The organism is Rhodanobacter sp. Soil_C_14, from assembly GCF_057657335.1.
Genome location: NZ_JBDGIQ010000008.1, coordinates 57672 through 112807, shown reverse-complemented (window position 1 = coordinate 112807; position 55136 = coordinate 57672). Strand labels below are relative to the sequence as shown.

55 protein-coding genes, 2 tRNA genes and 1 pseudogene (2 of these 58 cut by a window edge) are annotated in these 55136 nt (G+C 66.9%); 36 read left to right on the top strand and 22 right to left on the bottom strand.

Annotated features, from left to right (window positions below):
- The 7 genes from AC3A56_RS16615 to ftsY form a co-directional block, all read right to left on the bottom strand.
- Positions 1-157, bottom strand: partial view of a 2-hydroxyacyl-CoA dehydratase gene (locus AC3A56_RS16615; RefSeq protein ID WP_056767082.1) — the 5' portion only. It extends 137 nt beyond the left edge of the window; the window shows 157 of its 294 coding nt (coding positions 1-157); it begins with the start codon at positions 155-157; its stop codon lies off the left edge, out of view.
- A 122-nt stretch (positions 158-279) separates the two neighbouring features.
- Positions 280-576 (bottom strand): hypothetical protein, encoded by a 297-nt coding sequence (locus AC3A56_RS16610; RefSeq protein WP_487771078.1) that lies wholly within the window; start codon positions 574-576, stop codon positions 280-282.
- Positions 577-925: 349 nt separating this feature from the next.
- Positions 926-1001, bottom strand: a tRNA-Phe gene (locus AC3A56_RS16605).
- Positions 1002-1083: 82 nt separating this feature from the next.
- Positions 1084-1362, bottom strand: a complete 279-nt coding sequence (locus tag AC3A56_RS16600) for an oxidative damage protection protein (protein WP_056717333.1) — start codon at positions 1360-1362, stop codon at positions 1084-1086.
- A gap of 37 nt (positions 1363-1399) precedes the next feature.
- Positions 1400-2491: an A/G-specific adenine glycosylase gene (gene mutY / locus AC3A56_RS16595; RefSeq protein WP_487771077.1), complete on the bottom strand. Its 1092-nt coding sequence runs from the start codon at positions 2489-2491 to the stop codon at positions 1400-1402.
- Complete coding sequence (locus tag AC3A56_RS16590) at positions 2488-3576, bottom strand: AsmA family protein (RefSeq protein ID WP_487771076.1); 1089 nt, start codon at positions 3574-3576, stop codon at positions 2488-2490. Before AC3A56_RS16590 ends, mutY begins: the two co-directional genes overlap by 4 nt.
- Positions 3577-3599: 23 nt before the next feature.
- The gene (ftsY, locus tag AC3A56_RS16585) at positions 3600-4736 is read right to left on the bottom strand and encodes a signal recognition particle-docking protein FtsY (RefSeq protein WP_487771075.1); all 1137 of its coding nucleotides are present in this window, start codon (positions 4734-4736) and stop codon (positions 3600-3602) included.
- 89 nt (positions 4737-4825) lie between these two features.
- Between ftsY and rsmD the strand changes: the two genes are divergently transcribed.
- The 6 genes from rsmD to AC3A56_RS16555 all read left to right on the top strand — a co-directional run bounded on the left by rsmD (position 4826) and on the right by AC3A56_RS16555 (position 9756).
- The gene (gene rsmD, locus AC3A56_RS16580; protein WP_487771074.1) at positions 4826-5407 is read left to right on the top strand and encodes a 16S rRNA (guanine(966)-N(2))-methyltransferase RsmD; all 582 of its coding nucleotides are present in this window, start codon (positions 4826-4828) and stop codon (positions 5405-5407) included.
- A gap of 29 nt (positions 5408-5436) precedes the next feature.
- On the top strand, positions 5437-5988 hold the full coding sequence (gene coaD / locus AC3A56_RS16575) for a pantetheine-phosphate adenylyltransferase (protein WP_007807937.1): 552 nt from the start codon (positions 5437-5439) through the stop codon (positions 5986-5988).
- The gene (locus tag AC3A56_RS16570) at positions 5981-6484 is read left to right on the top strand and encodes a hypothetical protein (protein ID WP_056717328.1); all 504 of its coding nucleotides are present in this window, start codon (positions 5981-5983) and stop codon (positions 6482-6484) included. Before coaD ends, AC3A56_RS16570 begins: the two co-directional genes overlap by 8 nt.
- A gap of 145 nt (positions 6485-6629) precedes the next feature.
- Complete coding sequence (locus tag AC3A56_RS16565) at positions 6630-6890, top strand: YfhL family 4Fe-4S dicluster ferredoxin (RefSeq protein WP_007807941.1); 261 nt, start codon at positions 6630-6632, stop codon at positions 6888-6890.
- Complete coding sequence (ggt, locus tag AC3A56_RS16560) at positions 6887-8605, top strand: gamma-glutamyltransferase (RefSeq protein ID WP_487771073.1); 1719 nt, start codon at positions 6887-6889, stop codon at positions 8603-8605. Before AC3A56_RS16565 ends, ggt begins: the two co-directional genes overlap by 4 nt.
- 101 nt (positions 8606-8706) lie before the next feature.
- Positions 8707-9756 (top strand): TMEM43 family protein, encoded by a 1050-nt coding sequence (locus AC3A56_RS16555; RefSeq protein ID WP_056767058.1) that lies wholly within the window; start codon positions 8707-8709, stop codon positions 9754-9756.
- A gap of 10 nt (positions 9757-9766) precedes the next feature.
- Here AC3A56_RS16555 and AC3A56_RS16550 read toward each other — a convergent pair whose 3' ends face one another.
- The 6 genes from AC3A56_RS16550 to AC3A56_RS16525 form a co-directional block, all read right to left on the bottom strand.
- On the bottom strand, positions 9767-10348 hold the full coding sequence (locus AC3A56_RS16550) for an NUDIX hydrolase (protein ID WP_487771103.1): 582 nt from the start codon (positions 10346-10348) through the stop codon (positions 9767-9769).
- Positions 10349-10433: 85 nt separating this feature from the next.
- Positions 10434-11462 carry a magnesium and cobalt transport protein CorA gene (locus tag AC3A56_RS16545; protein WP_487771072.1) on the bottom strand — a complete coding sequence of 343 codons (1029 nt, stop codon included), beginning with the start codon at positions 11460-11462 and terminating at the stop codon, positions 10434-10436.
- 33 nt (positions 11463-11495) lie between these two features.
- Entirely contained in the window at positions 11496-12698 is a 1203-nt protein-coding gene (locus AC3A56_RS16540; protein ID WP_487771071.1) for a lipoprotein N-acyltransferase Lnb domain-containing protein, read from the bottom strand.
- A gap of 75 nt (positions 12699-12773) precedes the next feature.
- Entirely contained in the window at positions 12774-13613 is an 840-nt protein-coding gene (locus tag AC3A56_RS16535; protein ID WP_056717322.1) for a CorC family transporter, read from the bottom strand.
- A 217-nt stretch (positions 13614-13830) separates the two neighbouring features.
- Positions 13831-14292 carry an rRNA maturation RNase YbeY gene (ybeY, locus tag AC3A56_RS16530; protein ID WP_487771070.1) on the bottom strand — a complete coding sequence of 154 codons (462 nt, stop codon included), beginning with the start codon at positions 14290-14292 and terminating at the stop codon, positions 13831-13833.
- The gene (locus tag AC3A56_RS16525; RefSeq protein WP_487771069.1) at positions 14289-15269 is read right to left on the bottom strand and encodes a PhoH family protein; all 981 of its coding nucleotides are present in this window, start codon (positions 15267-15269) and stop codon (positions 14289-14291) included. Before AC3A56_RS16525 ends, ybeY begins: the two co-directional genes overlap by 4 nt.
- 100 nt (positions 15270-15369) lie before the next feature.
- Between AC3A56_RS16525 and AC3A56_RS16520 the strand changes: the two genes are divergently transcribed.
- The 4 genes from AC3A56_RS16520 to AC3A56_RS16505 are packed head-to-tail and all read left to right on the top strand — an operon-like array spanning position 15370 to position 19071.
- Positions 15370-16044 carry a TetR/AcrR family transcriptional regulator gene (locus AC3A56_RS16520; protein ID WP_487771068.1) on the top strand — a complete coding sequence of 225 codons (675 nt, stop codon included), beginning with the start codon at positions 15370-15372 and terminating at the stop codon, positions 16042-16044.
- Positions 16041-17009 (top strand): HlyD family secretion protein, encoded by a 969-nt coding sequence (locus tag AC3A56_RS16515; protein WP_487771067.1) that lies wholly within the window; start codon positions 16041-16043, stop codon positions 17007-17009. The genes AC3A56_RS16520 and AC3A56_RS16515 overlap by 4 nt, the downstream gene beginning before the upstream one ends.
- 23 nt (positions 17010-17032) lie before the next feature.
- A complete protein-coding gene (locus AC3A56_RS16510) occupies positions 17033-17965 on the top strand; it encodes an ABC transporter ATP-binding protein (RefSeq protein WP_487771102.1) in 933 nt (310 codons plus the stop codon).
- Positions 17962-19071, top strand: coding sequence for an ABC transporter permease (locus tag AC3A56_RS16505; protein ID WP_487771066.1), 1110 nt, complete (start codon positions 17962-17964; stop codon positions 19069-19071). The genes AC3A56_RS16510 and AC3A56_RS16505 overlap by 4 nt, the downstream gene beginning before the upstream one ends.
- 20 nt (positions 19072-19091) lie before the next feature.
- Here AC3A56_RS16505 and AC3A56_RS16500 read toward each other — a convergent pair whose 3' ends face one another.
- Together AC3A56_RS16500 and miaB are read right to left on the bottom strand one after the other, a co-directional pair.
- Entirely contained in the window at positions 19092-19583 is a 492-nt protein-coding gene (locus AC3A56_RS16500) for an N-acetyltransferase family protein (RefSeq protein ID WP_487771065.1), read from the bottom strand.
- Positions 19580-20923: pseudogene (miaB, locus tag AC3A56_RS16495) on the bottom strand (tRNA (N6-isopentenyl adenosine(37)-C2)-methylthiotransferase MiaB); the annotation flags it as partial. The pseudogene miaB and the gene AC3A56_RS16500, both read right to left, overlap by 4 nt.
- 271 nt (positions 20924-21194) lie before the next feature.
- Here miaB and AC3A56_RS16490 point away from each other — a divergent pair.
- Positions 21195-22352: a lytic transglycosylase domain-containing protein gene (locus tag AC3A56_RS16490; RefSeq protein ID WP_487771064.1), complete on the top strand. Its 1158-nt coding sequence runs from the start codon at positions 21195-21197 to the stop codon at positions 22350-22352.
- A 25-nt stretch (positions 22353-22377) separates the two neighbouring features.
- Here the strand turns inward: AC3A56_RS16490 and AC3A56_RS16485 are convergent, their stop codons facing one another.
- The gene (locus tag AC3A56_RS16485; RefSeq protein ID WP_056717312.1) at positions 22378-23550 is read right to left on the bottom strand and encodes a S1C family serine protease; all 1173 of its coding nucleotides are present in this window, start codon (positions 23548-23550) and stop codon (positions 22378-22380) included.
- 164 nt (positions 23551-23714) lie between these two features.
- On the opposite strand from AC3A56_RS16485, the gene petA reads away from it, so the two are divergent.
- The 5 genes from petA (at position 23715) to AC3A56_RS16460 (ending at position 27526) form a co-directional block, all read left to right on the top strand.
- Positions 23715-24320: a ubiquinol-cytochrome c reductase iron-sulfur subunit gene (gene petA / locus AC3A56_RS16480; RefSeq protein WP_056767037.1), complete on the top strand. Its 606-nt coding sequence runs from the start codon at positions 23715-23717 to the stop codon at positions 24318-24320.
- Positions 24320-25621: a cytochrome b gene (locus tag AC3A56_RS16475; RefSeq protein WP_056717311.1), complete on the top strand. Its 1302-nt coding sequence runs from the start codon at positions 24320-24322 to the stop codon at positions 25619-25621. Before petA ends, AC3A56_RS16475 begins: the two co-directional genes overlap by 1 nt.
- A gap of 13 nt (positions 25622-25634) precedes the next feature.
- Positions 25635-26375 (top strand): cytochrome c1, encoded by a 741-nt coding sequence (locus AC3A56_RS16470; protein ID WP_056717310.1) that lies wholly within the window; start codon positions 25635-25637, stop codon positions 26373-26375.
- A 70-nt stretch (positions 26376-26445) separates the two neighbouring features.
- Positions 26446-27084: a glutathione S-transferase N-terminal domain-containing protein gene (locus AC3A56_RS16465; RefSeq protein WP_007807971.1), complete on the top strand. Its 639-nt coding sequence runs from the start codon at positions 26446-26448 to the stop codon at positions 27082-27084.
- A gap of 10 nt (positions 27085-27094) precedes the next feature.
- A complete protein-coding gene (locus tag AC3A56_RS16460) occupies positions 27095-27526 on the top strand; it encodes a ClpXP protease specificity-enhancing factor (protein ID WP_487771101.1) in 432 nt (143 codons plus the stop codon).
- A gap of 63 nt (positions 27527-27589) precedes the next feature.
- Here AC3A56_RS16460 and AC3A56_RS16455 read toward each other — a convergent pair whose 3' ends face one another.
- The 4 genes from AC3A56_RS16455 to AC3A56_RS16440 form a co-directional block, all read right to left on the bottom strand.
- Positions 27590-27976: a DUF3301 domain-containing protein gene (locus tag AC3A56_RS16455; protein ID WP_056717308.1), complete on the bottom strand. Its 387-nt coding sequence runs from the start codon at positions 27974-27976 to the stop codon at positions 27590-27592.
- A gap of 69 nt (positions 27977-28045) precedes the next feature.
- The gene (gene nadC / locus AC3A56_RS16450) at positions 28046-28903 is read right to left on the bottom strand and encodes a carboxylating nicotinate-nucleotide diphosphorylase (protein WP_487771063.1); all 858 of its coding nucleotides are present in this window, start codon (positions 28901-28903) and stop codon (positions 28046-28048) included.
- Positions 28900-31182: a DUF1631 domain-containing protein gene (locus tag AC3A56_RS16445; RefSeq protein ID WP_487771062.1), complete on the bottom strand. Its 2283-nt coding sequence runs from the start codon at positions 31180-31182 to the stop codon at positions 28900-28902. The genes nadC and AC3A56_RS16445 overlap by 4 nt, the downstream gene beginning before the upstream one ends.
- Positions 31183-31304: 122 nt before the next feature.
- Positions 31305-31574: a Trm112 family protein gene (locus AC3A56_RS16440; protein ID WP_056717306.1), complete on the bottom strand. Its 270-nt coding sequence runs from the start codon at positions 31572-31574 to the stop codon at positions 31305-31307.
- Positions 31575-31638: 64 nt separating this feature from the next.
- On the opposite strand from AC3A56_RS16440, the gene purE reads away from it, so the two are divergent.
- From purE to AC3A56_RS16425, 3 genes are all read left to right on the top strand, one after another.
- A complete protein-coding gene (purE, locus tag AC3A56_RS16435) occupies positions 31639-32142 on the top strand; it encodes a 5-(carboxyamino)imidazole ribonucleotide mutase (RefSeq protein WP_056767032.1) in 504 nt (167 codons plus the stop codon).
- The gene (locus tag AC3A56_RS16430) at positions 32139-33293 is read left to right on the top strand and encodes a 5-(carboxyamino)imidazole ribonucleotide synthase (protein ID WP_487771061.1); all 1155 of its coding nucleotides are present in this window, start codon (positions 32139-32141) and stop codon (positions 33291-33293) included. The genes purE and AC3A56_RS16430 overlap by 4 nt, the downstream gene beginning before the upstream one ends.
- 156 nt (positions 33294-33449) lie before the next feature.
- Positions 33450-34952, top strand: coding sequence for a SulP family inorganic anion transporter (locus tag AC3A56_RS16425; RefSeq protein WP_487771060.1), 1503 nt, complete (start codon positions 33450-33452; stop codon positions 34950-34952).
- A 73-nt stretch (positions 34953-35025) separates the two neighbouring features.
- On the opposite strand, the gene AC3A56_RS16420 is transcribed toward AC3A56_RS16425, so the two are convergent.
- Positions 35026-35604, bottom strand: coding sequence for a superoxide dismutase (locus AC3A56_RS16420; protein ID WP_487771059.1), 579 nt, complete (start codon positions 35602-35604; stop codon positions 35026-35028).
- 111 nt (positions 35605-35715) lie between these two features.
- Between AC3A56_RS16420 and grxD the strand changes: the two genes are divergently transcribed.
- From grxD to trhA, 17 genes are all read left to right on the top strand, one after another.
- Positions 35716-36039, top strand: coding sequence for a Grx4 family monothiol glutaredoxin (grxD, locus tag AC3A56_RS16415; protein WP_487771100.1), 324 nt, complete (start codon positions 35716-35718; stop codon positions 36037-36039).
- Between the two features lie 2 nt (positions 36040-36041).
- On the top strand, positions 36042-36806 hold the full coding sequence (locus AC3A56_RS16410) for an SDR family NAD(P)-dependent oxidoreductase (RefSeq protein WP_487771058.1): 765 nt from the start codon (positions 36042-36044) through the stop codon (positions 36804-36806).
- Positions 36807-36876: 70 nt separating this feature from the next.
- The gene (locus tag AC3A56_RS16405; protein WP_056717347.1) at positions 36877-37476 is read left to right on the top strand and encodes a YhgN family NAAT transporter; all 600 of its coding nucleotides are present in this window, start codon (positions 36877-36879) and stop codon (positions 37474-37476) included.
- Between the two features lie 469 nt (positions 37477-37945).
- Positions 37946-41242, top strand: a complete 3297-nt coding sequence (locus AC3A56_RS16400) for a TonB-dependent receptor (RefSeq protein ID WP_487771057.1) — start codon at positions 37946-37948, stop codon at positions 41240-41242.
- A gap of 129 nt (positions 41243-41371) precedes the next feature.
- Positions 41372-42772 (top strand): nucleotide 5'-monophosphate nucleosidase PpnN, encoded by a 1401-nt coding sequence (ppnN, locus tag AC3A56_RS16395; RefSeq protein WP_056717299.1) that lies wholly within the window; start codon positions 41372-41374, stop codon positions 42770-42772.
- Between the two features lie 71 nt (positions 42773-42843).
- Positions 42844-42920, top strand: a tRNA-Asn gene (locus AC3A56_RS16390).
- Between the two features lie 213 nt (positions 42921-43133).
- The gene (locus tag AC3A56_RS16385) at positions 43134-43895 is read left to right on the top strand and encodes a helix-turn-helix domain-containing protein (RefSeq protein WP_007807994.1); all 762 of its coding nucleotides are present in this window, start codon (positions 43134-43136) and stop codon (positions 43893-43895) included.
- 124 nt (positions 43896-44019) lie between these two features.
- A complete protein-coding gene (gene nirK, locus AC3A56_RS16380; protein ID WP_487771056.1) occupies positions 44020-45537 on the top strand; it encodes a copper-containing nitrite reductase in 1518 nt (505 codons plus the stop codon).
- Positions 45538-45745: 208 nt separating this feature from the next.
- Entirely contained in the window at positions 45746-47005 is a 1260-nt protein-coding gene (locus tag AC3A56_RS16375; protein WP_487771055.1) for an alginate export family protein, read from the top strand.
- A gap of 27 nt (positions 47006-47032) precedes the next feature.
- Positions 47033-47362, top strand: a complete 330-nt coding sequence (locus AC3A56_RS16370; RefSeq protein WP_235577858.1) for a DUF2249 domain-containing protein — start codon at positions 47033-47035, stop codon at positions 47360-47362.
- Entirely contained in the window at positions 47343-48581 is a 1239-nt protein-coding gene (locus AC3A56_RS16365) for a hypothetical protein (protein ID WP_487771054.1), read from the top strand. The genes AC3A56_RS16370 and AC3A56_RS16365 overlap by 20 nt, the downstream gene beginning before the upstream one ends.
- Positions 48578-49462 carry a ubiquinone anaerobic biosynthesis accessory factor UbiT gene (gene ubiT, locus AC3A56_RS16360; RefSeq protein ID WP_487771053.1) on the top strand — a complete coding sequence of 295 codons (885 nt, stop codon included), beginning with the start codon at positions 48578-48580 and terminating at the stop codon, positions 49460-49462. Before AC3A56_RS16365 ends, ubiT begins: the two co-directional genes overlap by 4 nt.
- Positions 49463-49493: 31 nt before the next feature.
- Entirely contained in the window at positions 49494-50519 is a 1026-nt protein-coding gene (nadA, locus tag AC3A56_RS16355) for a quinolinate synthase NadA (protein ID WP_056717167.1), read from the top strand.
- Entirely contained in the window at positions 50516-51961 is a 1446-nt protein-coding gene (locus AC3A56_RS16350) for an L-aspartate oxidase (protein ID WP_487771052.1), read from the top strand. Before nadA ends, AC3A56_RS16350 begins: the two co-directional genes overlap by 4 nt.
- A gap of 121 nt (positions 51962-52082) precedes the next feature.
- Entirely contained in the window at positions 52083-52598 is a 516-nt protein-coding gene (gene fabA, locus AC3A56_RS16345) for a 3-hydroxyacyl-[acyl-carrier-protein] dehydratase FabA (RefSeq protein ID WP_007807788.1), read from the top strand.
- A gap of 1 nt (position 52599) precedes the next feature.
- Positions 52600-53808: a beta-ketoacyl-ACP synthase I gene (gene fabB, locus AC3A56_RS16340; protein WP_487771051.1), complete on the top strand. Its 1209-nt coding sequence runs from the start codon at positions 52600-52602 to the stop codon at positions 53806-53808.
- A 63-nt stretch (positions 53809-53871) separates the two neighbouring features.
- On the top strand, positions 53872-54531 hold the full coding sequence (gene trhA, locus AC3A56_RS16335; protein WP_487771050.1) for a PAQR family membrane homeostasis protein TrhA: 660 nt from the start codon (positions 53872-53874) through the stop codon (positions 54529-54531).
- Between the two features lie 164 nt (positions 54532-54695).
- On the opposite strand, the gene AC3A56_RS16330 is transcribed toward trhA, so the two are convergent.
- Positions 54696-55136, bottom strand: the 3' portion of a protein-coding gene (locus AC3A56_RS16330; protein ID WP_487771049.1) for a hypothetical protein. 129 nt of this gene lie beyond the right edge of the window; the window shows 441 of its 570 coding nt (coding positions 130-570); its start codon lies off the right edge, out of view — the gene reads right to left on this strand; it ends in the stop codon at positions 54696-54698.

Genomic DNA, 55136 nt, shown 5'->3' with positions numbered 1-55136 from the left:
ATTCCTCGCGGGCCATCGCCATCCGCTGGGCGGCCAGCGCCTTCTTGCCGAGCGGTTTCCCGCCGGGCGGTTTGGCGGCCTGCTGCTTCTCCACCTTCTGTTCAAGCCTGGCGAGCTCTTCCTGGAACTGGCGGAAATCGTATTTCTGGGAAGTCATGAACTTGGAAACGTCGTCATTGGGTGGGGCGATTTTCGCACGTCCGCTTCCCCTGGCGCCCACGAGCCGCCTTCGGCGAGCCGGCAGCCGGCGCAGCATGAGGACGAGGTCGCCCTGGCGACTCAGGCGGCGGCGTGCCTACGGCGGCGATCGAGAATGGTGTTGAGGGCGTGGTCCTGTGAATCCCGCGCGGCGCTGTAAGCTTCGGAGAACAGGGTGGAAAAGCGCTGCGCAGCGGCCGCCGGCGGCCTCTCCGCGGCTGCCTGCGTCACCGCATGAGGCGGGGCCGGCGGCGCTTGCGGCGGCTGGTCGCCTCGACCGGCCAGGGATTCGCGGCAGCTGGCATAGCGCCGCCGCAACTGTTCGGCCAGGAACTGCTGGGTACGACCCGGGGTGGGGACTTCGCTACATTCATCCATGGCGACTTCTCGAAAGCGGGCAACGGGGATTGCCGCACAGGCAAAGCAGCATCTGTGCCAGTTCGAGAATTTGTGATGCAATTCACGGTCTACGCGGGAGGTTTTGCGCTAGGCCGCCTGATCCACAAGGAAAATCGAGTGGTAACGATGCCCCCGGGCTGCGCTTCACGCAAGCGGCCACCGGCGCCGCAACGACCATGGGAAGATTCGCAGCGCGTCACGGAGTGACCCAAATGGGTTGGACGAGCGTCGCCGTCACCGCTGCGCGGGTGGCGAAGCGGAGGCGCGTGTTTCCGGCACGCAAACAAAAGCCGCAACGAGTGCGGCTTCTGCGAGGAACTGACAAACATGGTGGCCGGGGACGGAATCGAACCGCCGACACGGGGATTTTCAATCCCCTGCTCTACCAACTGAGCTACCCGGCCGGGAACCTGGCGATCAAGCAGAACCGGCAAGGTCGCTGTTGATGCGTGGAGCCGCGCATTAGACCGAAAGCGCGGCGTTTCGTCAAGACTCGGTGGGCGGCGGGCTGAAGCCGGCGGCCTGGTCGACGTCGCCGCCGAACAGGAATTTCTCCATCTGTTCGCCGAGGTACTTGCGCGATTTCGGATCGAGGGGATTGAGCCGGTACTCGTTGATCAGGGTGGTCTGGTGGGCCAGCCACTGTTGCCAGGCGGGCTTGGAAATCTCGGTGTAGATGCGCTGGCCGAGCGGGCCGGGCCAGGGGGCGAAGTCGAGGCCTTCGGCGTCGATGTGGAGTTTGCTGCAGTGGATGGTGCGGCTCATGGGGTCATTCCTGTTGCGGCCCTCGGGGGCTGGCGGATCAGTTGGTGCGCAAGCTTGCGGCATGCGTTCGGCCGGCGTCGCTGATCTGCAGCAAGAGACTGCGTACCGGCGCGGGCAGGCCAAGCGCATCGAGTTCGTCGACGCCGCACCAGCGCCAGTGCGGATTATCGGCGACGCCGCGTGCGGCTGTCGCGCGATCGAACAGCAGCGGCTCGATCGCCAGCCGATAGTGGCTGAAGACGTGGGTGAACGGGGCGAGCGCCTGCGCGTCATCGATGTGCGCGTGTTGCCGCGCCACTCGCCAGGCTTCGTTCGGGTCGCTCGCCTCGGGCAGGCTCCACAGGCCCGACCACACGCCTTGCGGGCCCCGTCGTTCCAGCAACACGCGATGGCTTGCGTCGCGCAGGATCAGCATCACGGTGGCGCGGGTCGGGATCGATCGGGCCGGCTTGCGGCCAGGCAGGGCGGCGGTGAGGTCGTCGCGGTGCGCGATGCAATCCGTGACCAGCGGGCAGGCATCGCAGCGCGGGCGCGCACGGGTGCAGACCGTCGCGCCGAGATCCATGATCGCCTGGGTGTAGTCGGCGACGCGGGTGCCCGGGGTGTGTGCTTCGGCGTGTTGCCACAGCTGCTTTTCCACCGCGCTTTCGCCGGGGTGGCCGTGGATGCCGTGGTAGCGCGCCAGCACGCGCTTGACGTTGCCGTCGAGGATGGGAAAGCGCAGGCCGTGCGCCTGCGCCAGGATCGCCCCGGCGGTGGAGCGGCCGATGCCGGGCAGCGCGTTCAATGCGTCGAAGTCGCGCGGCAGTTCGCCGCCGTGCCGTTCGACGCAGAGCTGCGCAGCGCGGTGCAGGAAGCGCGCGCGGCGGTAGTAGCCGAGTCCCGACCACAGCGCCAGCACGGTGTCTTCGTGGGCGGCAGCCAGCGCTTCCAGCGTGGGCAGCACGCCGACGAAACGATCGAAGTAACCGACCACGGTGGCGACCTGGGTCTGCTGCAGCATCACTTCGGACAACCACACGCGGTAGGCGTCGCGTTGGCCGTTGTCGAGCGCCTGCTGCCACGGCAGGTCCTTGCGGCCGTGCCGGTCGAACCAGCGCAGCAACCGGTTCGCGAATGAAGCGGTCATGGTTTCTTGCTGGCTGCCGGTTTCTTGCCGGCCGCCGGTTTCGAGGCGGGTGCCGCCACCGTGCCGGCCGCTGCAGGTGCATCGATGCCGGCCTGGACGGTGAGGCCTTCGATGCTGATGCCGGCTATCTCCAGGCTGGCGATTTCGGCGTGGCCGCTGCCCGGCGGCACGCTCAATTGCGGCCCCCGGGGATCGCCAAGCCCGTTCCACCAGCGCGCCAACGCCAGCGGCGGCAGCTTCAGATCCGCATGATTGGCAGGGCCGTCCAGCTTCAGCGCCAGCAGCAGCGGGTTGCTCTGGTCGGCGGGCGTCAGTCGCAGCGAGATGTCGTACTGGCCGGCGTTGGCCTGCTCGAGCTTGCCGCTCAGGCTGGCCTCGGCATCGGCGGCGCCATGCCAGTACGCATTGCCGGTGAGGGCGAGCTTCACCGTGCTGCCCTGGGTCAGGTGCAAGGTGATGTCCTGCAGTTGCAGCGCATTGCCTTCGATGCGCGGGGTCGCCGACAGGCGCAGTTGCACCGGCGTGCCCGCCGCCGTGACGGCCGAAAGCGCCAGCGGAAATGGCTGGCCGGTCACCAGGCTGCCCGCCTGCAGCGAGACGCTGCCCAGCAGTACTTCATTGCCGCGCACCACGCTGCCGTGGCTGATGCTGACGCCGGTATCGATGCGCGGGATGTTGGGTGGCGCGCCTTCGGGTTTGGCGGGCAGCGCGGCCAGCCAGTCCTGCAGCGCATCCAGATCGACCCGTGGCGAATCGATCTCCAGCTGCGAAATCACCGTGGGGCCGCCGAACAGGGTGTGCCATGGCAGGGCAAGCTGGCCGTGTGCGGCCAGCAGGATCGGCGCGGTGGCGCCGGCCGCATTCAGGGTGATGCCATCGAGCTGCAGGGCCGGGCGCGGAAACAGGGTGGGGCTGGCGGGGCTGGCCAGGCTCAGTTCCAGTCCGGCCGCGCGCGCCTGGGTCTGCAGCATCCGGGTGAAGCGTTCCGGTTGCAGCAACAGGTAGACGGCGATCACCGCGGCCAGCACCAGTGCCAGCGCCAAGCCGCCAAGCACCAGCAGGGTCAATCGCAGTCGGCGCGACATCCGCTCAGCCCCGTCGTCGCGGTTCAGTCATGCGTCGGCACCTCGCCGAGGCTGGCCGGAAGCAGGCCATCGACGAAGGCCTCCGCGTCGAAACTGCGCAGGTCGGTGGCGGTTTCACCCAGGCCCACGTAGCGGATCGGCAGGCCGAACTCGCGCGCCAGGGCGAATACCACGCCGCCCTTGGCGGTGCCGTCGAGCTTGGTCACGACCAGGCCGGTGACGCCGACGATCTGGCGGAACTGGCGCACCTGGTTGACGGCGTTCTGTCCGGTGGTGCCGTCGATCACCATCAGCACCTCGTGCGGCGCATCGGCATCGAGCTTCTTCAGCACGCGGGCGATCTTGCCCAGTTCATCCATCAGGCCGCCCTGGGTGTGCAGGCGGCCGGCGGTGTCGGCGACCAGCACGTCGGCGCCGCGCGAACGCGCCGCCTGCAAGGCATCGAAGATCACGCTGGCCGAATCGGCATCCTGGCCCTGCGAGATCACCGGCACCTGGTTGCGCTCGCCCCAGGTCTTCAGCTGCTCGACCGCGGCGGCGCGGAAGGTGTCGCCGGCGGCCAGCATCACCGCGCGACCCTCGTCGCGCCAGCGGCGGGCCAGCTTGCCGATGGTGGTGGTCTTGCCGGCGCCGTTGATGCCCACCACCAGCACCACGAACGGTTTGCGATGCGCCACGTCCAGCGGCTGCTCGACCGGCTTGAGCAGGGCGACCAGCGACTGGCGCAGGGCGGCCAGCAGCGCGGGGGAGTCGGCGAACTCGCGCTTGTGCATGCGCTTGCGCAGGTTCTCGACCAGGTTGGTGCTGGCCTCGATGCCGACGTCGGCGGTGATCAGGGTGGTTTCCAGCTCGTCCAGCAGGTCGTCGTCGAGCTTCGGATGGCGCACGAACAGCGAACCCAGGCTGCGCGAGAACACGCTGCCGGCCAGGCGTTCGCGCCAGCTGCGCCTGGCCGGTGCGGCGGCGGGCTCATCGGCGGCGGGTGCCGGGACCTGGAAATGTTCGTGGTCGGTGGCGTTGTCGGCGGGCGAGGGTGTCTCGACCAGCGCCTCGCGCAGGACGGGGGCGTCGCTGGCCTGCGCGACAGCGTCGACCGGCGTGATGGTGGCCGGCGCTTCCGCGTCCTTGTCGGCGGGCTTTTTCTTCCAGAACTTGAGCATTGCGGGCGTGATTCAAAGACAATGGGCGGCATGCTAACACTCCAACCTGTACTGGCCGCTGAGGGGCGGCGCGCCATCGTGGCAAGCGCATGAACGGGCCACGCAAGGCCGGCCCGGGACGGGTGCGCATCATCGGCGGCAGCCTGCGCAATTCGCGGCTGGAGGTGCCGGACGTGCCGGGGTTGCGACCCACCGCCGAGCGGGTGCGCGAGACCCTGTTCAACTGGCTGGCGCCGGTCATCGAGGGCATGGACTGCCTGGATCTGTGCGCGGGCACCGGCGCGCTGGGGATCGAGGCGCTTTCGCGGGGCGCCGCGTCGGTGCAGTTCGTCGAACGCGATGCCCGCGCGGCACAGGCGCTGCGGGCGAACCTGGTGCGGCTGAAGGCGGACCAGGCTCGGGTGAACGTCACCGACGCCGGCAGCTTCCTGCAGCAGGCCGGCCGGGCCCACGACCTGGTGTTCCTCGACCCGCCGTTCACGCTGGACCTGTGGGCGGCGCTGGCCGGGCAACTGGAACGGGGTGGCTGGCTGGCCGCGCGGGCGTGGATCTACGTGGAATCGCCCCGTGCCGTGGTGCCCGACCTGCCGCCGACCTGGCAACTGCACCGCGAAGGCCATGCTGGCGAGGTGCGTTTTGCGCTCTATCGGCGTGCGCTTCCGTTAAGCTAGTGCTCACAACCACTGCCACTTTCCCTCTCGTGAGCAAATCCATCGGCAATCCTCGCCTGGCCGTGTATCCGGGCACCTTCGATCCGATCACCAACGGTCATACCGATCTGGTGGCCCGTGCCGCGGCGCTGTTCGATCGCGTGGTGGTCGCGGTGGCCGACAGCTCCAGCAAGGGGCCGGCCTTCAGCATCGGCGAACGGATCACCCTGGCGCGGATGGCGCTGGCCGACCTGCCCAACGTGGAAGTGCGCGGGTTCGATTGCCTGCTAGCCACCTTCGTGGAGCAGATTGGCGCCGGCGTGATCATCCGCGGCCTGCGCGCGGTGTCGGATTTCGAATACGAATTCCAGCTGGCCAGCATGAACCGGCACCTGATTCCCCAGGCCGAGACGTTGTTCCTGACGCCGGCCGAGCAATACAGTTTCATTTCCTCCTCGCTGGTACGCGAAATCGGCCGCCTCGGCGGGGACATTTCCGGTTTCGTGCATCCGGCGGTACAACAGGCCATGCGGCAGCGCTGGCAGAAGAGCCGCGCCGGCTCCAACAAGCAACCCGAAACAGAAGGTGATAACCATGCGTAAGTTCGCTCTCATTGCTGCCCTCGCGCTGACCGCCAGCCTGGCCCTGAGCGCCTGCGGCAAGCACGAAGAAGCCCAGCAGGCCGACCAGCAGTCCAGCCAGCAGGCAACCAAGCCGACCGATCCGAACGACACCAAGGCGTGGAATGCCTACCTCGGCCAGATCGTGCAGAACAACATGCAGGGCATGAAGGCCGATCGTCCGTACCCGTATCTGGTCCCGGCCGGTGATACGGAAGACGACGTCGCCCGTCGTGGCCGCCAGCTGTCGAACGTGCAGGACACCGTCGCTCGCGGCGTGCTGCCGGGCAACATGCTGGTGTTCGCCGGCCCGGATTCGGCCAAGACCGCCGACCTGGTGATCGCGGCATTCAAGGATGCCAAGCCCGGTTCGTTCAAGGACGTGATCGTGCTGTTCATCGGTGACACCGCCGACCAGCAGCGCGTCGACGACGTGCTGAAGCCGACCGGCGCCACGGTCCGTTTCGTCGCGATGTAAGCACGACCGCCGCGCCGGTTTCCGGCGCGGCGGGATGAACCGTCGCCCCGCGACCTGCGCGGGCGCCGGGTGACTGCCCGTCGTGATTGCACCGGCGGCCCGGACGCTTTCCACGGCGTCGCAACCCGGCCTGTAATATCCAGCCATGTCCCTGAAAATTCTCGACACCTGCGTCAATTGCGACGTCTGCGAGCCGGCTTGCCCGAACAAGGCGATCTCGCTGGGCGAAGAGTTCTACGTGATCGATCCGGCGCTGTGCACCGAGTGCGTGGGCCATCACGATGAACCGCAATGCGTGGTGGTGTGTCCGGTCGAATGCATCATCAGCGACCCGGATCACGTCGAATCACCGCAGCAACTCGAACTGAAGTACCGGCACCTGATGGCCAGGGAGTCCGCGGCATGAGCCTGTCGATGAACTGGCGGGCGGCGGCGCTGGGCCTGCTGCTGGTCGCTGGCGGCGCGCTCGCTGCCGACGGCGCACCGGCAAAGGCCGCGAGCGGCCACGCCTCGACCCGGGCCCCGGGACACGCGGCGATCGCCAGCGCGAATTTCCACGCCACCGAGGCGGGCCTCGAAGTGCTGGCCATGGGCGGCAATGCGTTCGACGCCGCCGTGGCGGTGGCGGCCACGCTGTCGATCGTGGAACCGGAAAGCTCCGGCATCGGCGGCGGCTTCATGGCGGTGCTGCACCGGGCCAGCGATGGCCACAACGTTTTCATCGACGCGCGCGAAACCGCGCCGGCGGCGGTGGATGCGCAGGACTACCTCAACCCCGACGGCAGCCCCAATCGCGACACCGCGCTGAAGGGGCCGCTGTCGGCCGGCATCCCGGGCGAGCCGGCCGGACTGGTGCTGATCGCGAAGCGTTATGGACGGCTGCCGCTGAAGCAGTCGCTGGCGCCGGCCATCCGCATCGCGCGCGAGGGTTTCGAGCCGGACGAGCGCCTGCGCGAAGCCATCGCCGGCATGCAGAAGGACCTGCAGCGCTGGCCCGCGTCGGCCGCGAAATACCTGCCGGGCGGCAAGCCGCCTGCAGCGGGCGCGATCTGGAAGGACCCGGACCAGGCGCGCACGCTGGAGCTGATCGCCAGCCACGGCGACCAGGGTTTCTATCACGGCGAGACGGCGCAGAAACTGGTCGCCGCGGTGCGCGCGGCCGGCGGCAACTGGACGCTGGCGGACCTGGCCAGCTACCGGGCGAAGGAGCGCACGCCGATCACGGTCGACTACCGCGGCTACCGGATCGTCACCGCGCCGCCGCCCTCGTCCGGTGGCGTGGCGATCGCCGAGATCCTCAACATCCTGTCCGGTTACGATCTGACGAAAATGGATGCCGCCACGCGCACGCACTACATCATCGAGGCGATGCGCCGTGCGTTCCGCGACCACAACGATTACCTGGGCGACCCGGATTTCGTGAAGATGCCGCTGGACATGCTGCTGTCGCCGTTCTACGCCGACGGCCTGCGCCAGAGCATCCTGCCGGACAGGGCCACGCCATCGTCGATGCTGCCACGCGCCGAGGCGGCCGAGCCGGGCATGCACACCACCCATTTCTCGATCATCGACGCCGACGGCAACATGGCGGCGGTGACCTCCACGGTGAACTACACGATGGGTTCGAGCTTCGTCGCCGAAGGCACCGGCGTGCTGCTCAACGACGAGATGGACGACTTCGCGCTGGTGCCGAACAAGCCGAACGTCTACGGCCTGCTGGGCAGCAAGGCGAATGCGCCGGTCGGTGGCAAGCGCATGCTGTCGTCGATGTCGCCCAGCATCGTGATCGGCGCCGACCGCACCGCGGTGATCGGCTCGCCGGGCGGCTCGACCATCATCACCCAGGTGCTCGAGGGCATCCTGCACTTCATCGACGGCGAGAGCGCACGGCAGATCGCCGCGCACAAGCGCTTCCATCACCAGTACCTGCCGGACGTGGTGAATGTCGAGGCGGGCGTGTTCGATGCCGCGACCAGCGATGCGCTGACGAAGATGGGCTACACGCTGAAGCCCCGCGAATCCTGGGGTTTCATGAACGTGGTGACCTGGGACCGCAAGGCCAACCAGCTCGACGCCGCCAGCGATCCGCGCCGGCCGTCGGGGCTGGGCAAGGTGCAGTGAAACGACATGCAGCGCTGCCGGATTCGCTACTTTCCCCGAATGCTGCATGATGCGGTCATGGCGGCGGGCATTTTGCCGCCGGGCACGATCGGAGCAGGTTGATGGATTTGCGCAAGGGGATTTCGCTGCGTGCGCTGGCGTTGAACGTCGTCGGCGCGCTGCTGGTGTTCGCGGGCATCGGACTGATGGCGACCACGGCGCGTGGCCTGCAGGATTACCGGGTCGCCGCCAGCGCACATGGCGGCGAGGTGATCGACCTGGGCGAGAACGCGCGGCCGGAAGCCGGCCAGCACGGCACCATGGCCCGCCTGGTCGGCACGCCGCGGGTGGTCGAGGCGCCGCATGATCCGGACTTCAACCTGCGGGTGAGCACGCCGGTGCTGGTGCGTCACGTGGAGATGTTCCAGTGGCGCGAGATCCGGGTGGGCGACAGCGTGCACTACGAGCTGGACTGGGTCGATCACCTGCTCGACGCCGGTCACTTCGTCGAGCCGAAGGGGCACGCGAATCCGGTCGGCTTCCCGATCGATGGCAAGCAGTTCGATGCGGGGCTGGTGCAACTGGGCGGATTCAAGCTGGACCCGGTGCTGCTGCATGCGATGCCCGGCATCGTCCAGGTGACACCCGACGCCACCGTGCTGCCGGAAAATCTCGCGGCCAGCTTCTCGCGGTACCAGAACTACCTGGTCACCAGCGCGCACCCCGGCGATCCGCGGCTTGGCGATGTGCGGGTGAGCTGGAACGAGGTGCCGCTGCAGCAGCTGACCGTGGTCGGGCGCATCGATGGCGACCGGCTGGAGGCGGCCGCCGACGCGGCCGACGGCAAGGGGTACGTGGTGCAGCTGGGCGACGTGCCGGTGCTGGACATCTTTCCAGACCTGCCGGTGCCGCCAGAGTTCATCTGGACTTGGCGGATCCTTTCCGTGCTGCTGGCGTCGCTGGGTGCATTCGCGCTGTTGTCGGCCCATCGCGAGCAGCGCGATCCGCTGCTGGCGCTGAGCCTGGGCGTGCTGGTGGTCGGCGTGGTGGCCGCCGTGCTCTGGCTGGGCGATACGCAGGCGATGGGCGGCTGGCTGGCGGTGTCGCTGGTGGGCCTGGGCGTTGCGGTCTGGCGTTTGCGCGGGCCGCTGTTGGGGTCGGGGCGCGACTGAAGGTTGCCGCTCAGGCGCCGGCGGCCCCGGGCCGCCCGCCGTGTTCGATGAACCACAGCCCCGCGAACAGCTTGGGATCGATGGAATAGCCTTCCGCGGCGCGGGCAAACAGCCACGCGCCAGCTTCGCTGCGCGGTACCTCGTGCACCACGATGTTCTCGCTTTCGTCGCCGCCACCGGGGCCGACCCTGTGCAGATCCCAGGCGCGGGCGAACGCGATCATCTCGGTGCTCATGCCCGAGGACGACGGCCCCTGGTGGATGAATTCCACGCGTTCGCAGCGATAGCCGGTTTCTTCCTCCAGCTCGCGCTGCGCTGCCAGCAGGATGTCCTCGTCGTCCTGGCCGGGCAGGTCGCCGACCAGGCCCGCCGGCATCTCGATGGTGTTCTGCAGGATCGACACGCGGTACTGCTCGACGAACAGCACCTTGTCATCGGGCGTCACGGCCAGGATGATCACCGCGCCGCCGGGATTGTTGCGCTCGGCATACTCCCAGCGGCCGCGCTTGCGCAGGCTCAGCCAGCGTCCCTCGTAGAGGGTTTCCACCGGCGCGCTGGCGTCGGCGGGGATGCGGTCGGTGGAGTGGGTCATCAGTCGCGGCGCCATGCTGGAAGCTTGCGTCATGTTGGCGGTTCGGCGCCGGATCGACAACAGCCTGCCGGTTCGCGACCGATCGCTACAGCCAGCGTGCGCGTTTCAGCCCCACGTAGATGCCGCCCACGATGCAGCCCATCAGCACGATCATCGCCGGGTACGCCCACGGGCGGCTGAGTTCGGGCATGTGGGTGAAGTTCATGCCGTACCAGCTGGTGAGCAAGGTGGGTGCGGCCAGCATCGCAGCCCAGCCGGCGAGTTTCTTCATCACCTCGTTCTGGCGCAGGCTGACCAGCGACAGGTTGACGTTGATCGCCGCGGTGAGCATTTCGCGCATCGCGCTGATCGCCTCGTTGACGCGGAAGGCGTGGTCGTAGACGTCGCGGAAATAGGCGCGCAGTTCCTCGGGGATCAGGTTCGGATACAGCCGGATCAGCTGTTGCACGATGTCCTGCAGCGGCGCCACTGCCAGCCGCAGCGTCATCAGGTCGCGCTGCATGTCGTACAGCCGGCGGATCGTGCTGCTCTTGAAGGTCTCGCCGAAGATGTCGTGCTCCAGTTGCTGCACCTCTTCGCGGAAGTCGCGCACGATCGGCAGCAGGTTGTCGACGATGAAGTCGAGCACGCCGTAGAGTCCGTAGCTGGGGCCGTTGGCCAGCAGCTCGGGGGTGTGTTCGCAGGTGCGTCGGGCCGGCGCATACGACAGCGAGGCGCCGTGGCGCACGGTGACGAGGTAACGCGGGCCGAAGAAGATGTGCGTTTCGCCGAACGCCAGCTGGCCATCGATCAGCTGGGCGGTCTGCACCACCAGGAACAGCGAGTCGCCATAGGCCTCGATCTTGGTGCGCTGGTGCGCGGCATGGGCGTCTTCGATGGCCAGGTCGTGCAGGCCGAACTCGTCCTGGATCTTCAGCAGCAGGGCTTCGTCCGGTTCGTGCAGGCCGACCCAGACGAAGGTGTCCGGTTCGGCCAGTACATCGCTGATCGCATCCAGCGTGATGTCGCCGATGCGGCTGCCGTCCTGGCGATAGGCGATGCAGTTCACCACCATGGGCTGGTCGGTGCGCGCCACGGAGTCTGCTGGAGGCGAAATCGGATTCATGCCGTGCATGATGCCCCCCGACCGCGGGTGGGGCAACGCGGATCAGCGGCGGTGGCGCAGGCTCCAGGCCAGGGCGAGCCAGGCCGGCAGCGCAAACAGCAGCCACGGCTGGTTCTGCTGCACAGTGCCGGGCAGCAGGTGCAGCAGCACCGCGACCATGCAGGCCAGCAGCTGGATCGCGATCACGCCATCGATGAAGCGCGAGGCCGCCAGGCCACGGCGCGCCCGCCACAGCGTCGGCAGCAGCAGGAAGGCCAGCGGATTGAACAGCAGCAGGTTGGCGTTGGCCCAGGCAGAGTGATGGCTGGTCAGCGTCCACAGCGCCAGCAGCACGATGCCGACCAGGCCCGCGGCAACGAGGTAGATCGTGCCGAGCAGGGCGTAGCCGGTGGGCCAGTGGCGACGGCCCAGCACGAGCAGCGCCGCCAGCAACAGCCCGGCCAGCGCCAGGGGCAGGCGCAGGTCGGGCGGTACGGTCGGCGGCACTTCGAGCCGGTTTGCCGAAACCAGTTGCTCGCCGATCACCAGCGGACGCAGGCCGCCGTGGCCGTCGTCCACCTTCACCTCGCGCAGTTGCGACTGCAGCACTTCGGGCAGGAAGCTTTCCCGCCACGCATCGAGCGGCTGGTCGGCATACGGCCCCAGGCCCAGGTCCAGTACCAGCATCAGCCATGGCTGGCCGCTCATCAGGCGATCGGTCTGCTGGCGGTAAGTCATGCCGCCGGCGCGCGATTTCATCTGCGTGGCCACGATGCCGCCCAGCGCCTGGTTCAGCGCATCGCGCACGCGGGTGGTGCAGTTGTCCGCGTAGTAGTCGTAGTTGTAGCCCGCGTTCTCCGGGCGCAGGTTCCACAACAGGAAGTCGCGCAGCGCAGCGGCCTGGTTCGCGTCGAGCGCCAGCGGCTGGCGAGTGATCGAGCGGCCGGCCTCGACGTAATAGCTTTCGTCCAGGCTGGTCGGCGCCGCATCCATCAGGTAGTGCATGCGGCCGCGGGCGAAGTTGACGAAGAAGTTGGCCTCGTTGAAGTCGAATACGCCGTAGTTGAAGCTGACCGCTTCGCCGGAGACCGTGTCGCGCACCTCGATGGCATCGTGGCCGAAGCGCTCCCAGTAGGTTTCACCCGGGCCATAGGTGATCAGCGACACTTCGAGGTTCGCTCCCGGCGCGTTGGCCACGCTGGCGTGCGCCGGCGCGATGGCCAGCCACAGGGCGAGGAGCAGGAACGCGAGACCGGTTTGTCGCATGGGTTCAACCTTGTCGTGGTGCTGCGGGAGCGGCGGGCCCGGTGATCCGGCCCCGCGCAGAGGGCGTGATGGAGTCTACTGGCGCACCACGCGGAAGCCCTGCACCCGTCGATCGTCGGCCTCGGTAACGTGGAACAGGTAGTCGCCGATGCTGACTTCCTCGCCGACCTCGGGCAGGTGGCCGAACTCGGAGGTGACCATGCCGCCCACGGTGTCGTACTCCTCGTCGGAGAAGTCGGCGCCGGTCTGTTCGTTGAAATCCTCGATCGGCGTCAAGGCGCTGACCAGCCAGTCGCCGCCGGGCTGCTCGTGCATCAGCTCCGGTTCTTCCTCGTCGTCGTGTTCGTCGTCGATCTCGCCGACGATCTGCTCGAGCACATCCTCGATGGTGACCAGGCCGGCGACGCCGCCGTATTCGTTGACCACCAGCGCCATGTGGTTGCGGCTCAGGCGGAATTCTTCCAGCAACACGTTCAGTCGCATCGATTCGGGGATCAGCACGGCCGGGCGCAGGATCGCGCGGATGTCGAAGTGTTCGGCGGCGCCGAAATACTTCAATAGGTCCTTGGCCAGCAGGATGCCGAGGATTTCGTCCTTGTCCTCGCCGTGCACCGGGAAACGCGAGTGGCCGGATTCGACCACGGCGGCGAGGATGTCGGGCAGCGGTGACTCGGCCGCCAGCATCACGATCTGCGCGCGCGGCACCATCACGTCGTCAACGCTGAGTTCGGTGACCTTGATCGCACCCTCGACCATGGTGAGGGTGTTCACGGACAGCAGTCCGTTGGTCTGGGCGGAGCGCAATTCCTCGATCAGTTCGTCGCGGTTGCGTGGCTCGCCGGAAAACATGTGGCCCAGTCGATCCCACCAGGTTCGGTGGGCCGGGCCGCTGGTACTGCCGGGGTCGTCGCTCATCACTCGTTGGGATTCTGCCCGAAAACGGGCGGAAGCCCGATTCTAGCGGAAAAATCGCGATGGTTCAGGGCACTGTTGCTCCTCCCCCTGTGTGCAGGAGGAGGTTGGCGACCGGAGGGAGTCCTTCAGGTGAGGGGGTTGCTGCGAGGGGCGGGGAAGATCAAGAGCGGACCCCACCCCGACCCTCCCCTGCTTTGCAGGGGAGGGAGCAAGCACGTCAGGCGTAGGGGTCGGCGATGCCGAGGCCGGCCAGGATGCGGGTTTCCAGCGCTTCCATCGCCTCGGCTTCGGCGTCCACGAGGTGGTCGTAGCCGAGCAGGTGCAGCACACCGTGGACGGTGAGGTGGGCCCAGTGGTCGCGCGGTGCCTTGCCCTGTTCGGCGGCCTCGCGCAGCACCACCGGGGCGCATATCGCCAGGTCGCCGATCAGCGGCAGGTTCATGCCGGGCGGCAGTTCGGCGGGGAACGACAGCACGTTGGTGGCGTAATCCTTGCCGCGGAAATCGCGATTGAGCGCGCGGCCTTCGTCGGCGTCGACGATGCGGATCGCCAGCTCGACGCTCTTGCGACGTCTGGCGCCACGCAGCGCCGCCTCCACCCAGCGGCGGAAACTGGCCGACGCGGGCAAGCCGGCGCGGGGTACGGCGTAGCCGACGGCGAGGATCACCGGCGCGCTCATTCGCTGCCTTCGTCCTTCTGCTCGAACGACTCGTACGCCCGCACGATCTTCGCCACCAGCGGATGGCGCACCACGTCGCGTGAGGTGAAGAAGGTGAAGCTGATGCCGCTGACGCCACGCAGCACCTCGATCGCCTGGCGCAGGCCGGAGCGAGTCTGGCGCGGCAGGTCGACCTGGGTGACGTCGCCGGTGATCACCGCCACCGTGCCAAAACCGATCCGGGTCAGGAACATCTTCATCTGCTCGACCGTGGTGTTCTGCGCCTCGTCGAGGATCACGTAGGAATCGTTCAAGGTGCGCCCGCGCATGTAGGCCAGCGGCGCGATCTCGATCACGTTGCGCTCGATCAGCTTGGCCACCTTCTCGAAGCCGAGCATCTCGTACAGCGCGTCGTACAGCGGGCGCAGGTAAGGATCGACCTTCTGGCTGAGGTCGCCGGGCAGGAAGCCCAGCTTCTCGCCGGCCTCGACTGCCGGCCGCACCAGGATCAGCCGCTGCACCCGGTTCGCCTCCAGCGCCTCGACCGCGCTGGCCACGGCGAGGTAGGTCTTGCCGGTGCCGGCCGGGCCCACGCCGAAGTTGATGTCGTGGCTGGCGATCGCGTGCAGGTAGCGCGCCTGGTTCGGGCCGCGGCCCTTGATCACGCCACGCTTGACCTTGATCACCACTTCCTGCGCTTCCCCGGCGTCCGCTTCGGCGATCGCGTCGACGCCGGATTCGGCCAGGTGCAGGTTGATCTTCGCGCCGGTCAGTGCCTCGTCCTCGGTGCTGGCATACAGCGCACGCAGCACTTTTTCGGTGGCCTTGGCCGGGTCGTCCGCGCCGATCACCTGGAAGATGCTGCCGCGGTGGTTGATCTCCACGCCGAGGCGCAGTTCGATCTGGCGCAGGTGCTCGTCGAACGGCCCGCACAGGTTGGCGAGGCGGGCGTTGTCTTCGGGGTCGAGGGTGAAGTCGCGCTGGTTGAGTTCGCTCATAGGGGCGCGAGAGTAGCGCGCCGCCGACGGAAGGGCCATGGCCGAAAGCCCGCATGACAAGCAATTTGCAAATAATTAATTGATGAATTAATTTACGCACATGACCGCCTCGAACAAGCGCGCAAAAGCGGGTCGCCGTGCCGGCCGACCCAGCGGTGACGATCAGGACCTGCGCCGGCGCCTGCTGGATGCGGCGATCGCGCAGTTCGCGCGCACCGGGATCGCCGCCACCTCGCTGCGGGCGATCGCCACGGAGGCCGGCGTCACCCCGGCGATGCTGCATTACTACTTCGGCGACAAGGCGCGACTGCAGCAGGCGCTGATCGACGAGCGTCTGCTGCCGGCGCTGGCGCCGCTGCGCACGCAACTTGAACATGCCGGGGACGATCCTGCCGCACTGATCGAGGGTTTCGTGCGCGGCATCGGCGAACTGGTCGTGCACCATCCCTGGTTGCCGCCGCTGTGGGTGCGCGAGGTGCTGTGCGAAGGCGGTGCGCTGCGCGAAGTGCTGTTCACCCAGGGCGTGCCGGGCGTGCCGCAGTTGCTGGCGCAACGTTTCGCGGCGGCGCAGGCGGATGGACGGCTGAATGCGGCGCTGGACCCGCGCCTGCTGGTCGTCTCGCTGGTCGGATTGACCCTGTTTCCCGCCGCGGGCGCGCCGATCTGGCGACGCGCGTTCGGCGCCGAAGAGCTGGGAGCCGAGGTCATGCTCAGGCACACACTGGCCTTGCTTGGAAACGGTATCGGCACGGCGGAACCGGGAGAAACTCCATGAAGATTGCGGCCCTGATGTACCGCTCCCTGGCGGCGCTGATGCTCGTCATGACTGCCGGTTGCGCCAAGCAGCCACCGCAGGCGCTGGGCACGCTCGAATTCGACCGCATCACCTTGCCGGCACCGGCTGCCGAACGCATCGTGGCGATCGACGTGCGCGAGGGCGAACAGGTCAAGGCGGGCCGGCCGCTGCTGCAACTGGACCCCGCGCATACCCGCGCCCAGCTCGCTGCCGCCGAAGCCCAACTGCAGCAGCAACGTGAAGTGCTCGCCGAACTCCAGACCGGACCGCGCAGCGAGGACATCGCCAAGGCGCGGGCAAACCTGGCGGCGGCGCAGGCGCAGGCGCGCGAAGCCCGCGCGTACTACAACCGCATGCTTCCGCTGAAGGGCCAGAACTACGTGGCCGCGGCCGATCTGGATCGCGCCCGCGCCGCGGCCGGCAACGCCGACGGCCAGGTGGACGCCTCGCGCGCGGCGCTGGACGAACTGCTGCACGGCACGCGCCCCGAGCAGCTCGCACAGGCGCAGGCCGCGGTGGCCGCGGCGCAGGCGCAAGTCGATGCGCAGCAGGTGTTGCTGGGCAAACTCGCAGTCGTGGCGCCGCGCGCCGGGCGGATCGACAGCCTGCCGTACAAGCTCGGCGACCAGGCGCCGGTGGGTGCGCCGGTGGCGATCCTGCTGGCCGGCGATGCGCCGTATGCGCGCATCTACGTGCCGGTGCAGCAGCGCGCCGGCGTGCACGTCGGCGATGCGATCCGGGTCTTCGTGACCGGCCGCGAGCAACCGTATGCCGGCAAGGTGCGGATGATCCGCAGCGAGCCGGACTTCACTCCCTATTACGCGCTGATCGGCGACGACGCGGCACGGCTGAGCTATCTGGCCGAAGTGACGCTGGGTGCGGATGCGGCTCAGCTCCCCGCCGGTCTGCCGGTGCGCGTCGAATTTCGCGAGTCCAGCAAGTGACCACCGATGCCGACAGCGTGGCGATCCGCGCCCGCGGCCTGACCAGGCGCTTCGGCAAGCTGGTCGCGGTCGATCACGTCGACCTCGAAGTGCCGGCGAAGCGTGTCTATGGCTTCCTGGGCCCGAACGGTTCCGGCAAGTCGACCACGATCCGCATGCTGTGCGGCCTGCTGACGCCGACCGATGGCGAGATCGAGGTGCTCGGCCTGAAGATCCCGGCGCAGGCCGACGAACTGCGCCCGCACATCGGCTACATGACGCAGAAGTTCTCGCTGTTCGAGGACCTCAGCGTGCGCGAGAACCTTGAATTCCTGGCCGCCATCCAGGGCGTGCCGAAGGCGAAGACGAAGGGCCGCATCGACGAACTGATCGAGCAATACCACTTCGGCGATCGGCAGCAGCAGCTCGCCGGCAGCATGAGCGGTGGACAGAAGCAGCGCCTCGCGCTGGCGTGCGCGGTGATCCACGAACCGGAGTTGCTGTTCCTGGACGAGCCGACCAGCGCGGTCGATCCCGAATCGCGCCGCGACTTCTGGGAAAAGTTGTTCGAGCTGGCCGACATCGGTACTACCTTGCTGGTGTCCACACATCTAATGGACGAGGCCGAGCGCTGCCATCGGCTGGCGATCCTCGATCGCGGTGTGCTGGTCGCCGACGGCACGCCGGGCGAACTCAACGCCGAGCTGGATGGACGCACCTTCGTTGTCGACACGGCCGACCCGCGGGCAGCCCAGCGCGCGCTGGTCGACGTGCCGGGCGTGCTCGGCGTGGCCCAGGTCGGCAACACCTTGCGCGTGCTGATTGCCGAAGACGCCGGCGACGCGACGCAGCGCATGGACGAGGCACTGGCGGCCGCCGGGTCGAAGGCCGAGGTGGCGCCGGTGCCACCCAACCTCGAAGACGTGTTCGTCGCCGCGACGCGCAAGGGCGACGGGGCTAAGGAGCGCGCCGCATGAACTGGCGCCGGCTGTGGGCGATCGTGATCAAGGAACTGCGCCAGATGCGCCGCGACCGCGTCACGCTGGCGATGATCGTGGGCATCCCGGTGATCCAGCTGGTGCTGTTCGGCTACGCGATCAACACCAACCTGCGCGGGCTGGCCACCGGCATCGCCGACCAGGCCAACACCGCCGGCTCGCGGGCACTGGTGATGGACATGCTGGCCACCGGCGTGGTCGCGCCGGTCGCGAAAGCGGACACGCCGCAGGAATTGATGGCGATGATCCGGGGTGGAAAGATCAGCATCGGCATCGTGGTGCCGCCGGATTTCGAGCGCCGCCGCATCGACGGCCGCGAGCTGGCGCAGGTGCTGGTCGACGGCAGCGACACGGCGGTGCAGGGCGCCGCCGCGCAACTGGCGCAGGTGCCGATCGACAGTGCCCGGCCCGATATGCGTGCGCCGATGACCAGCACGCCGGCGGGCGGACGGATCAGCGTGGTCGCCTTCTACAACCCGCAGCGCCGTTCGGCGGTCAACATCGTGCCGGGCCTGATCGGCGTGATCCTGACCATGACCATGGTGCTGTTCACCGCCATCGCGATCGTGCGTGAACGCGAGCGCGGCAACATGGAGCTGCTGATCGCCACGCCGCTGACCCGTTCCGAGCTGATGGTCGGCAAGGTGTTGCCTTACGTGGCGATCGGCCTGGTGCAGACCAGCGTGGTGCTGGCGCTGGGCATGTGGCTGTTCAACGTGCCGATCCGCGGCAGCGTGCTCGACGTGTACCTGGCATCGAGCCTGCTGATCCTCGCCAACCTCACCCTGGGCCTGCTGATCTCCACTCGCGCGCAGTCGCAGTTCCAGGCGATGCAGATGATGATCTTCGTGTTCCTGCCGTCGATCCTGCTGTCCGGCTTCATGTTCCCGTTCGCCGGCATGCCTAAGCTGGTGCAGTGGATCGCCGAGCTGCTGCCGCTGACCCATTTCCTGCGGCTGATCCGCGGCGTGATGTTGCGCGGCGCGGGGCTATGGGAGATGTGGGGCGACGTGCTCGCGCTGGCGACGTTCACCCTGGTGATGATGACGCTGGCGATCCTGCGTTTCCGCAAACGGCTGGATTGAGCCGCTTCGTCGCCCGCCGGCTACAGGGTTCGATGCATCACGTAGAGATCGGTGGGGCCGAGCTGCGCGTGACGGAACGCACAGGGCACCTGGCCGACGATGCTGAAGCCGTGGCGCTGCCACAGCCGCACGGCGGTGGTGTTGCTGGCCACCACGGCATTGAACTGCATCGCGCTGAAGCCGGCCCGGCGCGCCTGTTCCAGCGAGTGCTCGCACAAAGCCGACGCCACGCCCTGGCCGCGCGCTTGCGGCGCCACCATGTAGCTGCCGTTGGCCACGTGGTCGCCAGGACCCATCTGGTTGGGCGCCAGCCGGTAACAGCCCAGTGCCTGGCCGTCACGTTCGGCCACGAAGCAGCGTGCCGGCGGCGTGGTCCACATGGAGCGGGCCTGTTCGAGGGTGATGTCGCGCGGATAGGTGTAGGTATCGCCGCCGGCAGCGATCGCCTGGAAGAACGGCCACACGCGCACGAACTCGTCCGCGCCGAGTTCCCGGATCACCAGCTCGCTCATGACGCCAGTGCGGCGACTTCGTCGGCCAGCTTCACCCGCCCGCGCAGCGAATTGCTCATCGCCTCGGTGATCTCCACGTCGACGAACTGGCCGATCAGGCGCGGATGGCCGGGAAAGTTGACGAAGCGCATGTTCTCGGTGCGGCCGGTCAGTTCGCTGGCGTCGCGGGTGCTGGGCTTTTCGACCAGCACGCGTTGCACGCTGCCGACCATCGCCTGGCTGATCGCTTTCGCATTCGCGTTGATCGCGGCCTGCAGACGGGACAGGCGTTCATGCTTTTCACTGGCCGGCGTGTCGTCGGCGAGGTTTGCCGCCGGCGTGCCGGGACGCGAGGAGAAGATGAAGGAGAAGCTCTGGTCGAAGCCGATGTCGTCGATCAGCTTCATGGTCTTCTCGAAATCCTCGGCAGTCTCGCCGGGGAAGCCCACGATGAAATCCGACGACACGCAGATGTCCGGCCGCACCGCGCGCAGCTTGCGGATCTTCTGCTTGAATTCCAGCGCGGTGTAGCCGCGCTTCATCGCGGAAAGGATGCGGTCGGCGCCGGCCTGCACCGGCAGGTGCAGGTAGTTGGCCAGCTGCGGCACGTTGGCGTAGGCCTCGATCAGCGAGTCGGAGAACTCCAGCGGATGCGAGGTGGTGAAGCGGATGCGGCCGATGCCGTCGATCTGGGCGATCGCGTGGATCAGTACCGCCAGGTCGGCGATGCCGCCATCGAAGGTGGCGCCGCGATACGCGTTGACGTTCTGGCCGAGCAGGTTCACTTCGCGCACGCCCTGGGCGGCGAGCTTGGCCACCTCGACGATCACGTCGTCGAATGGACGGCTGAGTTCCTCGCCGCGGGTGTATGGCACCACGCAGTAGCTGCAGTATTTCGAGCAGCCTTCCATGATCGAGACGAAGGCAGTCGGGCCTTCGGCGCGCGGCTCGGGCAGGCGGTCGAACTTCTCGATCTCGGGGAAGCTGATGTCGACCTGCGGCTTGCCGCTGGCGCGTTGCTGTTCGATCAGCTGGGGCAGGCGGTGCAGGGTCTGCGGGCCGAACACCAGGTCGACGTACGGCGCGCGCTTGACGATGGCGTCGCCTTCCTGGCTCGCCACGCAGCCACCGACGCCGATCAGCACCGGCTTGCCGTCCTTCTTGTGCTGCTTCCAGCGGCCGAGCTGGCTGAACACTTTTTCCTGCGCCTTCTCGCGGATCGAGCAGGTGTTGATCAGGATCACGTCCGCCTCGGATTCGTCCTGGGTCAGCTCCATGCCGTGCGACGCCTTCAGCACGTCGGCCATCTTGGCCGAGTCGTACTCGTTCATCTGGCAACCGTGGGTCTTGATGAAGAGTTTTGGAGGCGTCGGGTTGCCGCTCATGACTGGGGATACCGTGGTTCGTGAGGCACGAGGTGCCGTCGTGTTAGCCGTGCAGTTTACCCGCGCGGGCGCCCGCCTGCCAGTAATTCGCCATGCCGGATCAAGCACTTGCGGCTTGTCGGCCGGCAGCCCGGTGCCGCCGTACGCGGTTCCGGTCACGCGTCGGCCAGCGGCCGGAACGCTGCATGGCGCACGAAATCGCCGCCGCGGACTTGGCGCTGGCGACGCATGGCGGCACACTGCGCCCATGTTCGACGTCGCAGGTCATGGGGGAAGCGTCGGTCGACTGCTCCGGGGCTTCCCATTACGCACGATCCTTTGCGGGGTCGCGCTGGCCTGCGGCCTGCTGTGGTGGCCGTCAGCCCGGGCCGGCGTGCTGTATCAATGCACCGGCGCCAACGGCGAGACGGTGTACAGCAGCAGCAAGGTCGGCTATCACGGTTGCCGCGCGATCAGCAGCTACGCTGCGCCCGCGTTCCGGCGCAAGCCGGCACCGCGGCCCCGGGTGTCGCTGACCGGGGTGTCCTCCGCGGTGACGACCTCCGCCCGCAAGCTGGTGGACGGCAGCGTGGAAGCCGCGGCGCTGACCGACGTGCATGGAACGGTCGAAACCAGCGCGACGCCGATCGGCCCCGCGCCGGCCGGCAAGGTGTCCCTGGCTTCCGTGCAGGGCTCGGTGGCCACCGCAGCGACCGCGATCGGAAGCCCCGCCGCAGCCATGCCCGGCCAGTGGAATTATCGCGAGTCACCGGCTCCCGTCGCTGCGCCGAAGGCGACCGGGCAAGCGGCTGACAAGGTGCTGCGCGGTGCGGTCTACCGCATCGTGCGGGCGGATGGCAGCGTGGAATACACCAACCTGCCCCAGGTCGGTGGCACGCGTGGCCGCGCCGTCACCATGCTGTTCACCTATATTGCCACCTGCGCCGCATGCAACCTGCATTCGACGGTGCGCTGGGGCAGCGTGGCGCTCAACCTGACCGCGTACGCGGATACGATTCGCGCCGCCAGCGTGGAATATGGGGTCGACGAAGCGTTCCTGCGGGCGATTATCCATGCGGAGAGCGCGTTCAATCCACGCGCATTGTCCATCGCGGGCGCGCAGGGACTGATGCAGCTGATGCCCGGTACGGCCGGTGACATGGGCGTGCTGGACGCGTTCGACAGCGATCAGAACATCCGCGGCGGCGCACGTTACCTCAGCCTGCTGCTGCGTGACTTCAACGGCGACGAGCGACTGGCCGCCGCGGCCTACAACGCCGGCCCCGGTGCCGTGCAGCGCTACAACGGCGTGCCGCCGTATGCGGAGACCCAGGTCTACGTGGAGCGGGTGGGGACCTTGCGCAAGCGCTACGGCGCGGCGATCCACCAGTCACTGGCTGCGCGGGGACCGAACTCCGCGCCCTGAGCCGGAAGGTTCTCGCCGGATGCCGTCAGTCGCTGGACAGCGCGTTCGTGCCCATCGCGGGTCGTTGCGCCACGGTGGCCTCGACGTGGAACGGGCTGCCGTTGCGCAAGCCCGAGATCTCGACCTCGCTGCCCGGTTTGAGCGCCGCCTCGGAGCGGCGCAGGCTGGCCGGATCGAGGATGTCCTCGCTGCCGATGCGCAGCAGGATGTCGCGCGGCTTGATGCCGGCCACGGCAGCCGGACTGCCCGGATAGACGTTGGTGACCAGGGCGCCGCGGGCTGCCGCCGGCAAGCCGCTGTTGGCCGCGACCGGCACGAAGGCATAGTCGGCGCCGAGCCAGCCGCGCACCACGTGGCCGGTGGCGATGATCTGGTCCAGCACCTTCTTCGCGGTGGTGACCGGTATCGCGAAGCCGATGCCTTCGGCGCCGGCGGCCTTGCCGATCAGCAAGGTGTTGATGCCGACCAGCTGGCCCTCGGCGTTGACCAGGGCGCCGCCGGAATTGCCCAGGTTGATCGCCGCGTCGGTCTGGATGAAATCCTCGGCGCTGGAGCTGTTCAACTGGCGGCCGATCGCACTGACGATGCCCATCGTCACGGTCTGGTTGAGCCCGAGCGGGTTGCCGATCGCCAGCACCACGTCGCCCGGCCGCGGGTCTTCGCTGGCGATCGGGATCACCGGCGGATTGCTGGCGTCGATCTTCAGCACGGCCAGATCGGATTCCTCGTCGGCGCCGACCAGGCGGGCCTGGGCGATGCGGCCGTCATACAGCAGCACCTGGATGTCGGCCGCATGGGCGATCACGTGATTGTTGGTCAGCACGTAACCCTGGGCGTTGACGATCACCCCCGAGCCCAGCGTCTGTTCCCGATGCTGGTAGGTCGTCGGCTGGCCACCGAACAACTGCTGCAGCACCGGGTTGTCGTACATCCGCACGGCCTGCTCGGTGACGATCTTGTTGGCGTAGATGTTGACCACCGAGGGCGCTGCGGCGGCCACCGCGTCGGCGTAGGAGACGGGCCCGTTGCCGACCCGGGGCTGGCTGGTCGCCGGTGCGTGCGCCGGTTCGGTCAGCCCGAAGCGCGCACGCAGCCGTTCGCCGCTGCCCGGCCAGAACAGGCCGACCACGAAGGCCATGGCCAGGCCGAGAATGGCGAAGCGGGCAATGAACAGGAGCGTGCCGGCGGCATGTTTCATGTCGGAGGATGGGTCCCGGCGATCGTGGCGAGTGGTGTGGCGGCTGGACTTCGCCGTGATGCCGTTTATTGTACGGGGCAGGGCCTGACGCTACACTAACGCGATTTTTGCAGGCACCAAAACGCCTGTGTCTCAATGGCAAGCAATGTAATCCGGAGAGCCTGATGGCGAACGAAGTCGTCGATCATGGCCGCCGCCGTTTCCTGACAGCAACCACTGCGGTGGTTGGTGGTATCGGAATCGTGTCGGCGGCTGTGCCCTTCATCAAGTCGTGGGAACCCAGCGCGCGTGCCAAGGCCGCTGGCGCTCCGGTTACCCAATCGTTGGCCAAGATCGAGGCGGGGCAATTGCTGACCGTATCGTGGCGCAGCCTGCCGGTGTTCGTGCTCAACCGCACGAAGGCCCAGCTGGCGACCCTGCCGATGGTGGACTCGCGTCTGGTCGACCCCAAGTCCGACGGCGCTTCCGCCGACCAGCAGCCGAAGTACGCGCAGAACGAAGGACGCTCGATCAAGCCGGAATGGCTGGTCATGATCGGCATCTGCACGCATCTGGGCTGCGTCCCGGACTTCGTGCCGGAGATCAAGCCCGAGCCGTTCGATCCGGAATGGAAGGGCGGTTTCTACTGCCCCTGCCACAAGTCGCGCTATGACCTGGCCGGTCGCGTGTTCCAGGGCGTTCCGGCGCCGAAGAACCTGCCGGTGCCGCCGTATCACTTCATCGATGACAGCACCATCCAGATTGGCGTGGATCCGAAGGAGGCTGGCTAATGGCCAACGTATTCACGAGAGTCGGTGACTGGGTCAACGAACGCGCACCCGGCATGGCGCCGATGTACCGCGCGCACATGACCGAGTATTACGCGCCGAACAACTTCAACCTCTGGTACTACTTCGGTTCGCTCGCCCTGCTGGTGCTGATCAACCAGATCGTCACCGGCATCTTCCTCACCATGAACTACAACCCGAGTGCGGCGGGAGCCTTCAACTCGGTCGAGTACATCATGCGTGACGTGGAGTGGGGCTGGCTGATCCGCTACATGCACTCCACCGGCGCCTCGCTGTTCTTCGTGGTGGTGTTCCTGCACATGTTCCGCGGCATCATGTACGGCTCGTACAAGAAGCCGCGCGAGCTGGTGTGGCTGCTCGGCATGCTGATCTTCCTGGTGCTGATGGCGGAAGCCTTCATGGGCTACGTGCTGCCGTGGGGCAACATGTCGTTCTGGGGCGCCAAGGTGATCATCTCGCTGTTCGGCACCATCCCCTACATCGGCAACACGCTGGTGGAATGGATCATGGGCGACTTCCTGCCCGCCGACGCCACCTTGAACCGCTTCTTCGCCCTGCACGTGATCGCGCTGCCGATCGTGCTGCTGCTGCTGGTGGTGCTGCACATCGCGGCCCTGCATGAAGTGGGTTCGAACAACCCCGATGGCGTGGAGATCAAGAAGGGTCCCAAGGGCAACCGCTGGGATGCGCTGAAACCGGCAGACGGCATCCCGTTCCACCCGTATTACACGGTGAAGGATCTGGTTGGCGTGGGCTTCTTCCTGCTGATCGCCGCCTTCATCATCTTCTTCGCGCCGACCTTCGGCGGCTGGTTCCTCGAGCACGACAACTTCATCCCGGCGAACAACCTGGCGACGCCGTCGCACATCAAGCCGGTGTGGTACTTCACCCCGTTCTACGCGATCGTGCGCATGATCCCGTCCTTCCTCGGCTCCGCCGTGTGGGGCGTGCTGGCGATGTTCGGCGCCATCGCGGTGCTGTTCGCGCTGCCCTGGTTCGACCGCGGCAAGGTCAAGTCGATCCGCTACCGCGGCACCGGCTTCAAGGTGGCACTGGGCCTGTTCGTGGTGTCGTTCATCGCGCTGGGTGCGGTCGGCGCGGGCATCACCGCCGAAGTGATCCCGGTCTGGTTCGGCGATGTCGACGTGACGTTCTGGGAAAACCTGTTCGGTCGCCTGATGACGCTGATCTACTTCGGCTTCTTCGCATTCCTTTGGGTCTATACACACTTCGGCTGGGAAAAGACCAAGCCGGTTCCGGAACGGGTGACGACGCATGACTAAGCGGCAGCTGCTAATGAAGCGATACATCTTCCCGGTGGCGTTGGCGTTCAGTCTGATCGTCGGCAGTGCCTCGGTGCAGGCGTCGGAAGAGGGCGGCCTGCCGCCCGCCGGCACCAACGTGCAGGACCAGGCTTCGCTGCAGCGCGGTGCCAAGCTGTTCTTCAACTACTGCGTCGGCTGCCACTCGCTCAAGTACATGCGTTACGAGCGGATCGCCAGCGACCTGGGGTTGACCGAAGCCGAAGTGATGGAAAACCTCAATTTCACCGGCGCCAAGTTCGGTGAACCCGTGGTTTCCCACATGCCGGCGGACATGGCGGCCAAGTGGTTCGGCAAGGCACCGCCGGATCTTTCGCTGGAAGTGCGCGCCAAGGGCCCGGACTGGGTCAACGCGTACCTCAACTCGTTCTACCTGGACCCGAGCCGTCCGGTCGGCTGGAACAACACGGTATTCCCGAACGCGTCGATGCCGTTCCCGCTGTGGGAATTGCAGGGCCTGCAGACGGCGGTGATGACCGAGGCCAAGCCGGGTGAAGACGCCAGGGTCGAGAAGCTGGTGCTGTCGCAGCCGGGCAAGCTGACGCCGGCCCAGTTCCAGCAGGCCAGTCGCGACCTGACCACGTTCCTGGAATATGCCTCCGAGCCGGCGGCGCTGGAGCGTCACCATTACGGCATCTGGGTGCTGCTGTTCCTGGCGTTCTTCACCTTGCTGGCAGCCATGCTGAAGAAGGAATACTGGAAGGACGTTCACTGAAGCCCGATGGCATCAACCGACTGCGGCGGCCACGAGCCGCCGCAGTCGTCTCACCGATGGGGAATTGCGCATGGTCCCAAGCGCTCGCTCGCGTACCGTATTGACGCTCTACACCACCGCCGATGACGTGCAATGTCATCGCGCCCGGCTGGTTCTTGCCGCCAAGGGGGTCAGCTACGAACGCGTCCTGGTTGATCCGGCACGTCCTCCCGAGGACCTGATCGACCTCAATCCCTACGCCAGCACGCCGACCCTGGTCGATCGCGACCTGACCCTGTTCGATACCTCGGTGGTCTGCGAGTACCTCGACGAACGCTACCCGCACCCCCCGCTGATGCCGATCGATCCGCAGTCGCGGGCGCGGCTGCGCGTGGCGGCCGTGCGCATCGAGAAGGACTGGCTGGTCGAGGTCGACATCATCCGTGCCGGTGGCCGGCCGGCGGACGCGGCCCGCAAGCGCCTGCGCGAGCATCTGCTGGCTTCCGTGCCGCTGTTCAAGGCGGCGAAGTTCTTCCTCAATCCCGAAATGAGCCTGGCCGATTGCCTGGTGGCGCCGGTCATCTGGCGACTGCCGTGGCTGGGCGTGGATCTGGGCAGGGAAGGCAAGCCGCTGATCGATTACGGCGAGCGGTTGTTTCACAGTCAGGGTTTTGCGCGCAGCATGACCGATCAGGAAAAGGCGATGCGGCAGGACCATGAGCAAGAATGAAGTAGTGCCAATGACGTCCAATCGGCCGTATCTGCTGCGGGCGATCTACGACTGGATCAGCGACAACGAACTGACCCCCTACATCCTGGTGGATGCGACGTTTGCCGGCGTGCGGGTGCCGCCGCAGGTGATCAAGAACGGCCAGGTCGTGCTGAACCTGGCGATGCGGGCGGTGGCGAACCTCGACCTGGGCAATGACTGGATCAGCTTCCAGGCGCGTTTCTCCGGTGTCAGCCAGTCGATCCAGATCCCGGTGCTGGCCGTGCTGGCGCTGTACGCGCAGGAGAACGGCCAGGGCATGATGTTCCCCGCCGACGAGGAGGGTGGCGACCCGCCGCCGTCCGCGCCCGAGCCGGACGACAGCACGCCGGGCACCAGCGGCGCGGAGGATGCGGGTTCCAAGCCGAAGCGCAGCGCACCGCATCTGCGGGTGGTGAAGTAGCGCGGAGGATTCGTGGCCCCGCGCCGTTGGGGCGTGAGGCAGGCGGGCCGGCGTGACCGCCGGTCAGTGCAGGCGGTCGATCTTGCGTGGACGCAGCGGCACCACGTTGTCGGTCCGGTTGGCCGGGACCTCGTGGGGCAGCAGCTCGATCACCGGGAGGCTGAGGCCGCTGAGGCTGTTTCCCAGCATCCACAGTCGGCACGGTTCGCGATCGTGGCCATCGATGCTCACCTCGAAACCGTAGCAGCGTTCGACCCGCAGCAGGCCATCGACCCGGCGCAGCCGCAGGGCGCGCAGCCCGACCGTTTCATCAAGCAGTTGCAGGCCGTGTTGCTCGCACTGGCGCCGGGCCTCCAGCACCGCCCGCTCGCGGGCAGTGCTGAGCTTCAGCCACGCGGCCACGATGGCGACAAGGCCAAGCAGCAGCAGGAGGTTGAAGACGTCGCTCATGCCTTCAGTGTGTGGGTGCCGTCGACCCAGTGCAAGCCGCCGGAGCCGATGGCCCGGCCGGCGCTTCGGTCAGTCCAGTTGCAGGCGCAACGACAGGTCGACGGCGTGCACGTGCTTGGTCAGCGCGCCGACCGAGATGAAGTCCACGCCGGTGCGGGCGTATTCGCCGATCGTCCCCAGGTCGACGTTGCCGGAGACCTCCAGCGCCACCCGGCCGGCGGTACGGCTCACCGCTTCATGCATGTCCGACAGCGTGAAGTTGTCCAGCATGACGCGGTCCACGCCGGCCTCGAGGGCCAGTTCCAGCTCGTCGAGATTCTCCACCTCGATCTCCAGCAGCAGGCTGGAGTGCGAGCGGCGCGCCGCCACGACGGCGGCGGCAATGCTGCCGGCGGCGATGATGTGGTTTTCCTTGATCAGGATCGCGTCATACAGCCCGATGCGATGGTTGTGGCCACCGCCGCACCGCACCGCGTATTTCTGGGCGATCCGCAGGCCCGGGATGGTCTTGCGGGTATCCAGCACGCGCGTGCCGGTGCCGGCCACCGCTGCCACGTAGCTTGCGGTGAGGGTGGCGGTGGCGGAAAGCAACTGCAGGAAGTTCAGAGCCGAACGTTCGGCGGTGACCAGCGAGCGGGCATGGCCGGAAAGCCGGCAGATCACCGTGCCCGGCGCCACGCGCTCACCATCACGGACCTGCCAGTCGATCCGCACCGCGGGGTCCATGCGGCGGAAACAGGCGTCGAACCAAGCCGTGCCGGCGATCACCGCATCGTCGCGGCAGGTCAGGACCGCATGGGCCTGGGCATCGACGGGAAGAAGGTCCGCCGTCGCGTCGCCCGCGCCGAGATCCTCGGCAAGGGCACGTTCGATATCCAGGGCAATCTGATCGGCGGCAGGTGGCGTGAGCGGTGACGGCTGGGTCATTCGGCGGTGGTATCTGCGGGGGCCGGGTGGTCGGGCTGGCTGAGCTTGCCCACGATCGCGCTCATCGCCCGGTCGAACAGCGCGTTCGCGGCGAGCACGCGGGCGTGGCCATCGGTCATCAGCCCGGTCAGCTCCTGCGGCGAGTAGTCGGCCACTTTCAGGCCACGCCGGTTGACGAACAGGTAGCGGCCACTCATCGGGCTGATCCAGGACAGCTTGGCGCGGGTCATGGCCTCGTCGGGCAGGCAGAACTCCAGCCAGGTACCGGGTTGCAGCGCCAGCACCTGATGCCATTCCGGGCTGTCCAGCGGAACCTCGGCGACCTCTTCCTCCAGTTCGTCCTGCTGCGCATTGCGGCTTTCGACGATGGGCTGGATGTTGTCGGGGATCGCCAGCATCGCGGCGTCTTCCTCGACGGTGACGACCTCGGCCGGACCGAGCGCTTCGCCCAGTTGCTGACGGTAGTACGTGTGCAACTGCGCCAGCAGGCGCTCCACGTCCTGTTCCTGGAACGCCACGTTGGCCAGGCCCTGCCGCAACGCCCGTTCGATGCCCGGAAGCATCTGGCGCAGCACCTGCTGGCTCTGGACATCGTGTGGCGTGCGCGTGCTGGCGATGAATTCGTCGATGAAGCGCAGGGCGCTCTTGAAGGCGGGCGAATCCTCGCCCTCGCGCAACAGGGTGAGCACCAGGTGGTTGGCCCAGGCCCGCGCCAGCACGCCGTGCACCAGCGGCGGCAACTTGTTCTCGCCGATGCGATCGAGGATCTCGCGGGCGGCGCGACGGCGCGCCTGCTCGAGCTTCTCGCGGCCCCGGGTGGACTCGGCCACGCGCTGCTCGGCCAGTTCGGAACGCCGCTTGTTGGCATCCTGGAACTGCTGCAGATCGACCAGCAGGCGGTCGAAGATGCCCATGTCATCGTCGAAATCGTGCAGCAGCTGGTCGACGATCCATTTCACCTTGTCGTGCAGGCGCTGGTCGCGGTCGGATTCCTGCGACCAGCCCTTGGCCTGCTCGGCCAGGCAATCGAGCAGCCGCCGCGCAGGATGCTGGCGATGGGCGAACAGCTTGCGGTCGAGGATCGCCGCCTTGAGATAGGGGATCTGCAGGCGCGCCAGCATCACCTGCATCGCGGCAGGCAGGTTGCGGTCTTCCAGGATGAATTCGAACAGCATGCCGACCAGGTCGATGGTGTCTTCATCGATGGTGGCGACGTGGCTGGGCTTCTCGCCACGCAGGGCGCCGAGCTGGGTCAGCAACTGGCCCTTCAGCTGCAGCACCTCGCGGCTCAGTTCCGCGGCATCATCCGGCTGCGCATGCGGCAGTGGACCGGCGGTCGCGATCTGGCTCTGCAGCACGCTCAATGCACCGAGCAACTCGTTGGCCGACGGCAGCGGGCCGCTGGGCAGGCTCGCCGCGCCCAGGCCGACGCCGGCGTGCGGGCGCCGCGCGCTGAACAGGGCATGCAGGGTCTGCAGCAGGTCGCTCGGAATATCGCCGGCCTCGTCAGCGCCACCGTTGGCGGAATCCGCGCCTCCGGCCAGCGCGCTCGACGCCCCCGACTTGGCGCCGCCGCGGGTGATCTCGTGGCGCAGTTGCGGCAACACGCCGGCGCGCACCAGCTCGGTGTTGATGTCCTGGTAAAGCTCTTCGAGGCAGGACAGCACGTAGCGATCGAACAGCTTGTAGATGATCAGCTTGACGCGCATGTCGGCGCTGAGTTCGTGCAGGGCCTGCCGGAAGGCTTGCGCCAGCACGGCCGGCCCCACCGGATTGCCTGCATCGTCCACCTTGTGGCCGCCGCAGATGACCGACAGCCGCTGGTTGACCGAGAACAGGTCGCGCGAAAGCCGCGATTCGTTCTTGCCGATCATGCTGGTGATTGCCAGCGATTCTTCCAGTTCGTTGTCCGCCACCAGCGAAAGTTCTACGCCACCGAGCGGCGACGGCACGTTCATCGATTCGGTCTTGGGCGGATGGGCCAGCTCGGCAATGTTGCGGCTTACCGCGCCGAGGAAGCTGCGCTCCACCGCGGGCCGGCGCTTGCGCACCTCGCGCATGCCGTCGAAATAGTGCATCTGGGTGGCATTGTTCTCGGCCTTTTCGGCCAGGTCGAATAAGGCGTCGTCGACGTGCTCGAACGCATTGCCGGTCCACTGCTGCAAGTGCTTGCCGGCGATGTTCCGCACCGCACTCAGCAATTCGCCCACGCGTTCACTGGCCGGATCCATGCGCTGGCTCAGGCTGACGACTCGGGACGTATCGGTGGCTTCATTCATCGCCAAACCCCTGGAACATGGCGTGCGGCAGGACCCACAATGGATCGCGCAGGTGCTGACGATAAGCGAAATGACGCCCCCGTGTCATGCGCGGTCCGGCGTTTCAGGCCGGTGCTGCGGCCTCAGGCCGCAGGGAAATCGGCCAGTTGCAGCGTGCCGATGCCTTCTTCGGGCAGCATGACCGGAATGCCGTCCTCGACCCGGTAGATCACCTTGCCGTCCGTGGTGATCAGGCCTTCGCTGACCCGCTGGCCCACCGCCACGCCGGCTACGGTGTCGACCTTGCCGCTGCCGATGCCCTCGTTCAGTGCCTCGAGTTCACGCTTGCTCAGGGGACGCAACGGAGTTTTGCTGACCGGGCAGCACAGAATGTCTAGCAGGCGCTTGTCCATGGTTCGCTTGGGTGTGCCGGGGTGGAGAAAGCCCGTACAATAGCCGTTTTTGGGCATTCCGGCCATGACAGGAACAAGCATGCAGCCGCGCGTCGGCGTCGTGATGGGCTCGCGCTCGGACTGGGAAACCATGCAGCACGCGGTCGACGTGCTGACCGAACTGGGCGTTGCCCATGAGGTCAGGGTGGTCTCCGCGCACCGCACGCCCGACTTGTTGTTCAGCTACGCGGAACAGGCGGCGGCTCGCGGCATCCAGGTGGTGGTCGCCGGCGCCGGTGGCGCCGCCCATCTGCCAGGCATGCTGGCGGCCAAGACCCGCCTGCCGGTATTCGGCGTGCCGGTGCAGTCGAAGGCACTCAACGGCATGGATTCCCTGCTGTCGATCGCCCAGATGCCGGCCGGCATCCCGGTTGGAACGCTGGCCATCGGTCGCGCCGGCGCGGTGAACGCGGGCCTGCTGGCGGCGGCGGTGCTGGCGCTGCACGATCCCGACCTGGCGACGGCGCTGGAGAATTGGCGGCAGCGCCAGACCCAGGCCGTGCTGGAACAGCCGGACCCGCGCCAATGAGCGAACGGCAGCAGCCCGTGCTGGGCGTACTCGGTGGTGGCCAGCTGGCGCGCATGCTGGCCTTGGCGGCGGCGCCGCTGGGAGTGAAGTTGCTGGTGGTGGACAGCGCGGCCGACGCCTGCGCAGGCCAGGTCGCGCCGCTGGTAGTGGCCGACTGGACCGACTACGCGGCGCTGGAGAAGTTTGCCGCGCAGGTGGATGTGGTGACTTTCGATTTCGAGAACGTGCCTGCCGAAACCGCGCACTGGCTGGCCGAGCGCGTGGCGGTGTTTCCCGCGCCACAGGCGCTGGCAGTGGCGCAGGATCGACTGGCGGAGAAAACCCTGTTCCGCGAATGCGGTTTGCCCACGCCCGATTTCATGACGGTGGACACCCGTGAGCAGCTGGACCAGGCCCTGGCCCGGGTCGGCGCGCCGGCCATCCTGAAAACGCGGCGGCTCGGCTATGACGGCAAGGGCCAGTTCCGCTTGCGTGAGGCAGCCGATGCCGACGCGGCCTGGGCGGCGCTCGGCGCACAGGCACCGGCCCATGGACTGATCCTCGAGGCCTTCGTGCCGTTCGAGCGCGAGCTGTCGGTGCTTGCCGTGCGCGGCCGCGACGGTGACTTCCGCACCTGGCCGCTGACCCGCAACTGGCATGTCGACGGCGTGCTGTCGATGAGCCTGGCGCCGGCGCCGGACATCGACGTGCTGCAGGGGCGCGCCACCGAACTGGCCCGCATCCTGGCCGAACGGCTGGGTTATGTGGGGGTGTTCGCGCTGGAGCTGTTCGTCAGGGATGGCGAGTTGCTCGGCAACGAAATGGCGCCGCGGGTACACAACTCCGGGCACTGGACGATCGAGGGTGCCCGCACCAGCCAGTTCGAGAACCACGTGCGGGCCGTGCTGGGCATGCCGCTGGGTGATACCGGTGCGCGCGGCGTGTCGGCGATGTTCAACTGGATCGGTGAGTTGCCCGAGCCGGTCGGCGTGCTGGGGACCCTCGACGCGCATTGGCACGATTACGGCAAGCAGGCACGACCCGGACGCAAGGTGGGACACGCCACCGTATGCGCCGACGAGGCGGCCGTGCTGGCCGCGCGGCTGGCGGACATGGCGGACGCGATGGGACGTCAGGCGCAGGCGCGTCCGACCATCGAGGCGTTGTCCTAAAGCCGCAGTCCGAAATCTGGCGACCTGGCCGAACGCCCACGCCGGCCAGGCATGTCATTCGCCTTCTTCCCGATATTCCCGCGGCCCGACGGCACGGCGGATTGCCGGCCCGAGCCACGTGCGCCGTCGGGGCCATTCATCATTCCAGGAACCCCCATGTCCCTTTCGCTCGCCCAGGCGAAGAGCAACACGCTGTCCGGTCTCACCGTGGCCTTCGCGCTGGTGCCCGAGGCGATCGCCTTTGCGGTGATCGCCCACGTCAATCCGCTGACGGGCTTGTATGCGGCCTTCATGATGTGCCTGATCACTGCAGTGCTGGGTGGCCGGCCCGGAATGATTTCCGGAGCCACCGGTGCGATCGCGGTGGTGGTCGTGGCGCTGGTGGTGCAGCACGGCGTGCAATATCTGTTTGCCGCCGTGGTGCTGATGGGCCTGCTGCAGTTGCTGTTCGGTGCGCTGCGGCTGGGCAAGTTCATCCGCATGGTGCCGCACCCGGTGATGCTGGGCTTCGTCAACGGCCTGGCGATCGTGATCTTCCTGGCCCAGATGCCGCACTTCCAGCAGCATGGCCAGTGGATTGCGGGTCACACCCTGTGGGTGATGCTCGGCCTGGTCGCGATGGCGATCGTGATCATCTACCTGCTGCCGCGGCTGACCCGGGCAGTGCCTTCGGCGCTGGTGGCGATCCTGGCGGTTGCGGTGCTGACCAATGCCTTCGGCATCGAAACCCGCACGGTGGGCGATCTCGCGTCGATCAGGGGCGGCTTGCCCAGCTTTCACCTTCCCGATGTGCCATGGAATGCCGACACGCTGCGCATCGTGTTTCCGTACGCGCTGATCATGGCCATGGTCGGGCTGATCGAGTCGTTGCTGACCCTGAACCTGATCGACGAGATGACCGATACCCGCGGTAAGCCGAACCGCGAATGCCTGGCGCAGGGCACGGCGAACGTGGTGACCGGCCTGTTCGGCGGCATGGGCGGCTGCGCCATGATCGGGCAGAGCATGATCAACGTCGGTGCCGGCGCGACGCATCGCCTGTCCGGCATCGTCGCCGGGCTGGGCCTGCTCAGCTTCATCCTGTTCGGCTCGGCGCTGATCGAGCGGATTCCCCTGGCGGCCCTGATCGGGGTGATGTTCGTGGTGTCGGCGAAGACCTTCGCCTGGGGCAGCGTGCGCGTGCTGGGCAAGGTGCCGCGCGCGGATGCGCTGGTGATCGTGGCGGTCACCGTGGTGACCATCTTCACCGACCTGGCGCTGGCGGTGCTGCTGGGCGTGGTGATCTCGGCGCTGGTATTCGCCTGGCAGCACGCGAGCCAGATCGAGGTGGACACGCACACCGATGCGCAAGGCCGCCGCATCTACGAGCTGAAGGGCACGCTTTTCTTCGCCTCGACCCGCAATTTCCAGAACCTGTTCAATCCCGGAGATGACCCGCAGCAGGTGATCGTGGAATTCGGCCGGGCCAGGGTGATGGATCACTCCGCCATCGAGGCCATCGATACGCTGGCCGAGCGCTATCAGAAGCTCGGCAAACGACTGCAGCTGCGCCACCTGAGTCCGGATTGCGCCGAGTTGCTGCTGAAGGCGGGCGGCATGATCGAATCGAACGCCGCCGAAGACCCGCACTATCACCTGGCGGATGATCGGCTCGGTTGATCGGGGTTTCGCGCAGGCATGAAAAAAGCGGAGCCGCTGGCGGCCCCGCTTCCTGTTTTCAGATGACCGGACTTCAGGCGAGGTTCTTTGCCGCGAAGTCCCAGTTCACCAGGTTCCAGAACGCTTCCAGATACTTCGGGCGGGCGTTGCGGTAGTCGATGTAATAGGCGTGTTCCCATACGTCGGCGGTGAACAGCGGCTTGTCGGTGCCGGTGATCGGCGTGGCCGCGTTCGAGGTGTTGACGATGCCCAGCGAACCGTCCTGTCGCTGCACCAGCCAGGTCCAGCCGGAGCCGAAGTTGCCGGCGGCGGACTTGCTGAATTCTTCCTTGAACTTGTCGACCGAGCCGAACGCCTTGTTGATCGCGTCAGCGAGCTTGCCGTTGGGTTCGCCGCCACCTTTCGGGCTCATCGAATTCCAGTAGAACGTGTGGTTCCAGATCTGGGCGGCATTGTTGAACACGCCACCGGACGACTTGCGGATGATGTCCTCGAGCGGCGCGTCGGCAAACTCGGTGCCTTCGATCAGCTTGTTGAGGTTGGTCACGTAGGCCTGGTGGTGCTTGCCGTAGTGGAAGTCCAGCGTTTCAGCGGAAATGTGCGGCTCCAGCGCGTTCTTTTCGTACGGAAGCGGGGGAAGTTCGATCGCCATGTTGAGGCTCCTTGACGTTGGCTGGGAAAAAGGTCGGCGCAGCGGACGGCAGCCGACGGCTGGCTGATACAATAGCGCTCTGCCTGCATTGTAAAGATGAATCACCGAACTATGGACATCAACGAGCAAATCAGGGCCATGCTGGCCGCGCATCCCATCGTGCTTTTCATGAAAGGCACGCCGGAGTTTCCGATGTGCGGCTTTTCGTATCGCGCCGCGAAGGCGTTGACCGAAGCCGGCGCGGTGTTCCAGGCCGTGAACGTGCTGGCCGACCCGCGCATCCGCGCCGCGTTGCCGCATTTTTCCAACTGGCCCACGTTTCCGCAGTTGTTCATCCAGGGCGAGCTGATCGGTGGTTGCGACATCATCGAGGAGCTGAAGGCTGCCGGCGAGCTGTCGCGCATGGCCAGCGACGTTGCCGGAGTCGCACTTTGAGCATGCTGCCTTTTTCTCGCCTGCCCGATGACTGGCAGCCCGCCAGCGATATCTTGGCCGGCCGCGTGGTGCTGGTCACCGGCGCCTACGGTGGCCTCGGCGGGGCGGTGTCGCGGGCCGCGGCGCGTGCGGGCGCCACCGTCGTCATCACCGGCAAGCGCAAGCGCCAGCTCGAGCAACTCTACGACGCGATGCTCGCCGAAGGCCTGGCCGAGCCGGTGATCCACCCGCTGGACATGGAAGTGGCCACGCCGAAGGACTATGCCGCGCTGGCCGAAGGGCTGGAGCGCGACTTCGGTCGCCTCGACGGCATCGTGCACGCCGCCGTGAGTTTCGGCGGCCTCACGCCGATCACCATGCACAAGCCGGACGCCTGGCTGCGCGCGATGCATGTCAACGTCAACGCCCCGTTCGCGCTGACCCAGGCCTGCCTGCCGCTGCTGACCCAGGCCGATGACAGTGCCGTGGTGTTCGTGCTGGACGACCCCGAGTTGCTGCAGCGCGCGCACTGGGGCGGTTACGGCGCATCGAAGGCGGCGCTGGAGCGTTTCGCGGCGATCCTCCACGAGGAAACCGACACCGGTTCGCTGCGGGTGCATGCCCTGTTGCCGGCGCCGATGCGCACGGCGCTGCGGCAACTGGCTTACTTCGGCGAAGACCTGCTGCAGCGACCGTTGCCGGATGCCACCGCCGCCGCGGCGATCCACCTGCTGGGCGCGCGGGGCGCCCCGGCGCGCGGCACGATACTGGACCTGCGGGCCGGCTGATCGGCAGCAGGTCCACCGAAAGGGCGCCACACCGGCGTCGATCAAACATGGAGTCGAAATGGAAGCGCAGATGACCACCTTGTCCGCGGGCATCCTGCTGTTCCTGATCATGGACCCGCTGGGCAATATCCCGCTGTTCCTCAGCCTGCTGAAGGACGTGCCGCCCAAGCGCCGCCGCCACGTGATGGTGCGCGAGCTGCTGATCGCGCTGGGCGTATTGCTGGCGTTCCTGTTCGGCGGCCAGTACATCCTGCATCTTCTGCAGCTCAGGCAGGAGTCGATCAGCATCGCCGGCGGCATCGTGCTGTTCCTGATCGGCATCCGCATGGTGTTCCCGCCCGCTGATGGCGGCGGCATCTTCGGCAAATCCGGTGGCGGCGAGCCGTTCATCGTGCCGATGGCGATACCCGGCGTGGCCGGCCCCTCGGCGATGGCGGCGCTGCTGCTGCTGACCAACACCCAGCCCGGTCGCACCGCAGACTGGGTGCTGGCCCTGCTGCTGGCATGGCTCGCCACCGCGCTGATCCTGCTCAGCTCGACCTACCTGTTTCGCTGGCTCGGCGAGAGCGTGCTGACGGCGCTGGAACGCGTGATGGGCATGCTGCTGATCGCGCTTTCGGTGCAGATGTTCATGGCCGGCGTGGCCTCGTTCCTGCACGCGAGCACCTGAGCTTTCGCCCCTGCCGCAAGTTGTTTCGGCGCGGCAACGCGGTCGCGAGGGTTTCGCGAAATCGACATCCGGCTGGTGTGCGCCAAACCGCGGCAAACATTCTCCGTTCGGTATAGGCGCGTCCCTGGATAAGGTGTCGCACGACGGCCATGGCGATCCCGGGAAGGCTCGCCATGTGACTGATTTGGAAAGCTTCGTGCTCGCGTTCGGGGGAGGGGTTCGCCGCGCCGGGGTGACGTGTAAACGTTACAAAAATGTCATACAATGTCGTTACAATCATTTAACAAAGCCGCGGACGGGTTGGTCCAGCGTGCTGGAGTTCTTGCGGTTCGTGCTGCTTTTGGAACCGCGCAAATCAATTGGGGTTGCAGATCGTGTCGATGTTGCCTGGCCTGCGCCGGGCGGAGCCACGCTTTTGACCTTCAAACCTGAGTTTCCTTTTCGTTGCGAGCCTGAGGGTCGATCAAGAATGAATAGCCGAATTCGCACCAAACTCCTTCCGTTTGCCATTGCCTCGTTGCTGGCAGCGTCGGTGCCTGCCATGGCGCAGGACACCTCTTCCTCGATCAGCGGCCGCGTGCTCGACGCCAGCGGCCAGCCGGTCGCCGGCGCCACCGTGCAGATCGTGCATGAGCCCTCAGGCACTACCAAGATCACCACCACCGGTCCGGATGGTCGTTATTCCTCGCAGGGCCTGCGCGTGGGCGGTCCGTTCGACGTGACCGTCTCCAAGGCCGGCATGGCGCAGGCGGAACAGGACAACGTCTATCTGCAGCTGGCTCAGGAAACCCCGGTCAATCTGACGATGGGCGGCGCCAGTGAGCAGGCAGCCACCAACCTCAGTGGCGTCACCGTTTCGGCCAACTCGCTGGCCCAGACTTTTTCGGCTGACAACAAGGGCATCTCGACCAACGTGTCGAGCCGCGAAATCGAAGCGACCCCGACGCCGGACCGCTCGATCCAGAACATCGTGCGCCTCGATCCGCGCATCGTGGTCACCGACCGCGCCGCCGGTTCGTTCTCGGCCATCGGCCAGAACAGCCGCTACAACAACATCACCGTCGATTCGGTCAGCGCCAACGATCCGTTCGGCCTGAATGCGAACGGCCTGCCGACCCTGTCCACGCCGATTTCGCAGGACACGATCGAGGAATACAACATCTCCACCGCGAACTATGACGTGGCGACCCGCCGCGGCGTGGGCGCCGTGGTCAATGCGGTGACCAAGAGCGGCACCAACGATTTCCACGGCTCGGTCTACTACGTATTCCAGAACCAGAACATGATCGGCAAGAACGAGGCCGACGCCAAGTTCAATGGCTTCGATCGCCAGTGGACCGGCGGCGCCACCGTCGGTGGCCCGATCATCAAGGACAAGCTGTTCTTCTTCATCTCGGCCGAGAAGAGCAAGCAGATCGGTTCGGGCAGCCCCTACGGTGCGGAAGGCAGCGGCGCCAGCGTCATCGTGGACGGGCTCACCCCGGACATGATCCAGCAGGTGCGCGACATTGCCGCCAGCAAGTACGGCATCACCGACATCGGCTCCGCGGGCGGTGGCAACACCGACCTGGAAGACAAGCGCTACCTGGGCAAGATCGACTGGAACATCAGCGACAGCCATCGTGCCAGCTTCACCTTCAGCCAGACCAAGGAAAGCAAGCCGACCATCGGCGGCAGCAGCAGCAAGCTGGTGCTGTCCAGCGGCTGGTACAACTCCGATACCAAGAACACCAGCTACGCGCTGCATTTCTACGACGACTGGTCCGATTCGTTCTCGACCGACACCACCATCTCGTACGCGAAGTTCCACAAGGGCAGCAATCCAGTGGCGGGCGGCGCCCTGCCGGACATCACCATCTATCCGGTCGGTTTCAGCGACGGCGCGCAGGTGGAATTCGGCACCAACTATTCGTACCAGGCCAACATCCTGGACGTGAAGACGCTGAACGCCGCCTGGGCGGGCACGTACTACGCGGGTGACCACACCATCAAGGGCGGCTTCGACTACGAGCGCGACACGACCTACAACCTGTTCCTGCAGAACTATTTCGGCAGCTACACGTTCGAGGACGGCAACGGCCTGAGCGGTCTTGAGAACTTCGCGAATGGCGACTATTACCAGTACCGCTACAGCCGCCCGGCCGATGGCCTGAGCCTGAATGACGTTGCCGCCAACTTTGAGCTCAAGCAGTGGGGCGTGTTCCTGCAGGACACCTGGCAGGTCACCAACAACCTGTCGGTCCAGTACGGCATCCGCGTCGACATCCCGCTGATGAGCGACAAGCCGATCTACAACCCGCTGTTCGCTGCGGCGCCGGGCACCAATCCGGTGACCGGTGCTGCCACCGGCGGCTTTGGTCGTACCAACCAGACCACGATCAACGGCAACCGCGTGGTGCAGCCGCGCCTGTCGTTCAACTACAACTTCGACACCGAGCGTCTGACCCAGTTGCGTGGTGGCGCGGGCCTGTTCATCTCCAACCCGCCAGGCGTGTGGATCGGCAACATCTTCTCCAACTCGGGTGCGACGCAGACCCAGTTCAACTGTGGCCCGACGCAGAGGGCTCCCTGCAATACGAATCTGCCGGCGTTCAGCCCGGATGCGCACAACCAGAACGACGGCGTGGTCGGTTCGGGTCAGCAGACGGTCAACACCGTCTCGCCGGGCTTCCGCCTGCCGAGCGTGTGGAAGTTCAGCGTGGGCATGGACAAGGAGCTGCCGTGGTGGGGCCTGGTCGCCACGGCCGACTACCAGCACATCAAGGTGCGTGACGCGATCTACTATCAGAACATGAACATCGGTGCTCCCACCGGTGTGCTGCCGGATGGTCGCTTCACCTACTACAAGAACCCGACCAAGGATCCGCGTTCGTCGGGTCAGCAGTCGCGTTACCTCGCCAATGGCGCCTTCTCCGACGGCACCATCAACCTGGCCAACAGCAGCCGCGGCAGTGCGGACAGCCTGGCGCTGTCGTTGAAGAAGCCGTTCTCGACCGACTGGTCGGGCATGGTGGGCTTCACCTGGAGCCGCGCCACGGAAGTGAACCCGGGTACCAGCAGCGTCGCCCGTTCGAACTACGTCAACAACTACGTGTTCAACCCGAACGAGGACAAGGCGAGCCCGTCGAACTACTCGATTCCGCGCCGCGTGATCGCCGGCCTGAACTGGCAGCATCGCTTCTTCGGCGATTACGCCACCAGCGCCAGCGTGTTCTATGACGGCCACAATGCCTCGCCGTACAGCTGGACCTTTGGCAACGATGCCAATGGTGACGGCTTCAGCAACGACCTGGTCTTCATCCCGAACCCGGGCCAGGTGTCGTTCCGCACCGGTACCGATCCGGCGCTGATCCAGCAGTTCTACGACTACATCAAGGGGAACGACTACCTGAAGGATCATCAGGGCGGCCCCGCCGGCCGCAATGGCGATCACGCAGGCTGGCTCAACCAGATCGACCTGAGCTTCAGTCAGGAAATTCCTGGCCTGTTCAAGGGCAACAAGGGCAAGATCAAGCTCGACGTCTACAACTTCACCAACCTGCTGAACAAGCACTGGGGTATCGAGAAGCGCGCCAACTTCCCGGGCTACCGCAACCTGGCTGACTTCTACGGCGTGGATGCCGACGGCAAGTACATCTACGACATCTCCGGCTCCAAGTACCTCCACGATGGCAGCTACAGCCCGGAGCAGGTGCCGACCTCGACCTTCCCGAGCGATCTGGCTCAGCGTTGGGCGGTGCAGCTGACGGTGAAGTACACGTTCTGATCCGTTCCCGGGTCTGAAACGCAACCGGCGCCCGCGAGGGCGCCGGTTTTTTTATGCTTGACCATATCGTGGTTCACGCAGGAAGCTAACAGGTCGGCCGCGATGGAGCGGCCATGGAGAAGCAATCGAATGAATGACACCTACAAGGGCGCGCCAGCCAGAACCGGCGTCGTGAGCGCCCGCATTTCGCCGATCGGTGGCCTGGATGTGCTCTCGCGCCATGAAGTGGCGCGCCTGCGCGGTGCCAGTGGTTCCGGTCTGCACGCACTGCTGCGGCGCTGTGCGCTGGCGGTGCTGACCTCCGGCAACATCAGCGACGACCCGCGGGCGATCCTCGAGCAGTACCCCGATTTCGACATCCAGGTGCTGCAGCAGGATCGCGGCATGAAGATCGAGCTGACCAACGCGCCGGCGCAGGCCTTCGTGGACGGCCAGATCATCCGCGGCATCAACGAATTGCTGGTCGCGGTGGTGCGCGACATCGTCTACGTGTCGACCCAACTGGAGCAGGTCGGCTTCGACCTGGACGAATCCGCGGGGCTGACCCAGGGCGTATTCGAGATCCTGCGCAACGCGCGCATCCTGAAACCGCAGGTGGACCCGAACCTGGTGGTGTGCTGGGGTGGCCACTCGATCTCGCGCGAGGAATACGACTACACCAAGCTGGTCGGTTACCAGCTCGGCCTGCGCGGGCTGGACATCTGCACCGGCTGCGGCCCGGGCGCGATGAAGGGGCCGATGAAGGGCGCCACGATCTCGCACGCGAAGCAGCGCCGCCGGCACAACCGCTACATCGGGATCACCGAGCCGGGCATCATCGCGGCCGAATCGCCGAACCCGATCGTCAACCACCTGGTGATCATGCCGGACATCGAGAAGCGGCTGGAGGCCTTCGTGCGCCTCGGGCACGGCATCATCGTGTTCCCCGGCGGCGTCGGCACGGCCGAGGAAATCCTGTACCTGCTGGGCATCCTGCTGCACCCGGACAACGCCGGCACGCCGTTCCCGCTGATCTTCACCGGCCCACGCCAGTCGGCCGCCTATTTCGAGCAGATCGACCGTTTCCTGCGACTGAGCCTGGGCGACGAGGTGGCGCAGCACTACCAGATCATCGTGGACGATCCGCAGGAAGTGGCGCGCACCATGATCAAGGGCCTGGACAAGGTGCGCCACAACCGGCTCGACACCAAGGATGCGTTCTTCTTCAACTGGGCGCTGCAGATCCCGCTGGAATTCCAGCAACCGTTCCGGCCCACCCACGAGGCGATGCGCGCGCTGCAGATCCGGCATGGGCGGCCGCTGCACGAGCTCGCCGCGGACCTGCGCCGCGCGTTTTCCGGCATCGTCGCGGGCAACGTGAAGGAGGAGGGCGTGCAGGCGATCGAGAAGAACGGGCCGTTCGACATCGACGGCGATGCCGACATCATGCGTGCGCTGGACAAGCTGTTGCAGGCCTTCGTGGCACAGCACCGCATGAAGCTTCCCGGCGGCAGCGCGTACGAGCCGTGCTACCGGGTGCTCGGTGCCTGAAGAAAAAGTGGCAGGAATCGCTGGTGATGTCTTGACAGCCAGCGGCCTGCTCAGCAAACTACGCAGCTCACGCCCGAATAGCTCAGCTGGTTAGAGCACTTGACTGTTAATCAGGGGGTCGTTGGTTCGAGTCCAACTTCGGGCGCCAAATGCAAACAGGGGTCGGCAGTGATGCCGGCCCCTGTTCTTTTTGCGGAACGCAAACCGGCGCGCCGCCGGGGCAGTGCGACGACATGACCGGCGGGTCGGACCGCAGAGGCGGTCGGCATTGCGTATCATCGCGGGGTATTCGCAGCGCGCCGGTGGCGGTATGCCGACATCAGCGCGCCTGGTCCGATTCGCGCGATTTGCAAGGTCTCCCATGCGCCGCAACAACCCGGCAGGCCGCCTGCCCGAGCCACCGAATCCGATTGCCGACGACGGCGACGAAACCCATTTCTGTCGCACCTGCGCGTTTTCCGGCGCCTGCATTGCCGAAGGCTATGGCAAGCCCGAGCTGCTGGAACTCCATTGCCTGGTCGAGCACGTCGGGCCGTTTCATGCCGGCGAGCACGTCTTCCGCACCGGCGATCCGTTCCGCTCCATCTTTGCGGTGCGCGCCGGCACGGTGAAGACCAGCATGGTCGACGCCGAGGGCCACGAGCAGGTGCTGGGCTTCTATCTGCCGGGTGAGGTGATCGGCCTCAATGCGATCTATCCGGACCACTTCCCCTGCGACGCGGTGGCGCTGGACACCGCCTACTTCTGCCGCTTCTCGTTCCCCGCGATGAGCGCGCTGGCCACGCGCATGCCGGCGGTGCAGCAGCGCCTGTTCAGCCTGATCAGCAAGGAGCTGGGCATGGCCACCCTGCTGGCCGGCGATCACAACGCCGACGCGCGCATGGCGGCGTTCCTCACCGATCTTGCCCGGCGTTACGAGGAGCGGGGCTTTTCCGGCACACGCTTCCACCTGAGCATGTCGCGCGGCGACATCGCCAACTATCTGCGCCTGGCCGCGGAAACCGTGAGTCGCGTGCTCAGCCGTTTCCGCCAGCAGGAACTGATCGAACTGGAAGGTCGCGAGCTGGTGTTGCGTGATCCCGAGCGCTTGCAGCAGCTCGGCAGGAACCTGCTTCCGCGTTGAGCGATTTTCGATGCCTGTGGCGGCTTGACGCACGCGCAGTTTTCCATCGACAAAGATGACTTGCGTCAAGCGCGGTTCGTGACCTCTCCTTACGATTTCATCCAGAAACCACAGGGAGAAACCCATGTCACGTTCGTTGTTACTCGTTCTTGCCGCGGCGAGTGCGTTGACGCTGGCCGGCTGTTCGGGCAAGTCGTCTTCGGTCTCGCCGGTGGGGGAGGTTGCCGCCAGCCCGGCCGCGATCGCCGCCACCCACGGCGACTTCGGCCCGCCCCAGGGCGAGCCGATCCACGCGGTGCTGACCAGCCCGCCGCACGTGCCGCCACCGATCCATCGCAACCATCCGGCGAAGGTCATCGTCGAGCTGGAAGTGGTCGAGAAGGAGATGCCGATTTCCGAAGGCGTCAGCTACACCTTCTGGACCTTCGGCGGCACCGTGCCTGGCAGCTTCATCCGGGTGCGCCAGGGCGACACGGTGGAGTTCCACCTGAAGAACGCGCCGGACAGCAAGATGCCGCACAACATCGACCTGCACGGCGTGACCGGTCCGGGTGGCGGCGCGGCCTCCAGCTTTACCGCGCCGGGCCACGAATCGCAGTTCACCTTCAAGGCGCTCAACCAGGGCATCTTCGTCTACCACTGCGCCACCGCGCCGGTGGGCATGCACATCGCCAACGGCATGTACGGCCTGATCCTGGTCGAGCCACCGGAGGGCCTCAGCCCGGTCGACCACGAGTACTACGTAATGCAGGGCGACTTCTACACCACCGGCAAGTACCGGCAGAAGGGCCTGCAGCCGTTCGACATGGAAAAGGCGATCGATGAGAACCCGACCTATGTGCTGTTCAACGGCAAGGAAGGCGCGCTCACCGGCGACAACGCGCTGACCGCCAAGACCAACGAGACGGTGCGTCTGTTCGTGGGCAACGGCGGTCCGAACCTGGTGTCGAGCTTCCACGTGATCGGCGAGATCTTCGACAAGGTGCAACCCGAGGGCGGCACGGTGGCACAGCACAACGTGCAGACCACGCTGATCCCGTCCGGCGGCGCGGCCACGGTGGAATTCCACACCGACGTGCCGGGCAGCTACGTGCTGGTCGACCACTCGATCTTCCGCGCCTTCAACAAGGGCGCGCTGGGCATCCTCAAGGTGGACGGCCCGGAAGACAAGTCGATCTACTCGGGCAAGGAAGTGGACGCGGTGTACCTGGGCGATCGCTCGGAGCCGAACCTGAAGGCGGTGACCACGGCGGCCAAGGCGCATGCGGCCGGCACGCTGACCAAGGAGGAGCAGATCGCCGCGGGCAAGCAGCTGTTCACCGGCACCTGTTCGGTCTGCCATCAGTCCAACGGTGAAGGCCTGGCCAACGTGTTCCCGCCGCTGGCGAAGTCGGACTTCCTGGCGGCTGATCCGAAGCGGGCGATGACCATCGTCACCCACGGCCTGACCGGCAAGATCACGGTGAACGGCCACGAGTACGACTCGGTGATGCCGCCGATGAGCCAGCTCAACGACGACGAGGTGGCCAACATCCTGACCTACGTGCTGAACAGCTGGGGCAACCCGGGTGGCCAGATCAGCAAGGACGAGGTAGCCAAGGCACGTGCCGCGGCGGTACCGGCCGCACCTGCCGAACACTGATGCCGAAACGAAATATCGGTATGGCCGTCCATACGGCCATACCGTATCGACCAGAGAGCAGCGCCGTCCGCATGGACGGCGTTGTCGCATGGGTGGATTGCGCGGCGCGTTGTCACAGTGGTGGCATCCCTTGCCATGACTTGACCGAAGTCAGGTCGGGTGCGTCGTCGCAGGCAGAGACTCCCGCCAACTACAAGGGAGCAACGCGATGAAGCACACGAGAAACCGTCTTTCCATGGCCTGCCTGATGGCCATCGTGGCCATGCCGGCCTGGGCCGCGGGCGAATCCGCCAATGTCTTGCCGGCCACCACGTCGGCCACACCTTCGCTGCAACTGGAGTGGGATGCCCGCCTGCGCCATGAAGGTGTCGATGACGATGCGTTCACCCGCAACGCGAGCGCCGACACCTTGCGCCTGCGGCTCGGCCTGCATGCGGAATTCGGCCACGGCTGGAGCGGCCTGCTGGAAGGCGCCGGCGTGGCCAGCGCCGGCGATCGCTACAACAGCGGCGCGAACGGACAGAGCCGGTATCCGGCGGTGACCGATCCCAAGGGCAGCGAGTTCAACCAGTACTGGGTGCGCTGGCAGGGCAGCCAGTTCGCCGCGACGGTGGGTCGCCAGCGGCTGCTCGTCGACAACCAGCGCTGGATCGGCAACAGCGGCTGGCGCCAGCACGAACAGACCTTCGATGCCGTCGCCCTGCAATGGCAGCCGTGGTCCGCGTTGACGGTGAACTACGACTGGCTCGACCGCGTGCATCGGGTGGCCGGCGATGATGCGCTGAATCCGCTGGCCCGCGAGCGCAAGCTGAATACCCATCTGCTCAACGTGGCGTGGACGCGGGGCACGCAGCAGTTCACCGGTTACGCCTACCTGCACGATGACCGCGACGTCGCCAGCGCTTCCAGCGCCACCTATGGCCTGCGCTGGAACGGCAAGGCCTTGCGCGATGGCAACGGACTGGGCTGGACGGTGGAGGGTGCGCGGCAATACGAGCATGCCGACAATCCGCTGAACTTTGCGCACAGCTACTGGCTGCTTGAACCGAGCTGGACGCAATCGGGCATCACCGCGAAGCTGGGCTGGGAACACCTGGGCGGCAACGGCCTGCATGCGCTGCAGACGCCGCTGGCCACGCTGCATGCGTTCAATGGCTGGAACGACCAGTTCAACGTGACGCCGGCCGGTGGGCTCGACGATCGCTACGTGGGCGTCAACGGCAACTTCGGTCGCGCCGGCCTTGCCAGCAAGCTGGCCTGGACCGTGGTGTGGCACGACTATCGCGCCGATCGTGGCGGCCGTTATGGCAGCGAATGGGATGCGTCGCTGGCGTTCCCGCTGGCAAGCGGACTCAGCGGCCTGGTCAAGCTGGGCAACTACCAGGCGGACGGCTTCGGTCGCGACAGCGCCAAGGTGTGGTTGCAGCTGGAGTGGCGTGGCCAGCATGGCTTGGCCGGCGCACGCTGAGACGACTGGCGGCGAGCTGCGGGCGGGTTGACCCAGGTCAGCGCGTCCGCAGTGCATCCGCGGTCTGATGGCGACATGCAGAACACCTCTTCCACCGTGTGCGGCGTCGCTGACGCGCCGCTGCTCGAACTCGATCTGCGCGACCTGCCGTCGCCGCAACCGATGATGCGCGCGTTGGCCGCCGCCGACGCGTTGCGTCCGGGTCAGGCCGTGCAAGTGCTGACGCCCTTGCTGCCCACACCGCTGCTCGACCTGCTGCAGGCCCGCGGATGGCCAGCAACCGCAACGCTGCTTGCCGGCGGCGGTGCCCGCGTGCTGATCTGCTGTCCGCTCGGCGATGACGAAGCTGCGGCTTGACCGAGCGCCGGCCGCGCCGCTGCCGCTACGCTTCCTGCTCACGGTGCCGTTGTGGGGCGTGCTGGCCGGCGTGCTGCTGATCGTCGACGGCGATGCCGCGCTGCGGACGCGTTGGAGTCCGGCCACCCTGGCACTGGTGCATGCGTTTACCCTCGGCGTGCTGGGTAATGCGATGTTCGGCAGCATCCTGCAGTTTCTTCCCGCGGCCGCTGGCGTGACGCTGCGCGGTGGCGAGCGATCGAGCCGGTGGCTGCATGGCCTGTTCAACGTCGGCGTGCTGCTGCTGGTGGCCGGCATGCACCAGCGCTGGCCTTTCGGCCTGATGACCGCGGCGATGGTCCTGCCGGCTGCCTTCGTCATGCTGGCGCTGATGGTCGTGCCCGGGCTGCTGGCGGCGGCCGGACAGCGCCTGCTGCGTGCGGGCTTCGGCGTGGCGCTTGCGTCCGCGCTCGTCACCGCCGTGCTCGGTGCCGTGCTTGCGCTGGGCCTGGCGGGGCGCCTCGCCGTTCCGCTGACAGCGTGGACCGACGTGCATGCCAGCTGGGGCGTGCTGGGCTGGATCGTGGTGCTGCTGGCCACCGTGGCACGCGTGGTGATGCCGATGTTCCAGGGCACCGGCAGCGTGCCCGAAGCGGCGCAGGCGACGTGGCTGGCTGGCGTGGTCGCGGTGCTCGTGGCCGTTGCCGGCCTGCGCGCAGGCGGCGCGGTGGCCGGCGTGGTTGCCGCGCCCGTGCTGATCTTCGCCGGCGCCGGCCTGTGGCTGCAGTGGCGCGCGCCGCGGTTGCGCCGGGGACCGCTGGTGGACAGCTGGCGTGCAGGGCTGATCGCGCTGGCATGCGCCGCGCTGGCCTTGCCGATCGTGCCCGGCGGCATGCTCGCCGCCAGCGTGGGGCTGGGTCTGGCGCTGCCCTTGCTGGTGACCGCGATGATGCTGGAGATCGTGCCCTTCATCGGCTGGATCGCGCTGCATCGCCACTGCGGTCGCGGCATCCAGCTGCCCGGCGTGCAGCGCCTGCTGCCCGAGGCGGACAAGCGTCGCGTTCTGCTGGCCCAGCCGCTGCTGCTGTCGTTGCCGGCCGCGATGGTCTGGCCGTCCACATCGCTGGCGCGCGTGGCCGGCATCGCGCTGGTGCTGGTGTGGTCATTGACGGGCTGGACCCTGCTCGGCGCGGGCCGTCGCGCCGCGCATTTTCTGCGCTCGCTGGAGAAGTCACGATGAGTGTTTCGACAGGAGAGCGGGCCGTGATGCCCGGCGCCGGACGTTTCGCGCTTGCCCGCGTACGTGCGGCGATCGATCGCGTCGACGATGGCCTGATCGTGTTGCTGGCCACGCGTCGGCGGCTTGCCGCCATGGCTGGCCGGTTGAAGCCACGCAGCGGTGTGCCGTCGCGTGACCTGTTGCGCGAGCAACAGGTTCGTCGTCGCACGCAGGCGCTGGCGCGTCGACTGCAACTGCCGGCGGACACCGCGGCGCGGGTGGTGAACCTGGCGATCGCCGATGCCTGCGCGCGGCAAGGCCTCGCCGTTGACCTGGGTCAAGGCGTCCACGCCGTCGATCCACGCATGATGCCGCCCACCATGCGCATGCCTCCAGCTCCTGTTTCCATCACGCCGCGCCTGTTGCGCGCGCTGCCGCCACCGCAACGCGTGGCGCCACTGTTGCGCGTCCTGCCGGTGCGCTGGCAGCAACGCCTGCTGGAAGCGGCGATGCAGCGTGTGCTGGCCACGCCGATCCGCGACGGCTCGCTGGAGTTCATGCGCGGCCGTCGGCTGGCCATTGAGGTCAGCGACCTGCGCCTGCGCTGGGTGCTGGCGCTGGAAGGTGATCGCCTGCAGGTGGTCGACGACGAACCCGAGGCCAGCGTGCGCGGCAGCGCCACCAACCTGCTGTTGCTGGCCGGCCGGCTGGAAGATGCCGATACGCTGTTCTTCCAGCGCGCTCTGGACCTCACCGGCGATACCGAACTTGGCCTCACCGCGCGCAACCTGCTGGAGCGGCTGCCGTGGGAATCGGTGCCGCTGGGCCTGCGCATCGCGCTCAATCGCGGTGCCCGGTTCGCCCGCGCGGCGCGTGCGGCGCATCGTGGCGAGTACGCCTGACGCTTCGTTCCTTTCCTCGGCAGCGATCACCATGACTGACCTCGCAAACCTGCCCGTGCCGGTCTGGCGCGACGAACTCGAACACGATTACGCGGCGCTGGCCGAGCGGCTGGAGCCGCTGGTGCCATGCCTGGAAATTCCGTTGCACCTGCCGTGGATCGACGCGATCAATCGGCTGAAGAAGCAGCGCGGCGCGGTGATCATGGCGCACAGCTACCAGTCGCCGGAGATCTTCCACGGCGTGGCCGACATCACCGGCGATTCGCTGGGGCTGGCCCAGGCCGCGGCCGACTGCGAGGCCGAGCTGATCGTGCTGTGCGGCGTGCACTTCATGGCCGAGACCGCGAAGATCCTGGCGCCGCACAAGACCGTGCTGCTGCCCGACCTCGAAGCCGGCTGCTCGCTGGCCTCCTCGATCACCGCCGCCGACGTGCTGGCGCTGCGCGCGCAGCATCCGGGTGTGCCGGTGGTGAGCTACGCCAATACCTCGGCCGCGGTGAAGGCGGAGTCCGATGCGATCTGCACCTCGGCCAACGCGGTGCAGGTGGTGGAGGCGATGGGCGCGCCGAAGGTGATCTTCCTGCCCGACGAATTCCTCGGCCGCCACGTGGCCAAACAGACGAAGGTGGAAATCATCCTGTGGCACGGCCGCTGCGAAGTGCACGAGCGCTTCACTGCGCAGGAGGTGCGGCACGTGCGCGAGCAGTTCGGCACCCGCGTGGTGGCACATCCGGAGTGCTCGCCCGAAGTGCTGGCCGAGGCCGACTTCGTCGGCTCCACCACCGCCATGGGCAAGTGGTTGGCCCGCGAAAGGCCGGCGCGCGTGGCGATGGTCACCGAGTGCTCGATGGCCGACAACCTGAAGTCGCAGTTCCCGCAGACCGAATTCATCAAGCCGTGCAACCTGTGTCCGCACATGCAACGGATCACCTTGCAGAACATCTACGCCTGCCTGCGCGACCTGCGCCATGCGATCGAGATTCCCGCCGACGTCAGCCAGCGCGCCCGCGCGGCGCTGGAACGCATGCTCGCCGTCGGGCGGCGCGAACGCGTGTGAGGCACGCACGGCTGCCGATCGTGGTGGTGGGCAGCGGCGTCGCCGGACTGGCGACGGCGCTGGCCGCGGCGCCCGCGCCGGTGCGCCTGCTGTGTCGCGCCCACGACGGCTGCGGCAGCGCCAGTGCGCTGGCCCAGGGTGGCATCGCCGCGGCGCTCGATCCGCGCGACAGCCCCGCCGCCCACGCGCACGACACGCTGGTGGCCGGGGCGCAGCACAACGACGAGGCGATGGTGCAGTGGCTGACCGCCGAGGCGCCTGCGGCGATTGCCTGGCTGCAGGCGCAGGGCGTGGCGTTCGATCGCGATGCGCAGGGTGGTCTGCAGCTGGGTCGCGAAGGTGGCCACGGCGCCGCCCGCATCGTGCATGCCGGCGGCGATGCCAGCGGCGCGGCCCTGGTGCAGGCCTTGCGCGCACGGGCGCAGGCGGCCGCGCATGTGCAATGGCGCGGCGGCGTCGATGTCGATGCCTTGCTGCTGCGCGAAGGCCGCGTGGTCGGCGTGCGCACCTGCGACGAGCGCGGCCGGCATGAGCAGGTGGAGGCGTCGGCCGTGGTGCTGGCCACCGGCGGGATCGGCGCGTTGTACGCCCGCAGCAGCAACCCGGCAGGCGCCGATGGCGCAGGGCTGGCGCTGGGGCTGGCCGCCGGCGCCGCGGCGCGCGACCTGGAATTCGTGCAGTTTCATCCCACCGCGCTGGAGGTGGCGGGTCATCGCCTGCCGCTGATCACCGAGGCCTTGCGCGGTGCCGGTGCCCGCCTGCTCGACGCCGCCGGCAACGCGCTGATGGCCGGCGTGCATCCGCTGGGCGACCTGGCGCCACGCGACGTGGTGTCGCGGCGCGTGGCCGCGGTGCAGGCGGCCGGAGGACGTGTCCGCCTTGATGCGACCGGTGTCGACGGCGACTGGGAGCGGCGTTTCCCCACCGTGCTGGCGGCCTGCCTGGCGCATGGCTTCGATCCCCGCAAGGTCACCCTGCCGGTGACGCCGGTGGCGCATTTCCACATGGGCGGGCTGGCCACCGACGCGGACGGGCGCAGCAGCGTGCCGGGCCTGTACGCGGTGGGCGAGGTGGCCTGCAACGGCGTGCACGGCGCCAACCGGCTGGCCAGCAATTCACTGCTGGAAGGCGTGGTCTGCGGCCGCCGCCTGGGCGAAGGGCTGAGCCATGCAGCGGAAGCTGTGGTGGTGGGGCCGACGCGCGTGGTCGAGCGCGGCCCGGGCATGCCGTCGGCCGAGCTGGCCGTGCTGCGCGAGCTGCTGTGGCATGCGGGCGGACCGATCCGTGAAGCCCGTTCGCTGCGCGATGCGTGGCACGCCTGCGCGGTGCTGGCCGAGGCCGGCTGGCAGGCGCAGCTGGGCAAGGCGCTGTTGCGCGCGATGCGCCTGCGCACGCGCTCGCTGGGCGCGCACTGGCGGGAAGACCGCGGCTGTCCGTCCTGACACGCTGCTCGCTACCACGACGGCATTTCAGTGCGCACGCGTACGGCATCGCGTTGATGCGCGTCAAGACAGGAAGGCGCTCAGCTGGCACACTGGGCGTTCCTCACCCCGCGAGTATTTCATGACACGTCCTTCCTCCTTCGACTACGAACAGCTGCGCGCCTGCGGCCGCGGCGAGTTGTTCGGTGACGACAATGCCCGTCTGCCTTCGCCGCCGATGCTGATGTTCGATCGCATCACGCGGATTTCCGAGGAAGGCGGTGCCTACGGCAAGGGCCTGATCCATGCCGAAATGGACATCCATCCGGACCTGTGGTTTTTCGGTTGCCACTTCATCGGCGACCCGGTGATGCCAGGCTGCCTGGGCCTGGACGCGATGTGGCAGCTCAGCGGCTTCTTCCTGCCGTGGCTGGGCGAACCCGGCCGTGGCCGCGCGCTGGGCGTGGGCAACGTGAAGTTTTCCGGCCAGGTGATGCCGACGGCCAAGCTGGTGCGCTACGAGATCGACATCCGCCGCGTGATGCGCGGCAAGCTGCGGCTGGTGATCGCCGACGGCAAGACCTTCGTCGACGACCGCCTGATCTACGAGGCCAGCGACATGCGCGTGGGCCTGTTCCAGTCCACCGAGGGTTTTTGAGATGCGCCGCGTCGTAGTGACGGGCATGGGCATCGTGTCCTGCCTGGGCAATGATCTGGACACCGTGACCAGCGCCTTGCGCGATGGTCGCAGCGGCATCCGCGCGATGCCCGAGTACGCCGAGCTGGGCTTGCGCAGCCACGTGGCCGGCGTGCCGAACATCGACCTGGAAGCGGTGATCGATCGCAAGCTGAAGCGCTTCATGGGCGACGCCGCGGCGTATGCCTATGTGTCGATGCGCTCGGCGATGGCAGATGCCGGGCTGGACGCGGACCAGGTGCGCGATCCGCGCATCGGCGCGATCGCCGGTTCCGGCGGCGGCTCGCCGCGCTGGCAGATCGAAACCGCCGACCTGCTGCGCAACAAGGGCGTGCGCAAGATCGGCCCGTACATGGTGCCGCGCACGATGTGCTCGACGGTGTCGGCCACGCTGGCCACCACCTTCGGCATCCAGGGCCTGAGCTATTCGATCTCCGCCGCCTGCGCCACCTCGGCGCACTGCATCGGCGCGGCCGCCGACCTGATCCGCCACGGCGCGCAGGACGTGATGTTCGCCGGTGGCGGCGAAGAAGAACACTGGGGCATGACCTCGCAGTTCGACGCGATGGGCGCGCTGTCCAGCCATCACAACGACACGCCGGTCAGCGCCTCGCGCCCCTACGACACCAGCCGCGACGGCTTCGTCATCGCCAGCGGCGGCGGCATGCTGGTGCTGGAGGAATACGAACACGCCAGGGCGCGTGGCGCGCGCATCCATGCCGAACTGGTGGGCTACGGCGTCACCTCCGATGGCGCCGAGATGGTCGCGCCGTCGGGCGAGGGCGCGGTGCGCTGCATGAAGATGGCGCTGGCCAACGTCAAGGCGCCGATCGACTACCTCAACACCCACGGCACCGCCACGCCGCTGGGCGACATCGTGGAGTTGAACGCGGTGCGCGAGGCGTTCGGTGACGCGGTGCCGCCGCTGTCCTCGACCAAGGCGCTGACCGGCCACTCGCTGGGTGCCGCCAGCGTGCACGAGGCGATCTACAGCCTGCTGATGCTCAATGGCGGTTTCATGGCCGGCTCCGCCCACATCAGCGACCTCGATCCGGCGGCCGCAAGCTTCCCGATCGTGCGCGAAAGCCGTTCGGCGCCACTGTCCACGGTGATGTCCAACAGCTTCGGCTTCGGCGGCACCAACGGCACCCTGGTGTTCGCCAAGGTCTGAGCCCTGCACGACCCGCGGCTGTCACTTCGGCAGCCGCACAACCCTCCCCGAGTTTTTCCCCGCATGTCTTCCCCGGCCGCGCCCGCACTCTCGCGTGATTCCACCCTCGGCGAGGAAATCGCCAACAGCATCAGCCACGGCCTCGGCCTGCTGCTCGCCGCGGCCGGCCTGCCGATCCTGATCATCGCCGCACTGCGTAGCGGCAGCACCACCGCGGTGGTGGCATCGACGGTGTTCGGGGCCAGCGCGATCCTGCTGTACCTCGCGTCCACGCTGTACCACGCGATCCCGCATCTGCGGATCAAGGAACTGCTGCAGCGCTTCGACTACGCGGCGATCTACCTGCTGATCGCGGGCACCTACACGCCGATTGCGCTGGGCGTGCTGCGTGGTGGTTGGGGCTGGTCGATGCTGGGCGTGATCTGGGGCCTGGCCCTGCTGGGCGCGATCTTCAAGCTCGCCGTGGGCGCGCGTTTCCATCGGCTGTCCACCGCGCTGTACGTCGCGATGGGCTGGGCGGCGCTGATCGCGATCCGTCCGCTATGGCTGAACATGGCGCCGGGCGGCCTGGCCTGGCTGCTGGCCGGCGGCCTGGCCTATACGCTGGGCGTGGTGTTCTTCCTGCTGCACGAACGCCTGCGCTACAGCCACTTCGTCTGGCATTTGTTCGTGCTCACCGGCACCGGCTGCCACTACTTCACGGTGTTGCGTTATACGTTTTGAGTGAGGTGCTGCGCGCGGCCTACTCCGGCCGCTTCTGCACTTCCCGCATGCACCTCCGTCTTCTGGCGTGGCAACAACCTGCGCGCGATGCATGGCAGCCAGGTCAAGATAGTTCAGGGTGTCCATTGAAGCGAAGGAACTATTCCACCTGCTTGGATGACCGGTTAGGGCGCGCCGCGCTGAAAGAACGGATCGCGCCCAGGAATTTGAAGTTTGTTGAGTACATCCTCCCACCATGCGGCTAGATCTACTAACAACTCGAGGACGGACGTATTTCCGTCTGGAGTGTTGCCGTTTTGCACGATATGCGTGATATGGCTTATATCTGTTGAGCCATCAGGATGCTCCATGACGATATCGCCAACCAAGACTTTGAAATCTTTGTCGAGTTTACGAAGGTGGAAATGCTTATTTGCGTTGCAAATCTGATGGCACGCGTTGATCGACTTATTCAGCTTTCTTGTGTGAGCGAGAAAACTTGTCTCGGACTTGAGATTGAACTCTCCGAGAGAGTCCTTCGCTCTTGAGACAAGAACTGGATCTTCGCGAATCGTATGGTAGAGCCAGTCAACCAGAGCGAGACCGGTCGAAGCCGCGTTAATTGT

Coding starts and splice junctions, on each gene's coding strand:
- AC3A56_RS16610 (WP_487771078.1), bottom strand. CDS start 576: ATGGATGAATGTAGCGAAGTCCCCACCCCGGGTCGTACCCAGCAGTTC.
- AC3A56_RS16505 (WP_487771066.1), top strand. CDS start 17,962: ATGAACTGGCGCCGGCTGTGGGCGATCGTGATCAAGGAACTGCGCCAG.
- AC3A56_RS16385 (WP_007807994.1), top strand. CDS start 43,134: ATGCGCCGCAACAACCCGGCAGGCCGCCTGCCCGAGCCACCGAATCCG.
- fabA (WP_007807788.1), top strand. CDS start 52,083: ATGACACGTCCTTCCTCCTTCGACTACGAACAGCTGCGCGCCTGCGGC.
- nirK (WP_487771056.1), top strand. CDS start 44,020: ATGTCACGTTCGTTGTTACTCGTTCTTGCCGCGGCGAGTGCGTTGACG.
- AC3A56_RS16410 (WP_487771058.1), top strand. CDS start 36,042: ATGCTGCCTTTTTCTCGCCTGCCCGATGACTGGCAGCCCGCCAGCGAT.
- trhA (WP_487771050.1), top strand. CDS start 53,872: ATGTCTTCCCCGGCCGCGCCCGCACTCTCGCGTGATTCCACCCTCGGC.
- AC3A56_RS16455 (WP_056717308.1), bottom strand. CDS start 27,976: ATGAGCGACGTCTTCAACCTCCTGCTGCTGCTTGGCCTTGTCGCCATC.
- AC3A56_RS16570 (WP_056717328.1), top strand. CDS start 5,981: ATGCGTAAGTTCGCTCTCATTGCTGCCCTCGCGCTGACCGCCAGCCTG.
- AC3A56_RS16565 (WP_007807941.1), top strand. CDS start 6,630: ATGTCCCTGAAAATTCTCGACACCTGCGTCAATTGCGACGTCTGCGAG.
- AC3A56_RS16430 (WP_487771061.1), top strand. CDS start 32,139: ATGAGCGAACGGCAGCAGCCCGTGCTGGGCGTACTCGGTGGTGGCCAG.
- AC3A56_RS16520 (WP_487771068.1), top strand. CDS start 15,370: ATGACCGCCTCGAACAAGCGCGCAAAAGCGGGTCGCCGTGCCGGCCGA.
- AC3A56_RS16365 (WP_487771054.1), top strand. CDS start 47,343: ATGACGAAGCTGCGGCTTGACCGAGCGCCGGCCGCGCCGCTGCCGCTA.
- purE (WP_056767032.1), top strand. CDS start 31,639: ATGACAGGAACAAGCATGCAGCCGCGCGTCGGCGTCGTGATGGGCTCG.
- ppnN (WP_056717299.1), top strand. CDS start 41,372: ATGAATGACACCTACAAGGGCGCGCCAGCCAGAACCGGCGTCGTGAGC.
- ubiT (WP_487771053.1), top strand. CDS start 48,578: ATGAGTGTTTCGACAGGAGAGCGGGCCGTGATGCCCGGCGCCGGACGT.
- ybeY (WP_487771070.1), bottom strand. CDS start 14,292: ATGAGCGCGCCGGTGATCCTCGCCGTCGGCTACGCCGTACCCCGCGCC.
- AC3A56_RS16500 (WP_487771065.1), bottom strand. CDS start 19,583: ATGAGCGAGCTGGTGATCCGGGAACTCGGCGCGGACGAGTTCGTGCGC.
- AC3A56_RS16485 (WP_056717312.1), bottom strand. CDS start 23,550: ATGAAACATGCCGCCGGCACGCTCCTGTTCATTGCCCGCTTCGCCATT.
- AC3A56_RS16490 (WP_487771064.1), top strand. CDS start 21,195: ATGTTCGACGTCGCAGGTCATGGGGGAAGCGTCGGTCGACTGCTCCGG.
- AC3A56_RS16525 (WP_487771069.1), bottom strand. CDS start 15,269: ATGAGCGAACTCAACCAGCGCGACTTCACCCTCGACCCCGAAGACAAC.
- AC3A56_RS16400 (WP_487771057.1), top strand. CDS start 37,946: ATGAATAGCCGAATTCGCACCAAACTCCTTCCGTTTGCCATTGCCTCG.
- AC3A56_RS16545 (WP_487771072.1), bottom strand. CDS start 11,462: ATGCACGGCATGAATCCGATTTCGCCTCCAGCAGACTCCGTGGCGCGC.
- AC3A56_RS16470 (WP_056717310.1), top strand. CDS start 25,635: ATGAAGCGATACATCTTCCCGGTGGCGTTGGCGTTCAGTCTGATCGTC.
- AC3A56_RS16555 (WP_056767058.1), top strand. CDS start 8,707: ATGGATTTGCGCAAGGGGATTTCGCTGCGTGCGCTGGCGTTGAACGTC.
- AC3A56_RS16515 (WP_487771067.1), top strand. CDS start 16,041: ATGAAGATTGCGGCCCTGATGTACCGCTCCCTGGCGGCGCTGATGCTC.
- AC3A56_RS16375 (WP_487771055.1), top strand. CDS start 45,746: ATGAAGCACACGAGAAACCGTCTTTCCATGGCCTGCCTGATGGCCATC.
- nadC (WP_487771063.1), bottom strand. CDS start 28,903: ATGACCCAGCCGTCACCGCTCACGCCACCTGCCGCCGATCAGATTGCC.
- petA (WP_056767037.1), top strand. CDS start 23,715: ATGGCGAACGAAGTCGTCGATCATGGCCGCCGCCGTTTCCTGACAGCA.
- ftsY (WP_487771075.1), bottom strand. CDS start 4,736: ATGCTCAAGTTCTGGAAGAAAAAGCCCGCCGACAAGGACGCGGAAGCG.
- ggt (WP_487771073.1), top strand. CDS start 6,887: ATGAGCCTGTCGATGAACTGGCGGGCGGCGGCGCTGGGCCTGCTGCTG.
- AC3A56_RS16590 (WP_487771076.1), bottom strand. CDS start 3,576: ATGTCGCGCCGACTGCGATTGACCCTGCTGGTGCTTGGCGGCTTGGCG.
- AC3A56_RS16475 (WP_056717311.1), top strand. CDS start 24,320: ATGGCCAACGTATTCACGAGAGTCGGTGACTGGGTCAACGAACGCGCA.
- AC3A56_RS16465 (WP_007807971.1), top strand. CDS start 26,446: ATGGTCCCAAGCGCTCGCTCGCGTACCGTATTGACGCTCTACACCACC.
- AC3A56_RS16405 (WP_056717347.1), top strand. CDS start 36,877: ATGACCACCTTGTCCGCGGGCATCCTGCTGTTCCTGATCATGGACCCG.
- AC3A56_RS16460 (WP_487771101.1), top strand. CDS start 27,095: ATGACGTCCAATCGGCCGTATCTGCTGCGGGCGATCTACGACTGGATC.
- AC3A56_RS16550 (WP_487771103.1), bottom strand. CDS start 10,348: ATGACCCACTCCACCGACCGCATCCCCGCCGACGCCAGCGCGCCGGTG.
- AC3A56_RS16440 (WP_056717306.1), bottom strand. CDS start 31,574: ATGGACAAGCGCCTGCTAGACATTCTGTGCTGCCCGGTCAGCAAAACT.
- grxD (WP_487771100.1), top strand. CDS start 35,716: ATGGACATCAACGAGCAAATCAGGGCCATGCTGGCCGCGCATCCCATC.
- AC3A56_RS16540 (WP_487771071.1), bottom strand. CDS start 12,698: ATGCGACAAACCGGTCTCGCGTTCCTGCTCCTCGCCCTGTGGCTGGCC.
- rsmD (WP_487771074.1), top strand. CDS start 4,826: ATGAACGGGCCACGCAAGGCCGGCCCGGGACGGGTGCGCATCATCGGC.
- mutY (WP_487771077.1), bottom strand. CDS start 2,491: ATGACCGCTTCATTCGCGAACCGGTTGCTGCGCTGGTTCGACCGGCAC.
- AC3A56_RS16600 (WP_056717333.1), bottom strand. CDS start 1,362: ATGAGCCGCACCATCCACTGCAGCAAACTCCACATCGACGCCGAAGGC.
- AC3A56_RS16535 (WP_056717322.1), bottom strand. CDS start 13,613: ATGAGCGACGACCCCGGCAGTACCAGCGGCCCGGCCCACCGAACCTGG.
- AC3A56_RS16425 (WP_487771060.1), top strand. CDS start 33,450: ATGTCCCTTTCGCTCGCCCAGGCGAAGAGCAACACGCTGTCCGGTCTC.
- AC3A56_RS16420 (WP_487771059.1), bottom strand. CDS start 35,604: ATGGCGATCGAACTTCCCCCGCTTCCGTACGAAAAGAACGCGCTGGAG.
- fabB (WP_487771051.1), top strand. CDS start 52,600: ATGCGCCGCGTCGTAGTGACGGGCATGGGCATCGTGTCCTGCCTGGGC.
- AC3A56_RS16445 (WP_487771062.1), bottom strand. CDS start 31,182: ATGAATGAAGCCACCGATACGTCCCGAGTCGTCAGCCTGAGCCAGCGC.
- nadA (WP_056717167.1), top strand. CDS start 49,494: ATGACTGACCTCGCAAACCTGCCCGTGCCGGTCTGGCGCGACGAACTC.